The following is a 57,671-nucleotide window of genomic DNA, read 5'->3' as shown; positions in this document are numbered from 1 at the left end:
CGGCTTCAGCGGCCGCTCCCCCTCCCCCTTCAATTTCGTTTAAAAATATGAAATTCAGAATGGGGGCTGGCTTAAATATTAGTAATGGCTCAACCACCTATACGGCCAACACAAGCTTGCTTCTGGGCAAGTTTTGGAGTATAAACGTGGGTCTAGCACGTGCTTTTATCATAGGCCCCCAATACTATACTGAAGATATTTTTAAAGAAAAAACGCAGCGCGATTTTAAAGATTGGAACAAAAAAAACCCCATTCAGCCGCCAATGGCTCCGCCTCAAGCGTTCAATATCGCCACCAGTGCCACTTTGTGGCAGCTACCCGTGAGCTTGACGTATCGTTGGCCGATGAATGACGGTTTTGCTTTCTTATTATCGGGAGGTACCAATCTCAATTTATCTGCTTGTCAGTCATTTAGCTATTACACCCGCGAACGTAACGGGGAATTGACCCAAAAACGGGGAGATTTTGTGCTTAAACCTACGCTGTCAAACGACCTTATTGCGGCGGCGGGTGTTGAAAAGCAATGGAGACACCTTGTTGTCCAAGCAGAAACTTATATTGCCCCTTATTTACAAAAACCGTCGTACCTCACCGAAAACCGCAACTTAGGTATTCGATTTAAGGTCATGTATCAGTTTGGGAAAAAAGCCCTCTAGGCCACCAAAGCGATTTTTTATTACCAAACGTTCAACTAGCCCGCTTTCATCGCCCGTCGTGCTCACCAGCCGACGGGTTATTTTTTTATATTTGACCCTCAATCTGACTTGTTCAACTATGCGCATTTCTTTTGTAGGAGCAGGAAACGTGGCTTGGCACCTAGCCCAAGCCCTCGAAAACGCAGGCCACCATATTGTCGAAATATACAGTCGCGATGCCCGAAACGCTCGTCGGCTTGTCAATAAACTATACGATACCCACATCGCCCCCGACCTTGACTTTGCCGAAAGCGCTGCCGAATTGCTCATTTTGGCCGTTGCCGACGATGCCCTTACCGATGTGGTTTCGCGGTTGGTGCTTCCCGAAAACTGTACGGTGGTTCACACTTCAGGCACAAAATCATTGGCAGAATTTCGGCAGCTTATTGACATTTATAGCGACATTCCTGCCAAAACGGGCGTTTTATATCCCCTCCAAACGTTCAGCAAAGACGTCGAACTATCGCTAGTTGATGTACCATTTTGCATCGAATCGTCAGACGCCGTTACGGAAAAAATGCTGATTCAATTGGCCCAAGGCATCAGCAACGTTGTTTACCTCATGACTTCCGAGGAACGGCGATTGATGCACATTGGGGCGGTTTTTGCCTGCAATTTCAGCAATCATTTGTTAGCCATTTCCAAACGAATTTTGGATGCCGAGCACTTGGAGTTTGACTTACTCAAACCCCTCATTCGCGAAACACTCCGCAAGGCACTCCAAAGCCCCGACCCTGCGCTCGTCCAAACGGGGCCAGCACGCCGTGGCGACCACCAAACCATCGAAACGCACCTCGACTACCTCGAACGCTACCCTGCGTGGCAAGGCATTTACGAAGTTTTGTCCGAAAGTATTCAGAGAATGAGGTAAAAGAATGTCGAGGGTAGAGTGCAGAATGTCGAGTTTTAGTGTCGAGCGCAGAATGTGGCATTCCTATTCGACATTCTGCACTCGACACTGTAAATTCGACCCTCGACATTCCCTTTACTCTCCTCTTCCCCACTCACGAATGAGGTTACCACCTACGGGTATCCAATCAGAGATGACACTGATAATTTTGGGCGCAATGGGGACGGTATATTCGTATAAAAAACTTTCGTTGCGGTATTTGGGCGGCATTGCTACCCCAATCGTACTAAGCAACCAAAAGAAAACACTGATACCAAACACCCACGTAAATATACCAACAGCAGCCCCTGCGAGGTTATCGAGCGTGCCCAAGATGGTATAACGAAGCATGGAGCGTAAAGAATACCCAATGCGGTTGACCATGAAGATGGTCGGGAAGAAAATGACTGAAAAGCCAATAAATGGCAAAAACTTACGCGTAAGCTCTACCGTCAGATAAGGTGCCAGCAAATCGGTACCAAAACGAAGAAATTTAAAACCCACAATCATGGCTATCACAAAGGCTGCTACACCGACAACTTCGACGAGTAGCCCTTTGCGATAACCATTAAATGCTCCCCAAGCGAGTGGGATAATAATGAGCAAATCTAGGGTGTTCATCCCACGAGCAAGCTTTTCGCCAGTGTTTGTACCACTTTACCGTCTGTTTGGCCTGCCAATTCTTTCATGGCAACGCCCATTATTTTACCTATTTCAGCAGGCGATTTAGCCCCTACCCGCTCGATAATCTCTACGAGTTTGGCCTTTACTTCTTCCTCTGAAAGTTGTTTTGGCAAATATTTTTCAATGACCGCGATTTCGGCTACTTCCTTTTCCAACAAATCGGGACGATTTTGTTGTTCATAAATAGAGGCCGAATCACGACGTTGTTTGGCGGCTTTGGTCAACAGCTTCAGTTCATCGTCAGCGCTCAAATCTCCACTTGCTCCTTCTTTCGTTTCTTCCAAGAGAATCAACGACTTAATGGCACGTAATGCGCGGAGTGTATCCTGATTTTTATCGCGCATGGCCTGCTTGATGTCCTCGTCTATGCGTTTCTTCAGCGTCATGATTTAAAATAGTTTACAAAATTATGTTGCAAATCTACGAAAAAAATGCGCTAAGACTTGGAAAATTTAAAAAGGTGTGCTTATCTTTGCACTCCCAAAACACGGAGGTTGTAGCTCAGTCGGTTAGAGCGTCGGATTGTGGTTCCGAAGGCCGTGGGTTCGAACCCCATCTTCCTCCCTAAAAAATCCCAATGCAAAGCGTTGGGATTTTTTGTGTTTATCGATTCAAAAAACCTTTTCTCCGAGTTTTTGTTAGATAAGTACTACTTATGAAAGCATTTTTCTCATCGCTACGCGCCTCGTCCACCTTTGAATACACCTGCTGGATTATACTACCTGCTATGAACCTTACTGGATTGGCAGGTTTGTTCCTTAGGGATTCCGAGGAGTTCTTCAAAGCACTCGTTCCTTTTCACTTGGTAACTTCATTGTTTATCATGATGATTTTTCACCAAGATTGGAACCGTTCTTTTGTGATTTATTGCATCGTTACCTATCTCATTGGATTTGGCGTAGAAGCACTGGGCATCCACACAGGCCTTATTTTTGGACATTATCAGTACGGTGAAACACTAGGCTGGAAAGTAATTGGTGTTCCTTTGACCATTGGTCTTAACTGGCTCGCAATCATTTATTCGGCGGGTATTCTTATGAGCGATTGGGAAGTTAGCCCTCCCCTCAGAATAATTGCTACTGCTATCTGCGTCGTCTTACTTGACTTCCTGATTGAACCCATCGCTATTACGTATGACTTTTGGAATTGGGAAAACAACACAATTCCTCTCCAAAACTACGTCGCCTGGTTTGTTGTCGCAGTAGGCTTGCTTTGGTATTTTGAACGTGCTAATTTTCGCAAAGAAAATCCAGTGGCATTCATGTACGTCCTTGCTCAATGCTCGTTTTTCTTTGGGCTCAACATCTTACTTTACTTATTTAGATAAAGAGAAGTCAAAACATTTTCGGAAACAAAAAGTTACCACAATAAGAGCAATTGTATTGGCTTTTGGGAAAGCTAATACAATAAAACCCAAAAGCTTGATACATTTAAAGTGAAAGCCAAATGAGTAACTATTCCATACGAGATTTAGAACAACTTTCTGGCATTAAGGCACATACAATTCGCATTTGGGAGCAGCGCTATAATATTATTCAACCAAAGCGTACTGACACCAATATTCGGATGTATGACGACCAAGACTTAAAATTGGTCCTCAATATTTCTTTGCTGAAAGATCACGGGTACAAAATTTCGGACATTGCGAAATTTTCTTTAGACGAAATTAGCCAAGAAGTTATGGCTATTTCTGATCAGAAACTGAACTATCCAGACCAAATTCACGCTCTCACAATTGCGATGATTGACTTGGACGAAGATCGTTTTGAAAAAATTATTAGCACCAATTTTCTTCAAAATGGCTTTGAAAATACTATGCTCAATATCATTTATCCTTTCTTGACCCGCATTGGTACGCTATGGCTTACAGGTTCTATTGGGCCTGCACAAGAACATTTTATGAGCAACTTGATTCGACAAAAAGTCATTGTTGCCATCGATGGCCAAGTAATAAAATACCATCCCAATTCTAAGAAATTTTTACTGTTTTTACCCGAAGGCGAGTTGCACGAAATTAGCCTGTTGTTCACCAGCTACGTCATTCGGGCGCATCACCATCGGGTTGTTTATTTGGGGCAAACGCTGCCGTTTAATGAGCTCGTTTTTGCCTATGATGTTCATCAACCAGACTATGTCTTTGCAAGCATCACCTCCGTCCCTGCCCACGACGAAGTTCAGACCTATGTTCATAAACTTTGTCAGCAGTTCCCCAAAGCTCAAATATTACTTACTGGCTACCAAGTAGTTGGTCAAGACATTGAAGTAGGAGCCAATTGCACTATTATCAACAAATTAGAAGACCTTGTTGAATTGCTCTAACAACAGCCGTTCAATTGCCATCTTTCCTCTTACACAAGCCATAAAAGACAAAACCCCGACCTGAGGTCGGGGTTTTTGCTTAGACGGGAGATAAACAGCCTGCCTCAAGATTAATAATATGCTTCTTTCGACAAATAGTTTTGAACGTAATCCTTCACACCTTCTTCCAACGTATGGAAAGGTTTGGTGTAGCCAATCGAACGCAATTTATTCATATTAGCTTGGGTAAAGTACTGGTACTTGTCGCGAATGTCGGCGGGTGTATCCACAAAGTCGATATTTGGCTCTAACCCCATCGACGTAAATGTATTGATGGCCAAATCCTTAAACGTACGTGCCTTGCCACTTCCAAGATTATAGATACCTGAGTTGCGACGGTGGTGCATCAAAAACGAACATACTTCCAGTAGGTCTTTTACATAAACAAAATCGCGCATTTGCTCGCCATCTTTAAAATCGGGATGGTGTGAGCGGAAGAGACGCATTTTACCCGAGGCTTTTACTTGGTTGTAGGCGTGGAATATCACCGATGCCATCCGCCCTTTGTGGTATTCATTGGGGCCATAGACGTTGAAAAATTTCAAACCTGCCCAGAAAAATGGTTTCTTTTCTTGTTGCAACGCCCAAATGTCAAAGTCGTTTTTGGATTCCCCGTAAGGATTGAGCGGTTTAAGCTGCGGGATTTGCGATTCGTTGTCGTCGTAGCCTAACTCACCTAAACCGTAGGTAGCCGCCGAAGACGCATACACCAACGGGATTTGATAATCGATACATTTTTGCCAAATCTGCTGTGAGTAGCGAACGTTAAGCTCCTCCAAAACATCACGGTCAAACTCCGTCGTATCTGTGCGGGCACCGATGTGGAAAATGAACTCTACTTCGTAGTAATTTTGGTCTAACCATTCAAAAAAAGCAGAGCGCTCCACTCGTTCTTGAATTTTTTTCCCTTCTAAATTTTGTGCTTTTTCAATTTTCGAGAAATCATCAACTGCGATGATAAAATTGAAATTTTCCTCGTTTAGCTTGCTGATAAGACAGCTTCCGATAAAGCCTGCAGCCCCAGTGACAATGATCATAGAAATAGCTTATGATAAGGCGTTTAAATAGTGGGTAGTCAATTAGTTGGAACAGTAAAAATACTCAAAAAAAACGCTACAAAGGTAGGTATTATTTCACACAAAAAATCATTGAAAATTCCATGAATAAATTTAACTTTTTAAAGAATTTTCAATGAAATCTACGATGTTTTTGGATACCGTTTTTTGGTCGTAATTTTGTCGAAACTTATTAGACAGCGAAGTGACTCCGTTTCTCTTATTTTTAATACGGCACTCTCGGCGCTGTGGACTATTGACTGTCGATTAGAATGATAGTTTACGTAACAAGAAAAGAACATTTTAATGCCGCCCACCGGGTATATAACCCTAGCTGGTCGGATGAAAAAAACACCGAAGTATTTGGCATCTGTGCCAATCCAAATTTTCACGGTCACAACTTTGAGCTGATTGTCACAGTAAAAGGCCCTATCAATCCAGAAACTGGCTTTGTGGTGGACATGAAACTCCTCGGCAGGCTGATGAAAGACAGTGTGGTTGACAAAGTCGATCACCGAAATCTGAATCTTGACGTTGATTTTATGCAAGGTATTATTCCTAGCTGTGAAAATTTTGTCCTTGAAATCTGGGCTATCCTAGCAAAAGGACTAAACGAAGTGGCTCCTCACGCCAAATTGCACTACATCAAGCTCATTGAAACCCCCAAAAACTACGTAGAGTATTACGGCGAATAAGCTCGCTTTAAACGATATTCGCGTTCCAATCCCCAAAAATCATTGTGAATCAACAACGTATCGGGCTTTTTTTCTGGCTACTTGTATTTCTAATCATCGGAAGCTACCTGTGGTATATCAATTTGTATGCGGTCAATATTCCTATTACCGACGACTATGATTTGGTTCGAGTAAAATATACGCTTTTGACGCAAGAATTCAGTTGGTGGCAGAAAATCAAACTGCTTTTAGAACCTGAAAACGACCACCGTATTCTTATTCCGCGCTCCATTGCGCTGACAGACTATGCCGTAGAAGGATTCGTAAATTATCGAACGCTGATTGGGGTCGTCAATCTGAGTTTGTTGGGGATTTTGGGATTTTGGTTCTTGAGTTTTCTCAAACGTGGGCTCAATGCTTGGTTTTTTTTACCAGTGTTGTTGTGGTACCTCACCCCCTTTGTGTTTGATGTCACGCTTTGGGGGATTAATGGGATGCAGCATACCACCCTCAACTTACTGGTATTCGGCACCTTAGCACTACTTTCTTATTCCACGAACCCTTGGGCTTTTGGAGCCGCTTTGGTCGTTGGGTTTGCCGCAACTTTTACCAATGGGAATGGTTTTTTGGTTTTTCCTGCGGGGTTAGCGATTTTGCTTTTGACCCAAGACTGGAAAAAAAGTGCTCTCTGGACCATCGGGATGATTGCATCCTTATTGGCTTATTTTCTCAACTACCAAGTAGGACAAGCGACTAAAGTGGCCTTCTCAGGCGAATTTGTCGGGAATCTACTGGTAAGTTTTGCGGCGTTGTCGGGTGGCTGGATGGCGGCTTTCAAAGGCAGTAACCCTCAGTGGTTGTTGTGGAGTTCGTTTTTGGTAGGCATGTTGAGTTTGCTAGGCATCACGTTGTGGCTTGGCTATCAACTATTTATGGCACCACAGCGCCCCCGCTCAGGCCGCCCCTATCTTTGGGTTGGGGTTTTTGTGTTCTCGATTCTAACGATTGGCATCATTGCAGTATCAAGAGGGGGACGCGACGTTTATTCGGTTTTCACGAGTCGGTATAGTTTGTATCCGCTTCATTTATTGACACTTACGTACCTAGCATTGCTGAGTTGGAAGTCCATTTCTCCTGCATGGGTATTTCGGATAGCAGTTGTTTTTGGAGGTATTTTTATGACCATGAGTTTGTATCAATACCAAAGAGATATGGACGAACGCCGTCGAAGCCTCATTGCAGACCACTACAACTGGCGGCAGCACCGCAAACTTATCACCCATTTTCGGAGCGAATTGGCCGATTTTTTCACGCTTCCCGCCTACCAAAAAGGCATATACCGTTTTGAAAATTTCCCACTCGGTACCGCTACCGAACAATTACTCAGTTTACCCGCCGATACTACTCAGCGCGACGCATTGAAACTTACGCTTACAACCACTCAAAAAAACATTGATTTTTTTGGGCATCCTCAAACAGTTGCACAGTTTTCATTGATTAATGCAGACGTGCTTCAACCTGAATTTGGCGAAGGTGTTGGCGTGTTTTTGGTGCTAAAATCAGCAAAAAATAAAACTTACTTGTTGCCTACTTTACCCATTCAAGGTGGGAAACGCACTTTTTTCACTTCGGCACGGGTCTATAAACCTGGTTTTGAGCTAACGGTTTACAACGAAAACTTTACCCCTGACACTTATCGCATCGGCCTGCTAAGTCCGAAAGGAACAGGCTACGATTTGCGTTATTTACAACAATCTATTCAGATTGATTCGCTTTCCACCAAATTGGTCAACTAGCAGCCCATGAAATATTATCTGATAGCAGGAGAGCGCTCGGGCGATTTGCACGGTAGTAACCTCATTAAAGCCATCCGCCGCCACGATTCGGAAGCCGAATGTCGGGCTTGGGGTGGGGAAATGATGCAAGAAGCAGGAGCTGAGTTGGTGACGCATTATGCCGACATGGCGTTTATGGGTTTTTGGGAGGTGGCCAAAAACCTGGGTACGATTTCGGGTTTTCTGAAAAAATGCAAAGCCGATATTCTCGCTTATCGACCCGATGTCGTGATTTTGATTGATTATGCAGGCTTCAATATGCGAATCGCTCGTTTTGCTAAAGAAAACGACATTCAGACGTTTTACTACATTTCGCCCAAAGTGTGGGCTTGGAATCAAAAACGTGCCCTCAAACTCAAACGCGACGTAGATCGTCTGTTTGTAATTTTTCCGTTTGAAAAAGAGTTTTTCCGCCGATACAACTACGACGTGGACTACGTAGGAAATCCTCTTTTTGATGCCATCGCCGATTTTACGCCCAATCCAACCTTTTTGGCTGAACATCAGCTTGACCCGACCCAACCCATTGTGGCGCTGCTCCCAGGAAGTCGCAAGCAAGAAGTAGAACAAATGCTTACGCTGATGGTACAAACCAAGCCGCACTTTCCCCATGCACAATTTGTGATTGCGGCCGTTGGTAACCTTCCCCAAACGCTTTATGCACCCTTTGTAGCGCAAGGAGTACGGCTTGTCACGGATGCTGCTTACGACTTACTCTCGGTTGCTACGGCCGCGCTTGTCACCTCAGGTACTGCCACGCTCGAAACAGCGCTGTTTGAAGTACCGCAGGTAGTTTGCTACAAAACAGGGAGCGTCAGCTACGCCATTGCAAAGCGATTGATACGGGTTCCGTACATTTCGTTGGTCAATCTCATTGCGCAAAAAGAAGCCGTTAAAGAGCTAATTCAAAATGAATTGACCCCAAAAAACCTTACGAGCGAACTGGAAGCAATTTTACCCAACGGCCTCAAACGAACGCAACAAATCAACGACTATCGACAAGTGAAAGCCATTTTGGGAGAAAAGGGGGCTTCAGAACGGGCAGGTCAGCTCATGGTAGAATACCTTAGAAAAAAATCCATTTAGGATTGTAAAACTATCCCTTCCAATTCCTTTTGCTGCCGAAGGTGGTGGCGGCTGTGCATCTCTAGGTTATGAAACCATTCGTGGGCATTGAGCCACGCAAAAACAGGGTGGTAGCACTTGTATTCCCCCCCATCGTTGGCGACGGGTTCAATCAGCACTTTTGCATCGCTCAAGACTTTCTTTAATTGCTCGCGGTATTCGTCTTGGGTTTTTGGGATAAGTTCTATTTTTCCAAGGCCCTCAGGCACTTTCACTTTGATGGGCGGAAAACCATTGTGTTTGAAAACATTATCGCCGTAAGCATTATGTTCACCCCCAAGTTGTCCTTTGCGTTGTTCCAAACACCGAACAGTATTGGCCAAGAAAGAAAAATTAGCCGTCATCAACACGTGTTCATACATCTGCCCAAGCGACCATACGTCTTCGGCGGGTTTGTGTAAAAATTGTTCGTTGGTGTATTGCTCAAGCGAATCGATATAACGGTTGATGGTAATTTCTAATGACGAATAAATTTCCGAGGGTGTTTGTTGACTTGTCATATTGTTAAGAATTAGGAATACGTATTTTTTTGAAAAGGCCGTACAGAATGGCAAATACTACTGGAACCAACGATAACCACTTCAATAATTTGGCTATTTCGCACAATACCGCCACAATCATCGACTGCTCAGGATAACGGTATAACAACATTACAATAAACACATTTTCTATAAAATCGAACAGCATTGTCACAAAAGGAAGCAAATTGACATACCGAAAAGGAGTATATGGCTTATTTCGGAACAACAGCGTGAGAATAACTGCGAATAAAAATGTATAAACAATGGGATAAATAACGTCCATCGTCATTTCCCCTTGTGCGTAATATGCGCGCCCCTGCTCTCCATACGCCGTCACCATTTCTAAGGTTTTGGAAGGATTTAAACCAAAAGTAAGATCAATAGGCCCAATGGGTTTGCCCGCAAACTGATTGATGTTGGCTTCGGCATTTTTTAAAATATACCCAGGGAATACAACATACGCCGCCAAAAGCACAAAAAAGGTTTTAAGATTGGCAATTCTGTTTAAAAACTGGTGAAGAGTTTCCATAATGACAAAAGGGTTTAGGAATAGACATAGTATCAAAGATAATGATTATTTGCTCAGAAGCAGTGCCTCAAAAATGCCAAAAGACGCCAAAAATTAGGCTTATTGACCTTTTTTTGCCAATTTAGCAACGGCTGCCCACTTCCCTTTTCGTTGTTGTATCTACAATAATAAAAGGGGGTTCCTAAACCTAATTGAAATGCAATCAACAGACACCCAACCTAAAGACAATCAGCTGCTTAAAATTCTTGGCGTAGGCTTCGGCATTGCCGTAACCATTGGCGGAACCATCGGAACGGGAATTTTGCGAAAACCAGGCCCCATTGCCCAAGCCCTTGGCGACCCTTGGCTCATCATGGGGGTGTGGATATTGGTGAGCGTCTATGCACTTTTTGGGGTTTTATGTACCATTGAGTTAGGAGTAACTTTTCCAAAAGCAGGGGCTTGGTACGTATATGCGCGGCGGGCTTTTGGAGGATATGCTGGATTTGTGGTAGGTTTCAACAGTTGGTTAGGCACCTCGGCGGCTACAGCCTTTGGGGCATTTACCATGAGCGAATACATCGCTTTACTTCTCCCCTCTACGGCGGGTTATGAAAGCTACATGGCCACCGCCATTCTCATTGGCTTGGGTCTTTTACACTGGGTGGGACTACGCACCGCCAGCCGCGCACAGGAAATCATGAGTGTTGCCAAAGCCGTTGGGTTATTTGGCTTTGTGGTGATTTGTTTTGTGTATGGCAACGATGTTTCAACCACCCAAGTCGTCGAAACTACCACCAACGCCGTCGCCAAAGGCTCGTTGATTGGCTCGTTGATTTTTGCTTTACAGGCTATATTTTACACTTTCGACGGCTGGCACACGGCGGCCTATTTTGCCGAAGAAGACGCCGACCCTGCGCGTAACTTACCCAAGTCGATGATTGGAGGGCTGTTGCTGATTGTCGTGATTTATTTGTTGGTCAACGCGGCTATTTTATACATTTTGCCCATGCCAGTCTTGCAGCAGTCCAAGCTCGCCGCTGCCGACGCCATTACAATGATTTTTGGGGAACAATCGGGTAAGATAGTGACGTTTTTCTTGATGATTTCGATTTTGGGGATTGTCAACGCCCAAGTGATGTTCAACCCTCGCGTATTGTATTCCATGAGCCGCGATGGGTTGTTTATCCGCCAAGGTACGCGCGTCAATGCAGGAGGTACGCCCAGCATTGCCATGCCATTGTCGGTCGCAATGGCCATCGTATTTATCCTGAGCGGAAAAGAAGCCAGCGGAAAGCTCTCTGACATCGCTACGTTTTTCTTCGTGATTGGCTACACCTCAGGCTTTGCATCGTTGTTATACCTCCGAAAATCCGAACCCAACGTGCCTCGCCCGTGGAAAGTCCCAGGCTTCCCCGTCGTGCCGTGGATTGTACTCATTGCTTCGGTGGCCTTTCTGATTGGCGCGGGCTTCCAAGACCCTGGCAGCAGTGTTTATGCAGTGGTTTTCTTGATTTTGAGCTACCCATTGTATTTGGGAGTGACGCGGTTGAATAGGGGGTAAAAATCCCCCCCTCCAACCGCGATACAAATTTACTCTACTTTAAGCACCTTCAAGATAACTTGCTTCTCGCCCGCGTTCACCCGCAAGAAATACACCCCGTTGGCCAAGTCACTGACTTCAAACTCCTCCTGGTGTTGGTTGGTTTCGGGTACAAAACGCCGACCCAATACCCGACGACCCGAAGCATCTGAAAGTTCAGCTGCTACTTCTTTCCCTTGGCTATTTTGTACTTTTAGGACAAGGAGGCTCGCCACAGGGTTTGGCATAACACTGGCAAAAGACAGCGGGGTTAAATCCCGCGAGGCTGACAAATCACCAGTTCTGGCTGCGCCTATTCCTACACCATCTTTCGACTGGATTCTGAACCAATATTCTTGGTAGGCCAATACGTTCCCTTGCGGCTTGCGCGTCGAGGGAAAAATACTGCCCCAACCCTTCATGTCCCAATAGCGAATACCCAATTTGTAGAGACCTTTAGGTAAACCTGCGTCATATACGTTACCTCCTACCCCATTGTCTTGGTAAAAACCATAGGCAGGGTGATTTTGAGCGTACAACTCCGTCCAACCCTCACGGTTGGCATACATGAAGTAGGGCGCGTTGTTTTCGTGTGTGTTGAAAGAACGTATCACACCCATCTCTGGTGTTGCCAACAAATCAAACGTCATAGAACCATTCGTTCCCAATCCACAAGCTTCCACATTAATCGTCCAATAACGTGGTGCCATTTTGTTCACATTTTCTACATAATACAAAGTCGGATTTTGCTGGGTACTTTGTTCCAACTCTGATCCACCGTCGCGCGTAACAAATTGACTCGCCCACGCCGAACGATCGTTGGTTTTGATAGCTGACTTCGTCTGACCTACGTTAATCAACGTTACAACAAACGCATTCCAATACACATCTTTACGAACACTTTCTGCGCTCTGGCAGCCTCCTCCAAAAATACACTTCGCCCAGTACGTCTGCTTCGTTACGTTGTTGAACGCTACCTCAAAACTAGATGTCGTCACGCCCGTATTCCAAAATACTTGGCTACCCACAGGGCAATTCGCCGAAATACGAACCGTTGCCCCTGTACATACTATTTCCTGGCTCACCGTAATCTCTGGCGCGGCTTGCGTGGATGTTGGCGTAAAGGTCACCACATTACTTCGCTCACTCACACAGCCATTCTCCGTTTGGCAACGTGCATAATACGACGTCGTTACACTCGGAACTATCGTCGGTAAGTTTGGTAAAATCATATTCGTGGTAGCATTGTACCAAACCGTTCGCAAACTTCCACAGCTCGACTGTCCACTGAAACTTGCCGTTGCATCGCAACTCGTTGTTGATGAAAGTGATACCGTTGGAGCAGCAGGAATCGTCACCAACTTCAACCGCATAACCCCTGACTCAGATTCAACACACGAGGGCGTTCCGTCTAACTTTCGGCAGCGAACTCGGTAATTGTGATACTGATTGCCAACCAAGCTCGTGGGTACACCTGCACTGTATGCACTTCCATCGACCGAATAAAGGGTCACTTCACCCGCTGCGCAATTAGCCGTAAAGCTAATCGTCATATTGGCCAAACTGCACACTTCTTTGCTCTCCCCCACGGCCACATTCACACCATCCACCAACAGTGATACGTTTTGCGGAACCGTAGAACGATAGTTGATTGTCAGTTCAATTGGGCTCGTATAAGTACTTGGGCAAGTCCCATCACAAGCAGCTTGGTAACGGTAGGGTTGGTTATCGCTTGATTGGCTGCTAGGCGCGGTGCTGCTCCAAGCTGACCAAGTTCCGCCGCCTATCTGCACCCGCCAAACGGGCGGTCCTACCACACACGCCCCCGAAACATTTAACTGTAAACCGTTCTCAGGGTTGGCATCGGTGTCGCACAAAGTCTGAGCGTTGCCCTCTACCAACGTTTGTTGGAGCACAGTAAGGCTAACTGTTGGCTTACCTTGCACCTTCACTGTTGCATTGCCTGTTTGAGTTTGGCTACAATTGGCATCCGACACGCTGACCAACTCATAAGAAAACACGCCTGGCGTGGTGGTTAACTGTGTAACTGTGGCCGTATTAGATACGCTGGACGTTGATACGCTTTGCAAAATCCCACCGTTGAGTTTATACCCAAAAGTGTAAACACCCGTTCCATTTGCCCCACTAAAAGTAATCGGTGGGGCAGGGGCATTTTGGCATACCGTTGTCGTACCTGAAATCGTCGCCGTCGGCAGCGGATTTACCGTCACCGTTGCCGTCGCAGAATAGGCTACAGCACACCCACCACTTTGAACCACTGCCCGATAGTACGTCGTTTGCGTCAAATTGGTCGCCGTAAAGCTAGTCGTCGTATTCGCAATATCGGTCACGCTCGCAAAATCAGATGTCAACGATGACTGCCATTTTTGAATCGCGCCTACTTGATTTGACAAGGTTAAAGCTGTTGAATTTGTCCCCGAACACACCGTAGCCGCCCCCGCTATACTACCACCTACCGAAACTGGGTCAACCGTCACCGTCGCTGTGGCAGAAGTGGTTTGAGAACAAACGCCGCTCTTTACCAAAGCACGGTAGTAGGTTGTTTGGGTTAAATTACTTGCCGTCAGTTCCGTCGTCGCGTTGGAAATGTCGGTCGCTCCGCTGAAATCGGAACTCAACGACGATTGCCACTTTTGAACGCTGCCCGTTTGCCCCGATAAAGTTAAAACCGTGCTATTGGCCCCCGAACAAACCGTGGTCGAACCTGAAATGCTGCCCCCCACGCTCACGGGGTCAACCGTCACCGTCGCTGTGGCAGAAGTGGTTTGAGAACAAACGCCGCTCTTTACCAAGGCACGGTAGTAGGTTGTTTGGGTTAAATTACTTGCCGTCAGTTCCGTTGTCGTGTTGGAAATGTCAGCTGCACTGCTAAAATCGGAACTTAACGACAATTGCCACTTTGGAATGCTGCCCGTTTGGCCTGACAAGGTTAAAACTGTGCTATTTGTCCCTGAACAAACCGTGGTTGAACCTGAAATGTTGCCCCCCACGCTCACGGGGTCAACCGTCACCGTCGCTGTGGCGGAAGTGGTTTGCGAACAAACACCGCTTTTCACCAAGGCACGGTAGTAGGTTGTTTGGGTTAAATTACTTGCCGTCAGTTCCGTCGTCGTGTTGGAAATGTCAGTTGCACTGCTGAAATCGGAACTTAACGACGATTGCCACTTTTGAATGCTGCCCGTTTGGCCTGACAAGGTTAAAACTGTGCTATTTGTCCCCGAACAAACCGTGGTTGAACCTGAAATGTTGCCCCCCACGCTCACGGGGTCAACCGTCACCGTCGCTGTGGCGGAAGTGGTTTGAGAACAAACACCGCTCTTCACCAAGGCACGGTAGTAAGTTGTTTGGGTTAAATTACTTGCCGTCAGTTCCGTCGTTGTGTTGGAAATGTCAGTTGCTCCGCTGAAATCGGAACTCAACGACGATTGCCATTTTTGAATGCTACCTGTTTGCCCCGACAAGGTTAAAACCGTGCTGTTTGTCCCCGTACAAACTGCGGTTGAACCTGAAATGCTACCCCCCACGCTCACGGGGTCAACCGTCACACTACCCGTAATATTGCTTGATACGCAACCAGTTGTGGCATTTCTGACCGTGAGGATAAAGGAAAGTGAACTTCCCACAGCCGCAGTGCTTAAATTGACCGTGATGGGGTTGGACAAACCTCCGTTGGTGATGGGGGAAATATCTGCCCCCGAAATCGAATATTGGTTGGGCGATTGCGTGGGATTGGTATATGGAATATTAAACGACATAGCCCCTGCGCAAATGGGAGTAATCGTACCGAGAGTAACGCTCGGTTTAATCGGATCAGTGAGCATTATCGTTGTTACATTGGAGGCACATCCAGGATTAGGTGGCCCTATCAGACTGACTACATTAACGCTATAGGTAGCAGCACTCAGTCCGTTGATGGTAATTTGGCCACTAGCATTGGTCGTCACATTATCCCCAGACGCAGGCGAGCCAACTGCTCCTCCGCTGTAGATGAGTTGATACTTTGTCATCGGGACCAAGCCAGATACGGTGATGGTTCCGTTTTGGCCATTACAAGTGGGTGGATCTACCTTGGACAAAGAGATGGTGGGTGGAATATCCGCGACACGAACCTGATTACTGGTCAGCGAACAGGTGTTTTCCGTCACTTTGACTTGAAAGCGGCACCAAGAATCGGCGGGGGTAACCGAGGCAATATCGAATGTTCGGTCGCTGTCTAAGTTACCAGTTAGGGTGAAAGCAGTCGAACCAACCCCATCAGGAGTGGCCAAAAAGACACTTGTATTCGTGCTATTGGTAGCTTCCGCCACAATACCATAAATGTTGGGCGTTTGCAAACCCACTGAAATGGTCGTAAAAGCATCTCCCCCCAGATTGGTCACGGCTAACCCTTTTGGAGTGCCCACGTAGATAAAGTTATTAACAACTGAGATGGCTTGGATAAGATTATCTGGCAGTTCGCTATTAGCAGTATTGTAAGACACCCAATTCAGACCACCATTAGTAGAAATGCCTATGCCACTGTCTGTGCCCGCATACATGATACCGTCTTTGAAAAAAATGGCAGTAATGTTGTTGCTGAGCAGACCATTGGCTATCTGAAAAGGAGAACTGAACGTTGTACCGTTGTCGTTAGAAACATAAACTCCATTGTTGGTGGCAACATATACATTGGTGCCTTCTACAAAAATATCAGCCACGGATACACTGGAAAGAACGGTAGTGAAACCACCTGTATTGATGCGGCGAGACAAGCCACTGGTGGTAGCAGCATAAATGTAATCGTTGCCACCGTTGGACGTAGCCACCGAAGCGCGCACCTTCGCAACTGGAATTCCATTACCTGTACCAAACAAAGTGGGGAAGCTACTACCATTATTATTGGAGACATACAAGCCTTGGTCGGTCGAAGCATATACATTGGAGCTGCTGACAAAAACATCATTCACAATTTCTGCGGGTAGTACGACTTCGGTATAGGTAGTCCCACCGTTACGGGAAATCACCAAGCCTTGGGCAGTTGCCACATACACATTAGACCCATTTTTGGCAATCGCAACAGAAACGGGTGTGTTGAAACCAGCGGTGGTATTGATGAAGGCTGGAGAACAAACCCGTTGCCATTGATAGGCATCGAACCCAGGGTTAGCACTAAAAGCCACAGGAGATCCCAAACAAACGAAAGAATTACTTGGATCAATTAATGTCGGACGGACAGAAGGAATAAAGTAAAGCCCGTATTCACATCCATCAATTGGTCCCGCACTGGCTACAATACGGATTTCATAATTACTTCCACTGATGTCATAAGGTATCACCGCCTGGATTGTACCTGATTTAGCAGTGGATGCCAAACGGCCAATCGTACGGAAAGTAGCAAAGTTATTATTACTCAGCTGAATGGTATAAATATTACCTGCATTGATTGGATCAGCTGCGTCGAATTCGTAAAGTAAGTTGAGGGATTCCCCTTGGCAAAAAATTGAGCCATTGACCTTCATGGGCGACATGTTCGCATTCTTCAGGACACCACTACCAATTCGGAAAGGTAAGGATTGGTTGCTGATAATACCATTTGGATTGCTGGACACAATACGCATCCGATAGCCGTTGCCTGTTGGTACATCGGGGAAACTACCATTAATTGCCCCGCTGGCAGAAGAATTTACCGAAGCGATTGTAATGGGGGAAGCAAAGCTCCCAGACGCATTGCTCAATTGCAAGGTGAACGTGTTCCCAGAAAGAAAGTTACAGTCAAGTAGGTAAGAAACCGAAATCGGATCACCCACACAATAGGGCCCTAATGGGTTTGGATAAGTAGCCGTAACCTGATCTCCTGAAATGGTGAATGAGGAAGTAGTAGAATTCCCCACAGGAGAAAGAGAATTTATCCTCAATTTATAAGACGTACTTGGGGTGACTGCTCCAAGGTTTCCAGAGATGGAACCAGGGCTCGTTGCTGGACCAGCAGCAATGTTGCCAATGATGGTTCCAGGAAAATTCCCATTTGCATCACTCAGCTCAAGACTTGCACTTGTACTGACAGTCCAACCTCCAAAGCTGAACGTAACGGTTACGTTTGTGCTTGGGCACCCGGGAGTACCAGTTGTGAGGGTTGCTGAACTAGGTTGTGCAAACACCAGGCCACTCAACAAGAGAACTGGTAACATGACGAAGAAGCATTTGGGTAGTATTGCGTTTTTCATAGAGTTGGTTGCTTTGGGTTACGGTTATGGTTCTACGGGTTATTTTCTACTTGTTGTTGCCGTTGGCGAAGTTGTTGGTCCAATGCCCGTAACTGTTTTTCGTACCAAAACCAACACACTACCAACAGTAGTCCGAGGATAAGAATCAGCAGCAAAAGACGGAGTCGCATCGTATGATTGAAATTTAGCTTTAACATTATTTAAAGCTACCTCACTCACCATCAAAACACCAAGTTTTAAGCGTTGCAAAAACGTTGCAATTTATAAAAATCTGTATTACAGGAAGTTGTAACCCTAAAATTGTTGAAATTTCAACAAATAAGGAGTTTTGCGAAACAATAGAAGAGAAATTAACAAAAAAGCAGGGTTGTCGAATTGTTGGTTAGAGGAAAGACCCATGGATTTTCCCGAATTGAACCGTGAAAATATAGCGGTAGCACTCGAAAATAGTCTTAATCGTCAGTACCGAACTCTGCTCGTTACATGAAAGTATTAATTGACCAAAAATATCTCGTATTGAGAGAAAATCGAAACCATCAAGTCTTTTTTACAAGAAAATGATGATTTCGACTGCGTTAAGATTTACAAGTAAATTCTACGGATTTACCTCTACCGTGCGGCTTGAGCGACCATTAGACGTAAATACCTTCATTTTTATCGTTTTACTTACTGGCAAAGGCTGACTATACACCGCGCTAGTTGCCGTCGGCTCGGTGCCATCGGCGGTATAGCGAATGGTCAATCCTGGCAATTGAACATTGGCTTTTACTTGGTCGTTTTCAACCACAGCCCCTGCCGTTGGAACCCGATACGCGTACCCGCCCGCGCGGAAATCCAAACGAGGAAGTTCGCGTTTGCCGAGTTGGTTAGCAAACACTGACCACGCTTTTTGATAGGCTTTATCGTCGTTTTTCTCCACCCACGTTGGCGACAATGCCCACGCCCGTTCGGCCATTCCAAGCAATTTTGGCAACATCATGTACTCCATCCGTTCGGGCGAATTGACCGTTTCGCTCCACAACAATCCCTGAACCCCTACGATATTTTGCTTTCCATATTCCGTCAAACGTTCTTTTCCATTAAAAATCGAACGGTCGAGGGGATTGCCTAAACGGTCTTCTTTCGAGTTTTTAAAATAGTCGTAAGGGATAAACGAAAAGGGCTTATCAACATCCGTATAAGCGCCCCAATAATACCCAGGCTCATCAAACGACTTGTAGTAAGACATGTCAAAATACTGGTGCGTAACGCACGAAAGCACCACTTTGTAGCCCGCATTGGCAAGGCGATACGCCAAATCCTCAGCACCCCAGCCGAGCACATTATTCCAAACGTCCACTTGTACACCTTTTCCCACAAAATCGGGATTTGGGATAACGTGATTTTTGCCATCAAGCAACGTTTTTCGCATCGCCACTTCTTCCCAACCATACACATACAGGCCGCGTTTTTGGGCAATATCAATCACTTTCCCGTAGAAATAATACCAAAGGTCGTCGGTTGATTGAATACTCGGATTGTCACGGCGCAACTGCTGTACCGCAGGCGACTGCGTCCATACCCCTCCTGGCACTTCGTCGCCGCCGTAGTGGATGGTTTCCAGCAGAGCATTGGCATCACGGTACATCGCCACAATTTCGTCGGTTACTTTTTCCAAAAAGCGATACGTTGATGGCATGGCTACATTCATCACGTTATCGTTCCACGACTGCACCGAACGATATACTGAGCGATCGGCGGGGTCATGAAGCAGGTATTTTTCAGCTTCTTCTTTTTGTCCTTGGGCCATTTTTTGCGAGTAGCGGGCTTTCATCGCCACCACAGCCGCGCGGGCGTGGCCTGGTGCTTCGATTTCGGGGATTACTTTGATGTGGCGGGCATTGGCATAACGCAACAATTCCAAGAAATCTTGGCGACTATAATATCCCGTCCCTGCATTTTGGGAAGCATCAGGGCCTGAACCAAAAGAAGGTTGAAGCAATTTGAGGGGGTCGGTTCCGTGACCGCGCACGGCACCAATTTGCGTCAATTCAGGTAAGGATGGAATCTCCAAACGCCAACCTTCGTCGTCCGAAAAGTGCAAGTGTAGTACATTGAGTTTGTAAGAGGCCATCAAGTCGAGCAACTTCATCACTTGCGCTTTTGAGTGAAAATTCCGAGCGACGTCGAGCATAATCGCACGGTGCCCAAAGCGCGGTTGGTCGCTCACTTCTACGCCCGTTACCGACAAACTTGACTGCGTTTTTCCCCAAGCCGACGGTGACAACAACGCCAACAACGACTGTACCCCATAAAAAGCCCCCGCTCGGTCGCCCGCCGTAATTTCAATTCCGCTCGGGTTGACCATCAAACGGTACGTCTCGCTAGGCATGGTTTCTTGTTTAAATACAATTCCAGTGGTTTGTTTTTCAGTAGAAAACGCCAAAGGCGAACCTAGCATCGACGAAAGCTGGCTACCCAAATAACTCGCCTCGTCGCGAAATGCCTCAGGCACAGACAAAACGGTTTGAGGGGTAATGACATACGGCCCGCCTCGTTCACGGTATTGTTGTGGACTAGGTAGAATTTTAGGCAATTCTTTTTCGGCTATTTCCTCCGTCGCTTTGTTTTGATTAAAAATCATTTCGGGTGTAATCAACCCCAACTTATCTCCTGCAAAACGCTGGTATTGACGCGGTTGGGTAGAAGGCTTTATGGTATAATCGGTCAACGGATAGCCGCGTTCGGACTGTTGTTCCCACACCCAATACAAGCCCGCGGGGGCGTCGGTAAAGTTGACTACCCAAGCCGAAGAAATAAACGAAATTGTGGTGGAAGCACCAGCTTTTAGCCCCTGAAACGCCGCCGTAGGCATGAGTTGAAACAAATCACCGTTGACGTGCCGAATGATAAAATCGGGAGAAACGGTCGTATCAATTGTACGAACGTTATTAAAAAACAGGCTCCATCCTGACTTGGGAAGAGCTTTTTTAGACGTATTTGTAAAAGTAAACGAAGTCAACGAAGCGGTTTTACCCTTGTGGTTATTTTCCACAATTTCCCAGCTAACTTTCAGAGAAGGAGCCGTTAATTGAGCCCGCGATGATATTGCCACTAAAAACAAGAGAAAAACGAACAGACGCATAAGTGAAAAGACGTGGTTAGGCACAGAAAAGATAAGCTGCAAAAATAGTCGTACTTTTATAAAAAAACACGTTCAATTTGTATGCCCTCCTTTTCAAACCCTGTTACTATTGAATTAGCGCAACCGCCCGACTATGTCGAAATCGTCGAAGTATGGGAAGCTTCGGTACGTGCCACGCATCATTTTTTGCCAGAATCTGACATTCAATACTTCAAACCACTGATTTTCAACGAGTATCTCAAAGCAGTACATCTGGAATGTATTCGTAGTTTGGAGGGAGCTATTGTGGGTTTTATGGGTGTACACGACGATAGCCTCGAAATGCTTTTCATCCATCCCGACGCTCGCGGGCAAGGCTTAGGCAAAGTATTTGTGGCTCACGCCATCAAGGACTTAGGTGTAAAACGGGTTGATGTCAACGAGCAAAATCCGCAAGCAGTGGGTTTTTACGAACACATGGGGTTTCAAATCATCAGCCGCTCCGAAACCGATGGAATGGGCAAACCCTATCCGATTTTGCACATGAAACTGTTTTAAGAATGTCGATTTCAGACGGGGTCGCCCGAGCGATGCAGAATGTCGAATGGGCTTATTCGGCACTAAAAATTCGACATTCTGCACTCGACAATTTAAATTTGACATTCTGCCCTCTGCATTCGACACTTACTTATTCTATGTGCCAAGGGTTGCTCACAACCCGCCCTATGTAAGAAATAGGAGTTAAAAACTGGAAACATTAAACCCGAAACTCAATCAACCCTTAACCACCGTCACCGTCACAAGCAATTGGCCGACGTGCCGCTGCGTGTGTTCGGCGGCGTGGAAAAGAAGCCCAAGCACCGTCGATGGAATTTGCGCCCGTCCTACTCCGCGTTGTTCGAGCAAAGTAGCTTCATCGGTAGCGATGAGCTGCGCAATGGCTTTGTCAATTTGTTGACTAAACAACAAAAACAATTGCTGAAACGACTCTTGTCCTAGCGTTGGTTTTCCTTCATTGGCCAACCATTCGAGCTGCGAAGGATTGAGCATTTCGCCTTTGGCGTACGTAAAAAGCCGATCCAACACCCCCGTAAGGTGCTGTAAATGAAACCCTACCGAAGCCATTTCGAAAGGACGTTCCCATAATTTTTCATTGACAAAATCAGTGCCCATTTTTTCAACCTCTTCACGGGCTTGCAAAAGTGCATGAGCAACGGGTTGTAACAAAGCAGGGACTTCGGGAAGTGGCCCACGTAGCCACACTTCTAATGTTGAGGCAGGTTTCATAGCAAAAGATTGAGTTAATGCATCAAATTAAGTATAAAGAACTTCCAGATACAATATATTTGTTATATATTCACAACAAATATGTTGCACAATGGCCCACAAAACCAGTAATACGTTGCCGTTTAACACCCAAAGAAGTGTAAAAAAGGCGTCCGACATGGCCACTTCACCTAAAAAATGGGTGATTGAAGCCGAAGGTAAAAACTATACTTGGAGTAATAAAATGGAGCGGGTAGGAATCATTCGAGGTGGGATTCCTTATCACACGATTGAGTTCATTAGTAAACGTCTAAATCGACCCGTCAAAGCTGTTTTATCCATTGTAGGGATGCCCCAAACCACCTACAACAAGAAAAAAAGTGAGCATTCGTTACTCGATACGCGTGACAGCGAATTGATTGTCCTCATCACAGAATTGCTTGATTTTGGACTAGAAGTATTTAATAATGAGGAGGAAAAATTTCAGCGTTGGTTAAAAAAGCCAAACTTATCCCTCGGCGGAAATACCCCAGAAAGCTTACTAGACACCGTTACGGGTATCGACGAAGTAACTTTTTGTCTCAATCGAATCGAATTTGGGAATTTTGCCTAATGAAAGTTTATCGAATTGAGCGCGAAAAATACCTAAAGACCACTTTGTTAGGCATCGGTGCTTCTATGGCCAAAGGCTACCGATGGAATAGTTTATATACTCGCTTGGTATATACCGCTGAAAGCCGTGCTTTGGCTACTTTAGAAGTTTCGGTTCACCTTGATTTAAGCGAAGATTTGCCTTCGGACAGGTATTACGTCGAAATTGACATCCCTGATGACCTCACTATGTTGGAGGTTAGCCTCGAAGACTTACCTGACGATTGGAACGCCAAGCCTCCTACGGTTACGACCCAAACCATTGGTGATGATTTTGTGTTGGGCAACGAAGCAGCAGTTCTCAAAGTGCCTAGTAGTATTGTTCCTCAAGAGTTTAACTACCTCATTAACCCGAGCCACCCAGACGCGCCTCGAATCAGCATAACCAACATTACGCCAATGACGTTTGACGCACGATTTCGATGGAAAGACAAGGTATAACTAGCAGGTTTACCCCGAGTGGAGCTGCCTAATATCTACAAAATTTGAATCTAATTCACTACTTTTGGCATAGTATTCACCCTTTCCACTCTAGCCCATGCGTTTCACTATCCTGTGTTTATGGTGTATTGTTGCGTTGTTGTCGAGCGTGCAAGCTCAGAGGACTGCCGTTTATCGTTTTGAAAACTCGTTTGAAGAAGAATCAGGTAAATTTCCGAAACTCAAGGTGTTGGGTCAAGAAGGCACATTTCAAAACGAAAAACTTCCCGAACTCAAAAACCTCCAACGTACCGTTTATGTATTCGACAGAAACTGTGGTTTACAGTTTGACAACCGTGCCGCCAATGGTTTCCTGAGCGGTTCATATACCATTGAGATTTACTTCCGATTTACCACCTTAGACAGCTGGAAACGAGTCATTGATTTTAAAAATCGTAAATCTGACAATGGGTGCTATATCTTCTACGGCAAACTCAATTTTTACAATTTTGCCGTGGGCACCAAAGCCCCCGTCAACCCCAACGAATATACCCACTACGTGGTGGCGCGGGATGCCAGAACGAACCAGCTTAAAATGTACGTGGACGGGGAGTCAAAAGTTGAATTTACTGACCGTTTTTCCCAAGGTATCATCGACGAAGACGGCATGCTCAATTTTTTCTTCGATGACCTTATCGTCAAAGACGAAGCCAGTGACGGAGCTGTAGCGATGATTAAATTGTACGATTACGTGGTTGACCCCGCTAGCATCAAGCGTGATTTTCAGCTGCTTGAAGAAAAAATCAGCCAACCCTTGGTTGTAAACACCCCTACTCCCGTTGCCCCGCAGCCCGTGGTCTCTTCGCCTTTACCAAAGGAAGCCCCCAAAGAAAATACGTCTGAACCTCCCAAAAACTATACTTCACTAGACAACAAAAACGTTTCTGTTGGGAAAGCGATTGTATTGCAAAACTTACGTTTTGCCCAAAGCAAGCCCGAATTGCTGCCTGAATCGAATGCGGAATTGGAGAATTTGTTCAAATTTATGCAAGAACACCCAACGGCCAACATCGAGCTCCAAGGCCATACCGACAACCGAGGGGATTTTGATTTAAACCTAGCCCTTTCTCGTCAGCGGGTGGAAGTAGTGAAGGCTTTTTTGGTAAAAAAAGGCATTTCTCCCAGCCGAATTACGGGCAAAGGCTTTGGCTCCAGTAGGCCAATTGCCAATAACAACCGCGAAGAAACTCGTCAGCTCAACCGTCGCGTGGAGTTGATTATTACAAAACTTTGAAAACAACTGCCGTGAATAAACTTTGTTATTTGGTAAGTATCTGCGCCTTTTTAATTATATCATGTGAAAAACCTACTCCAACTCCTGGTGAACCTACGGAGTTGTCGGAGAATTTTTCGGGAACCCCAACCGCTCATGCTGTTTCTCCCGCCGATGAACTTGATGAGGCTTCAGGCTTGGCCGATAGTAAAAAACAAGCTGGTTTTCTCTGGACACACGAAGATGCTGGCTCGCCTGACCGCATTTATCTACTTGACCGCCAAGGTAAAATTGTGGCAAATTATACCACTCCTTTTATCAATTATGACTGGGAAGACATGGCCGTGGGCCCAGGCCCCGACGCCAATGAGTCGTACATTTATCTGGCTGATATTGGAGATAACTCCAACGTTCGGGACATCAAACAAATCTACCGTTTTCCAGAGCCTAGCACATTGACCTCAAAAATCACCAATTTTGATTGGATTCGTTTTCGCTTTCCCGACGGGGCTTATGACTCCGAAACGTTGCTGCTTGACCCTTTGACAAAAGATATTTACGTCGTTACAAAGTGGCTCACCAACGCCCGTGTGTATCGCTTGGCTTACCCTCAATCTACGACGGAAGTTATCACTGCCGAAAAAGTAGGGGAAATGACCGTAGGAGTAGATTTAACAGGTGGCGCGATTTCAACAATTGGTACCGAAGTTATCGTTCGAGGCTATACCGCCATCTATTATTGGAAGCGCAAAGCCACCGAAACTGTAGGCGAAGTGCTGCTTCGCGCCCCTACCAAAAGTTTGCCATATATCTTTGAGCCTCAAGGCGAAGCGGTTTGTTTTGACCTAAACAACAAAGGTTATTTTACCCTCAGCGAACGCCGAAATGTTCCGTCGGTCAACTTGTATTTTTATGCAAGAAAATAAACGAGATTAGAACTCAGGTTTTGAGAAACCTGAGACACATTCGAGAAACCTGAAGCACATTCATAAACTCAGGTTGTCAGCAACCTGAGGCACATTAAAGCACATTCGACATCGCTCGGGCGCCCCCGTCTGCACTCGCCCCTCGACATTCCCCTAGGGTTTCCACTCATTGAGTTCAACCAAATACCCGTCAGGGTCAGGAACGTAGATTTGAATGACTCCGTCAAAGCGTGTTTGTTTGTGAAAAGGCAGTTTAAGGCGGGTTAAATACGCTTCTGCTTTCTCCATGGAAGCCACAAAAATTGCAAAATGGCTACCATTTCGGTCATTGACGACGGGTTGTGTACGTCCTGCCAACAAGTGAATTTGTTGGTCGGCACCAATTTTAAACCACGCCCGAATCGCCTTCAAATTGTCGGGCACTTCAATGCGTTCTAATTGCAATACTTCCCCATAAAACTTCGCACTCGCCTGCAAATCGGGCACTTGAAGTGCCAAGTGATTGTGTTTAACAATCCCTATTTTATCTTGTGAAAACCCTGAGAAAGACGACGAAAACAACAGCACAGCGAAACAAAAAAAGAAAGACTTCATGGGGAAATGAATGGTAAAAAAGTGGGTCAATAGGTTCTATTCTCCAAAAGTACTTTTTTACTTGCATTTACCTACGTCGCGTCTTCTGGTTGCTCACAACCAGAAAGCACAGGCTACTCAGGTTGTGAGCAACCTGAGGCACGTTTTGCATTTCTATTCGACATTCTGCATCGCTCGGGCGACCCCGTCTCCACTCGACATTCTAAAAATCACAGCCACATTTTGACTAATTCTTCCCATTCTTGTTCTAGTGAATAGGCTGGCATTTCGGCGCGGGCACGGCGGTACCAGTAGCCTGCATTCCATTGGTCTCCTTCTTTGCGGTGCAAATAGGCGTGCAAGCGGTCGTAGTCGCGCGTGCCTTCCCGCGACTGAGCTATATCGTGTGCTTCATCCCACTGCCCTTTGGCGTCGTACCAAAGCGCTTTCACTAAAATAGGACAATCCGACGATGGCCCTGAGAGCGAGAGACTTTGTTTAAAATCGTTAAATGTCATTTTTAATGCTGTTTTAAAAAACAAAGAAACCTGATTTTTCTCATCTTTTCTTCCAAACCCTCCCGATACTTTTGTAGGAGTATCGTTTCAATTCATTTTCTCAATTTATGTACATTCTCTTATTTTTTGTAGCCCACTGGTATTTGTCTCTTTTGATGCAAACCTTCTTCTTGCACCGTTATGCCGCTCACAAAATGTTTACCATGAGCCCGTTTTGGGAGAAATTCTTTTACACGCTTACCTTTATTTTTCAAGGTTCATCATTTTTAAGTCCGTATGCGTATGGCGTAATGCACCGCCTGCACCATGCCTACGCCGACACCGAAGAAGACCCTCATTCGCCGAGTTTTTCGTCGAGTCTTTTTGATATGATGTGGAAAACCAAGAATTATTACAACAATATCTTACACCGTGAAGACCAAATTCCTGCCAAGTTTAAAAAGGATGTTCCTCACTGGCAGTTCATGGAGCGTCTGGGTGATTATTGGATTATTCGTATTGGTTGGGGCGCATTATACGTCTTATTTTACCTCCAATTTGCGACGGCTTGGTGGATGTTTTTGTTGTTGCCAATTCACTTTTTGATGGGTCCCGTCCACGGCGTTATCATCAACTGGTACGCGCACAAATACGGTTATACCAATTTTAAAGTAAACGACACGGCTAAAAACCTGCTTCCATTCGATTTTTTGATGATGGGCGAATCGTACCACAACAACCACCACAAACTGGGCGGAAGGGCCAATTTTGGCGTAAAATGGCATGAGTTTGACCCTACCTATCCGTTCATTTTATTCCTGAACGCAACGGGTATCATCAAACTCAAGCGTAACAATGATCTGAATTATATGCCTAGCTAGGTGCTGTTACTTAAAAATGGCTTTTTTCGAGGCCAAAAGTGTATTAGTCATCAAGCCACAGATGGTCATTAGCCCTACTCCGCCTGGGACGGGGGTAATGTAGCTCGATTTGGGTGCTACTTCGTCAAATTTGACGTCACCTTTAATGGCAAAGCCGCTCTTTTTGGACTCATCTACCACGCGGGTAATACCCACGTCAATCACAACCGCGCCTTCTTTTACGTAATCAGCCGTGATAAACTCTGGCCGTCCCAACGCCGCAATCAAGATGTCTGCGCTTTGACAAACCTCTTTCAAGTTGTGCGTACGGCTGTGGCAAATCGTCACGGTAGCGTTACCTGGGGCGGTATTACGTTGCATCAAAATACTCATCGGAAGCCCTACAATTTGGCTACGTCCTACTACCACACAGTGCTTACCAGCGGTGTCAATGTTGTAGCGCTTGAGCATCTCCAAAATCCCAAATGGAGTAGCCGAAATATAAGCAGGCAAGCCCTTACACATCCGCCCTACGTTGATGGGATGGAAACCATCCACGTCTTTTTCAGGGGCTACTGCTTCCATCACGGTATTTTCAGAAATGTGGGAAGGAAGCGGCAATTGCACAATAAAACCGTCGATGTCGGCATCGTTGTTGAGCGCGTCGATGTGCGTGAGTAATTCCGCTTCTGAAGTGGTTTCGGGAAGCCGCACGAGCGTTGACTTAAACCCAACTTCTTCGCAGCTTTTGATTTTTGACGCTACGTAGGTTTCGCTTGCGCCGTTATTTCCTACCAAAATCGCTGCCAAATGGGGCGTTTTTCCGCCTTCCGCTTTGATTTTATCTACTTCTATTTTAATCTCGGCTTTTACCTGCGCCGACAGGGCCTTTCCGTCTAAAAGTTGCATTTTGTATGATTGATTCTTAACTGTTCAATAACTGCTGTACTTCTACCTTTAAAATGGGAAGATAATTGATGATTATCGCCCAGATATTGACTGGCTCAATTGATTTTATTGTCCATACACTAATTCCCTCGTGTTCAACACTTCTTTGATAAAGTAAGGATTTTTAAGAGAATTTTCTGTCAACAAATCAACTTCCCTTTTAAGTAGTTGCGCATAAATTTTAGTGTATTAGTAATTTATTTTGCTTCGGCGAAGCAAAACCTTTGTAGAATAAGAAATCCGTCCATAAAGTTCGAATCCTTTTGCTTCGGAGAAGCATAACAAAGCAATAGGTTATGCTTCTCCGAAGCAAAAATTAAAAAAATATCCTTATGCTACTACAAATGTTTCGCCTCTACCGAGGCTACTTTGAATTACCCTAGAACTTTTGCTCAACTACTTAAGAACTATTTTTAAAGAATCATACAGAGACCACCATAGTTCTCCTTTTTCTAGTGGTTCAATTTCTTCTTCAAATGATATTAAAAAATCAATATCACTCTCATCGTTGAGGTTTTCAGTGGCTCCTGAGCCAAACACGTAGGCTCTTTCAACCTTGTGTGCCTGAAAAATTGTTTTTAACTGAAATAAATTATCCTTTACGAGACGATTCATAGCTTTTCACAAAAACTCTTTCAGCAGCATCTCTTTCAACAACTCCATCCCAACCGTCGCTTTTTCGGGAATAAACGTGACGTACTTGGTGCTCCCAGCCAGCTCTGGCGTTTTGGGGTCAACCACAAAAATCGGCACGCGGGGACGAACGTAGTACACCAAGCCTGCCGCAGGATATACCACCAGCGACGTACCTACCACCACAAAAATATCTGCTTGCTCAGTCAGTTCAACGGCGGGTTCCATCATGGGTACTTCTTCGTGAAACCACACAATGTTCGGGCGCAGTTGGCTGCCAAGTTCACATTTGTCACCTAAATTCAACTCCCACCCTTTGATGTCATACACCAAACGAGGATTTTTGGTACTGCGCGATTGAAAAAGCTCACCGTGAAGGTGTAATACGTTGGAAGAACCTGCTTTTTCGTGCAAATTATCGACGTTTTGGGTAATAATCTGAACATCAAAGTACTGCTCCAATTCTGCCAAAATCAAGTGAGCAGCGTTGGGCGCTACTGAAAGTGCTTGTTTACGCCGTTCGTTGTAAAAATCAAGTACTAACTGCGGGTTTTTGCGCCAGCCCTCGGGCGTGGCTACGTCCTCAATGCTATAGCCCTCCCACAATCCATCCGAATCGCGAAAGGTTTTAATACCGCTTTCGGCGCTGATACCCGCGCCTGACAGGACGACTAACTTTTTTTTGGGCGACGATGACATTCGTTTCGGGGATAAATGATTGTAAGAACGAATTTACTTTTGCGTAAAACACCGCAGGATTGTCCAACCAAGGGAAATGATGCGCTCGGTCAATCACCGCAATGGAAGCCGTAGGCAGTGCTTTTTTCCAGTAATTTACCAATCCACTAAGATTGAACCGTTGTCGCGATAATACCACCATGACGGGGATTCCGCGTTGGCGAATACTCGTAACACAATCAAACGGATTAGGAACAAATTTACTACTTACCCTGCTCTTTATATCGATATTTTGAATTTTTTCGTACAAAAATCCTGCCGCTATGGGCTCGTGAAGGGTATCGTGTACGTAAGTGGCAGCCTGAAAACCCATGATGGCTTTGGCGCGTGCCACCGAATCGGGTGCAATTGTCTGAAGGTGCTGTTGTAGTTTTTCAAATCGCCGATTGATGACTTCTTGCGACAGCATTCCCGAAAAACCATAGTCCTCGTGCGTGTCAAAATACACATCTGAGCTGTTGGGTAAGGTCGTCATCGAAACGGGATTCACAAGAATAAGTTGTCCCAAATGCGAACCCGCTTGCGACGCATACGCACAGGCAATTTTAGCCCCAAAACCGTGCGCCATCACCGACCATTTCGGAATACGCAACACCATTCGGAGAGCCTCAATATCGGCCACCGCTTTGTTGAAATTGACCGTAGAGTCACTGATGTACGGAAAACGACTTTTGCCCGTTGCGCGCGGGTCGTAGAAGACAACACGGTTAGTTTCCGATAGCTTTTGGACGAGCTCTTTTAAGTAGCTCGACGAATTTCCCACGTCACTAACGACGAGGACAGGATTGCCACTACCTACTATTTTGAAGTACAAATTAGCGCCGCTGTTACAGATAGCCCACCCTTCGTTTTGAGCCCTACTCTCCAACACTACCCACAAAAACGCGATTATAAAGAGTAAAGCTTTTCTCATGCGACACTTGAGATTCTCGTTATCCGTTATTGGTTATCTGTTACTAGAAACCCTTTTAAGAAGTAACTAATAACAGATAACTTTTCACACCTAACGAATTACTGATTCAACTCACTAATTTTCTGATAAATCATCACTTGGTTTGACGCTACTTTGGCAAAACCACGAACGTCGTCGCCTGTCCAAGCGTTGTTCATTTCACCGTAGCTACCAAACACCGACGACATCAAATCGTAGTTTGATTCAATGCCTTCAACGTGGAAACGATACGGTGCCAAATGAACGTGTACCAATCCCGAAACGTGGGCTTGGGTATCGGCCAAGAATGTCTCGATGTTGCGCATTACAGGCTCCATAAATTGGCCTTTGTGCAACAGACTTCCGTACCAGTTGGCCAATTGTTCTTTCCAATACAATTGTTGCTCACTCAATACGTGTTTTTCCAAGGTGTGGTGCGCTTTGATAATTACCAACGGCGCGGCTGCTTCAAAACCAACGCGGCCTTTGATACCAATGATGGTGTCACCCACGTGGATGTCACGTCCGATACCGAAAGGTGCTGCGATTTCGGTCAATTTTTGAATCACTTCTACGGCACTCATTGCTTCGCCGTTGAGCGAGCAAAGTTCACCTTTTTCGAAGCCCAACGTAACACGTTCAGCCTCCGTTTTGCTTACCTGCGTTGGGAACGCACTTTCTGGCAAGTAGTTATTTGAAGTCAAGGTTTCTTTTCCCCCTACCGATGTTCCCCACAAACCTTTATTGATAGAATACGCTGCTTTATGCCATTCTTGATCAACTCCTTTTGACTTTAAGTATTCGATTTCGGCTTCGCGTGAAAGGCGCATGTCGCGAATCGGAGTGATGATTTCGGCTTCAGGCATGATGATGCGGAACGCCATGTCGAAACGTACTTGGTCGTTTCCTGCGCCTGTACTTCCGTGGGCAATGGCCGCTGCGCCAATTTCTTTGGCAAACTCCGCCGCTGCAATGGCCTGAAAAATACGCTCGGCACTCACCGAAAGTGGGTACGTGTTATTTTTCAGAATATTTCCAAAAATCAAGTATTTGATACACTCGTCGTAGTAAGCCGCTGTTTTTGAGATAGTCGCGTGCGACTTTACACCCAACGAATACGCACGAGCTTCGATGGCCTTCAGTTCTTCGTCCGAAAAACCTCCAGTATCGACCAATACCGAGTGAACTTCGTAGCCTTTGTCTTCTGACAAATATTTGACACAAAACGAGGTATCAAGACCTCCACTAAATGCTAAAACAACTTTCTTTTTTTCTGACATCGGTGGTAAATACAATTAGTTGCCGCAAAGTTAAGATAATCTGAGGAAGGTTACTAAAAAAATAAACCCGCTGACCTTAGCGCCAGCGGGTTAGTATGCAAGGTAGGCTTTACCTACGCCACTTCTAGTTCTTGTTGACGATGACGTGCTTTTGCCTCTCTGATTTCGCGTTGCAACAATACGCGTTGCTTGAGGCGCATCCAACGCTCGTACAACTTCGACTCCTTCAAGAAATCCCAAGGCGCTTTTTTACCACTTTTATGTACTACCTGCGGGTCGTACATCATTCCCGTACACAAGCAGTTTTTGCGGTTGGTACGCGTCAGTACGTCGTAGTTGACACAGCTTGAGCAGCCTTTCCAGAAGGCATCATCCGCAGGTAACTCGCTAAAAGTAACTGGCTCGTAGCCCAAATCCGAGTTGATTTTCATCACGGCTAGGCTCGTAGTGATACCAATGATTTTTGCTTCAGGATATTTCACGCGCGACAACTCGAATGCTTTGCGCTTAATGGCCTTTGCAATACCACTCTTACGGTGGTCAGGGTGGACGATAAGCCCCGAGTTAGCCACAAATTTACCATGTTCCCAGGTTTCGATGTAGCAAAAACCAACCCACTCGCCCAAAAGCGTAGTGGCGATAATTGCTTTACCTTCGGCCATTTTTTCGCGGATGTAAACAGGAGAGCGTTTTGCAATCCCTGTTCCGCGTTGTTTGGCACTTTCTTCCATCTCTTTGCAGATGGTTTCGGCGAGGGCAAAATGTTTTTCTTCGGCTGTTTCTACAATGTATTGGTCAGATACGATTTCGATGTTTGACATTGTCGTTTAGTCAGGATTAAATCCTCTGCGGAGACAAATAATCCGCTTTGGTGTTGAAAATTGATGATTTGGGGAAAAGATGCGAAGTATGTTTACCACATAGGCAAACGGGTATCATTGTGTCCTTTCGGACCTACAAGTAAATGGCGTAGTGTGTGCGCAGCGAGTATGTGAGAGCGTTTTGGCCACTTTTGTGATTTTGTTTTTGAAAAAAAACGTGACAAATATCGGTTAAATTGTATGAACCGTGCAAGAAAAGAACGAATTATTTTTTTCGATAGTTCATTTCGTCACTCACACCGTACTATCTATAATTTCTCATTAAATAGTAAAACTTGTAAGTCAGCAAATTAGTTTATCCTACAACCATTCTTTATAGAATAACAGATGAAGGCATTAAAAACAAAAGTAGCCTCAGCGAGGCTAAATCTTAGTAGAAAAAGAAGGGCAAAGACCATCCAATAGCCCCATCGGGGTGACATCTTTCACTGAGCGTTGGTCGCACCGATAGGGCTTTGTGGGAGATTTGACTCATTTTTCTACGAAGATATAGCTCCTCTGGAGCAATGAATACGACTTTATATTTTAATGTGTTCAACCTAGTAGAATAACACAATACAAATTTTCATTTTAAACTACATTATGAAGCCATTTTTTGGGTCAAAGTCATCCTTGGTGCTATCAACTTGCTTGTTGGTAGCTGCGGTGGCACCCTCTGCCGTGGGGCAAACCTCCACACCTCCTGAGGAAAACCGTTTTACCAAAAACATTCTACTTGAAAGGCTCGACGAACCCACCGAGCTTGTGGTACTGGAAGACCAGCGCGTACTCTTAACCGAGCGTAAAGGGAAAGTAAAATTGTTTAACCCCAAAAAACCAAACACCTACAAAGTAGTGGCCAACTTGCCCGTGTACATTCAGCAAGAATACGGCTTGATGGGTATTAACGTTGACCCCAACTTTAAAGAAAACAAATGGGTGTATTTGTACTATTCTCCCGTATCGACCGAAGCCGACACTTCACAGCGATTGGTACGGATGAAATACGACACCGAAAAAGATACGCTCCTGCCTAGCACCGAACAAATTTTGTTGCGCGTGCCTGTTAAACGTACCGACTGCTGCCACACGGGTGGGTCGATTGCGTGGGACAAACAAGGGAATTTGTACCTTTCCACGGGGGACGACATCAATCCGTTTGGAAACGAAGGATACGGCGCCCTCGATGGTCGCCCTGGTCGTGCCAATTGGGACGGTCGCTCGACGTCTTCTAACACCAACGACTTACGCGGAAAAGTGCTTCGTATCAAGCCTCGTCCTGAAGGTGGATATGATATTCCAGCGGGTAACTTATTCCCCGCAGGTACGGCCAACGGTAACGACCGCCGAACCCGTCCAGAGATTTATACCATGGGGACACGCAACCCGTACCGTATTTCGGTGGATCAGCGTACCAACTATTTGTATTGGGGTGACGTAGGCCCTGACGCAGGCAACGACAGCCCAACGCGTGGCTCAAGAGGTTATGACGAAGTAAACCAAGCCCGTAAAGCGGGGTATTTTGGCTATCCATTGTTTATTGGCGATAACCGCCCTTATAATCGTTATGACATGGGTACGAAGGTATCAGGCGAACGTTTTGACCCACTTAAACCAATCAACGACTCTCCGCACAACACAGGTATCACCGAATTGCCCCCTGCGCAAAAAGCGTTCATTTTTTACCCTTACGCCGATTCTCCCGAGTTTGGGCCAATCGTAGGTAAAGGCGGACGAAACGCGATGGCGGGGCCTGTTTACTACTACGACGATTATCCAGAAACGGACGTAAAATTCCCTCGCCACTACGACGGCAAGTTGTTTGCTTACGAATGGATTCGCGACTGGATTCACCCCGTGACCATGACCAAAGACGGCGACTTTGTGCAAATGGAAGAGTTCATGCCTAACACCAAGTTTAGCCACCCTATTGATATGCAGTTTGCCGTGGACGGCTCACTCTACGTTCTTGAATACGGAAACACTTGGTTTGCCCAAAACGATGACTCTCGCTTGTCTCGCATCACCTACAACGCGGGCAATCGCAAGCCGTTGGCTGTGGCAAGTGTGCAGAAAAAAGCAGGAGCCGCGCCCATGAAAGCAGAGTTTTCATCGAAAGGAACCGTGGATTATGACGGCGATGCCCTCAAATACGAGTGGACGTTTGGCAAAGGTTTGCCCAAAAGCAACGTGGCTAACCCGACCTTTACCTACACAAAACCAGGCATTTACACCGCTACCCTCAAAGTAACTGATAGTAAAGGCAACGCAAGTAGCAGCAGCGTAGAGGTAAAAGTAGGAAACGAACCTCCTAAAGTAGAAGTGGCATTGGCAGGAAACAAATCGTTTTACTGGGAAAACAAACCCGTAGCGTACGAAGTAAAAGTTTCGGACAAAGAAGACGGAAGTTTGGCCAACCAAAAAATCAACCCTGAAGACGTAACCGTAACGGTGGACTATTTGGAAGGTTTTGATAAAACGATTTTGGCGCAAGGCCACCAAGCCAACTTAGGCGTGGCGACGGGAAAACGCTTGATGGATTTGTCGGATTGTAAAGCGTGCCACGATGTCGTGAAAAAGTCGATTGGCCCTGCTTACCGCGACGTGGCGAAGAAATACAAAGGGCAACGCGACATTGAAAGCCGTTTGGCCGATAAAATCATCAACGGTGGCGGCGGTGTATGGGGCGAACAAGCCATGAGCGCTCACCCGCAAATCAAGAAAGAGGAAGCGAAAGAAATTGTGAAGTACATCATGTCGTTGGGTAACGAAAAAGGTCCCGACAAAAAACCTGTGAAGGGTGAGTACGTAACAGCAGCTAAACAAAAGGAAGGTTCGTATATTTTCAGAGCCAGCTACACCGACAAGGGTAATCCTGTCGTTGGCCCTCAAACTTCTACCAGTACGGTGGCTTTGCGTCCTGCCAAATTGAAGGCCACTTGGAACGATGAAGCCAAAGACGCCACGACGGTTGAGCTTCCAACAAAATCGGAAGTGTTGGCTCCTGTAAAAAATGGTAGCTACGCACTCTACAAAGACGTGGATTTGACCGACGTCAGCAGTTTGTCGTGCATGGTCTATGCCAGCCCCGACCGCACCGTAGGCGGTACGATTGAAGTACGTTTGGATAGTCCAACGGGGGCGTTGATTGGCCAGACCGAAGTATCGAACAGCCAAATGGGCGCTGTTACATTATCGCTCCGCAAGCCCGACAACAAAGTACACAATTTATACTTGGTTTTCACGACCACCAAATCGGTACCTGAAGGCAATGGTTTGTTTGGCGTAGAATGGCTCCAGTTTAACTCGGGGCAATAGTTTTGTTAACCGTTATTTGTTAATTGTTATCCGTTTTGCCGTGGGGCTGGTTGTAAGCAACCAGCCCCATTGTTTTTATCCTTCTCCCCAAAGCTACAAACGTTGCGCCTCTATCGAGGCTACTTTAAATTCCTCAAAAGCTTTGCTACACCACTACAAATCAGCATCTTACTCAATAAATTCATGCACTAAATAATAAAAATATACTCAAAGAAAACAAATAAATGAGTAGCCATTTTTTTAGGGATACAATGTTTTACTTACCCTAACTTTTCTTTTCTTTGATAATTAATTAACTCATTCATAGACTCAGGCCCTGAAGCATACCTATCCAGAACATACATTTTTACACTTTTGCAATTATTTTCTTGAGCGATTACTATTTATTATGCAGAAAATTCTACTTCAATTCCTGACTATTTTTTCATTTGCTTGGGCTACTCTCCTGCACTCTGCCCAAGCCCAAAGCAGCCCCTTCATCACCCGTTGGGATTTATCAAAACCAGGTGATGCTGCCACGACATTAACATTTGGCGTAGCTACCGCTGGTACCGTAAGTTACACTTGGCAGCAGGTGAGTGGTACAGCCTCTGGCAGCGGTACATTTAGCGGAAGCACGCTCACTATCACAAATTTACCTGCCAATGCCATCATCGACCTAAGCATTGATCCCGTTAATTTCCAAAGAATCAATATCAATTACGGTACAAACCGCCAACGTCTCACCGAAATAAAGCAATGGGGTACAGTAGCTTGGAGCAGTATGGAAAGAGCTTTTGAGGGTTGTTCAAACATGGCACTCACTGCCACTGACGTTCCCAACTTTGCTGCTGTGACTAATATGAGTTACATGTTTGCTAGTTGTAGCACCTTTAACCAATCGGTGAGTAATTTTAATACCGCCGCAGTTACTGATATGAGTGATATGTTTGCTTTTTGTCGTGCCTTTAACCAATCGGTAAGCAATTTTAATACTGATAAGGTTACCTCTATGAATAGTATGTTTCATGGGTGTAATAATTTTAACCAATCAGTGAGCAATTTTAATACTGACAAAGTTACTGATATGAGCAATATGTTTTTTGATTGCAATGTCTTTAACCAATCGGTTAGCAATTTCAATACTGAAAAGACGGCCAATATGAGTTATATGTTTTATGGTTGTAAGACCTTTAACCAATCAGTGAGCAATTTTAATACTGCCAAAGTTACTAATATGAACTATATGTTTGGTGGTTGCAGTACCTTTAACCAATCGGTGAGCAATTTTAATACTGAGAAGGTTACTGATATGAGCGAGATGTTTTCTGGTTGTAGAACCTTTAACCAATCAGTGAGCAATTTTAATACTGAGAAGGTTACTGGTATGAGCGGGATGTTTTATGGTTGTAGAACCTTTAACCAACCAGTAAGCAATTTTAATACTGAAAAGGTTACAAATATGAGTAACATGTTTTATGGTTGTAGCATCTTTAACCAACCAGTAAGCAATTTTAATACTACCGCTGTCACAGATATGAGTTGGATGTTTTTTGGTTGTAGCGCCTTTAACCACTCAATGAGTAATTTTAATACTGCCGCAGTGACCGATATGAGTTTGATGTTTGCTGGTTGTAGCATCTTTAACCAATCGGTGAGCAATTTTAATACTGAAAATGTTACCTATATGTTCAATATGTTTGCAGGTTGTAGCGCCTTTAACCAAAACTTAGCTTCTTGGGGTAGCAAACTCCATCCCAATGTGAACCTTACTAGCTTTTTGGATAACTGCGGCATGAGTGTGGCTAACTACGATGCTACGCTTACGGCTTTTGCAGTAGGCTCTTCGGTAACGGGTAGAACTATGGGCGCTTCAAACCTTAACTACTGCAATGCAGAAACAGCCCGCACGCTCCTTACTACGCCCGTCGTCTCGGGGGGAAAGGGCTGGAGCATTTCGGGAGATTCTAAAAACTGCACTATCCCAACAGTCATTACCATTGCCCCCGAGAGGCCCGCTATTTGTCCAGGAACATCTATCACCCTCACAGCGAGTGGATGCGCAGGCACCATCATTTGGCGGGGTGGAGAAAGTCCGCAAACGGGGGCTTCAATCACTGTCAGTCCTGCACTTACTACTTCCTATTCAGCCAATTGCAGCACGAGTGGTACAGAAACCGTTACGGTGAAGGTCGCAAATAGTACCCTCGCCGTTGGCTACAATGTAGTCACCGAAAAGGAGCGGTTCAAGGCATTAACTTCTCTTTCTTCCGACAAAAAAGTCGGCAATGTCAATTTTACACCTAGCGCTCATGTCAGCTTTGAAGCTGGCAATTCCATCACCTTGCTCCCTGGCTTTTCCGCCGAAAAAACCAGTACGTTTCTGGCCGAAATAAAAGGCTGTCAATAAAGTAGTGAAACATTGGGGGGCCTTATTCTTCCTCCCCCAGTATTTTAAACGTTGTTCCTTGCAGGGTTTCGTCCACGCGTAGTTGGCAGGCGAGTCGGCTGCATGAAGTCGCCGAGGGCAAGGTGTCCAAAATATCCAATTCGGCGTCGCTTACCGACGGCAAGTTTTCTCCTCCGTCCAATACCCCTACGTGGCAGGTAGCGCAGAGTGCCATTCCTCCACACGTAGCCAAAATTGAATACTCAGAAGCTTTTAACACTTCCATCAAATTAAGCCCTATTCCCTCGGGAATCTCTAGGTCTTGGCGTTCGCCTTTGCGGTCTTCTATGGTGAATTGTATCATGATTAGAAAGCATTGACCCCGTTTACCGTCGTATATTTAAAACTGAGGTGTTGATTGGGATACACATATTTGAACGCGCTTTGGCACATCATGGCTGCCTCGTGGAAGCCCGTTAAAATCAGTTTGAGTTTGCCAGGGTACGTGTTAATGTCACCAATGGCATAGATGCGTTCAACGTTGGTCGAATAATCGAACGTATTTACTTCAATGGCTGATTTACTGATGTTTAGCCCCCAATCGGCGATGGGGCCGAGTTTGGGACTTAGGCCAAACAACGGAATAAAAAAGTCGGACGACAGTTGGGTGGTACTTTTGTCTTTGGCCGCCACCACTACCTCCTTCAAATGGCCATTGCCGTTTAAGCCGACTACATTTGACTGCAACAGCAGATTGATACGACCGTGCTGGGCCAACTCAAACACTTTCTCGGCCGAATCGGGTGCGCCACGAAACGAATCACTGCGGTGAATCAAAGTGACGTTTTTGGCCACGTCGGCCAAGTAGGCCGTCCAGTCGAGGGCAGAATCACCGCCGCCTGCAATCACCACGTTTTTGTCCCTAAATTTCTCTGGGTTTTTGACCATGTAAGCAACCCCTTTTCCTTCAAACCGTTCCAAATCAGGAATTTCGGGTTTGCGTGGTTCAAAGCATCCTAAACCACCCGCAATGACCATCACTTGGCAATGCACCTCGGTATCGTCAGACGTTCGCACGATCAACGAACCGTCGGGCTGGCGTCCTACTTTTTCCACGCGCTCCCCCAGCGTAAACGTTGGTTTGAAGGGAGCGATTTGCGCCATGAGGTTGTCCACCAACTCTTGTGCCTTGATGGTGGGGTAGCCTGGAATATCGTAAATGGGTTTTTGGGGGTAAATTTCTGACAACTGCCCTCCTACTTGAGGCAAGGCATCTATCAAATGGCAACGCATTTTCAGAAGTCCCGCTTCAAAAACGCTAAACAGCCCCACAGGCCCCGCTCCTACAATACAAATATCTGTCGTTATCATAACCATTAGTAATTTTTACTGGTTTGTGTCTTTATTTTAAAATCTGTCTTAATGATGACGTTGGAAGACGGATAGACAGATTTACAGCAGCAAAAGTAGAACATTTTACCATAGCGCGCCAATCATAAAAACGCATCAATTATTACTAAAAGTTATAGACAACTATTTCCACGTTTTTTCCCGTAGTTTTGTTCCAACAACCGAAACCACTATCTTTTCCTCATTTCTATGCGTCAATTTTGCCGTTTTAATTTGCTCGTTTGGGCTATTTTTAGCTGCTTATCGGCTTGCACTGCCACCTCTCAAGTTCCTGCTCCGTTTCACGAAACCCTTTCTCAAGTCGTGCCCGTGGGGGGCAATGCGTGGTTGCTGAATTCGACCGATAAAAATGAAAAAATCACCAACGATGGGCTGGTTCAATGGAGCCAACCCGCCACCGTTTGCCGCACCTACATTCGGGTAAGTCAGGCGGGAAAACTCAAGCTCTCGACTACCCTCAAAGGCGGGACGGGTGAAAGCGAGGTTCAGTTTACAGTTTCGGGAAAACCTTTTCAGGTAAAAATCGCCCCTACTACGACGCAAGAATACGCCATTGGCGAATGGGAAATTCCGCAGGCGGGCTACATCGCTATCGACGCCCAAGGCATCCGCCGAAGTGGCAGTACTTTTGGTGATTTACAGCAACTTACCCTCAGCGGGAAGGCCCTTGGAGGCGACAATGTTTTTGTCAAAAACAATACCGATAATTACTTTTATTGGGGTCGTCGAGGCCCGTCGGTACACCTGCGCTATACGCTTCCTGCCAACCAAAACATCGAGTGGTTTTACAGCGAACTGACCGTTCCTGAGAAAGAAGACGTGATCGGGTCGTATTACATGGCCAACGGCTTTGGTGAAGGGTATTTTGGGATGCAGGTCAATTCCCCGACGGAGCGTAGGGTGCTGTTTTCGGTTTGGAGTCCGTTTTCTACCGACAACCCTAACGCCATTCCCGACGACCAGAAAATTGTGATGCTCAAAAAAGGAGCAGATGTTTATACGGGTGAGTTTGGCAACGAAGGCTCGGGTGGCCAAAGCTACCTCAAGTACGCATGGAAGGCAGGTAACACATACCGTTTTTTGTTGCAAGGCAAACCTACCACCGACAATTACACCATTTACACGGCCTATTTCTTTGCCCCCGAAGAAAATCAATGGCGGTTGATTGCCAGTTTTAAGCGTCCCAAAACCAACACCTACCTCAAGTCACTTTACTCGTTTTTGGAAAATTTCACCCCTGATACGGGCAACCAATCCCGCATGGCTTTGTACGGAAATCAATGGGTGTGGACGTCTCAGAATCAATGGATAGAGCTGACTGAAGCCAAGTTTACGGGCGACGCCACGGCCCGCAAAAACTACCGAAAAGACTACGCGGGCGGGCTTTCTAAAGGGGCATTTTTTCTGAAAAATTGTGGTTTTTTCAACGATTTTGTCCCACTCGACGGCACATTTCAAAGAAATGCCGCAAAGTCGCCACCCGCCATCAACTTTTCGTCGTTACCATAGGTTATTTCTCAAAACCTACAAGTATGAGAAAAACCACTACTTTACTTTATTGGAACCCTCTTAGTTTCGTCTTTTGCCCGTGCGCAACAGGTCGTTCTTCGCGACCCGCAAATTTCGTCGCTCGTCACAGAAGTTTCGCCCGACAGCCTCCGAAGTCACGTTGACAAATTGGTCAGTTTTGGCACACGGCACACCCTCAGCACCGTTACCGACCCCAAAAGGGGCATTGGCGCGGCTCGTCGATGGGTATTGAGCAAATTTAACGAATACGCCAAGCAGTCGGGCGGGCGCATGACAGCCCTCATTGACACTTGGACGTTGGAACCCGACGGCAGACGTGTGGACAAAGCCTATGAAATTGGAAACGTGATGGCGACCCTCAAAGGCACCGACCCCAACGACGACCGCATCTTTATGGTCAGTGGGCACATCGACAGCCGCGTGACCGACGTCAACAACCGCGAAGCCGACGCACCAGGTGCGAACGATGACGGCAGCGGAACGGCAGCGGTGATTGAGCTGGCACGGGTGATGAGCAAAGCATCTTTCCCTGCCACCATTATTTTTGTGGTGGTCAGCGGCGAAGAACAAGGTCTGTATGGTGCCAATCATTTGGCCGAAAAAGCCGCCAACGAAAAATGGAACTTGGAAGCCCTCCTCAACAACGACATTATGGGCTCTAACCACAGCCCCGACACGCGCTTGATTGACAACACCAAACTACGGGTTTTTAGCGAAGGATTACCTGCGTTTGACACCGACAAGCGCGCCAACGGCATTCGTCAATACGGCACCGAAAACGATGGAAAATCGCGGACGCTGGCTCGTTACGTGAAAGAAATAGGGGAACGTTATGTGGACAACCTCGAAATCAAGCTCATTTACCGCAACGACCGCTACCTCCGTGGTGGCGACCACACGCCGTTTGTCAATCGCGATTTTGCCGCCGTACGCTTGACGGAAATGAACGAAAATTTCAACAACCAACACCAAGACCTCCGCACCGAGAAAGGCGTAGAATATGGCGATTATGCCAAGCACATGGACTTTGAGTACTTGCGCAAGAACACTGCGGTCAACCTTGCTACGCTGTCCAACTTGGCCAAAGCGCCGTCGATGCCCCAAAACGTCACGCTTGAAGCCCGTAACCTTACCAACAGCACTTCGTTGTTTTGGCAAGCGCCTAAAGCTGGCAAGGTCAAAGGCTACTACGTGCTGATGCGCGAAACGCACTGGCCTTTTTGGCAAAAGAAGTTCTTTACCGATAAAAACGGCCTCACGTTGCCCTATTCTAAAGACAACTATTTCTTTGCCGTACAGGCAGTTGGCGAAGATGGGCACGAAAGCCTACCCGTTTTACCACGTCCGAGTATGAGATAGTGGGTGGGTGTTGGTTACCCAACGCACCAATAACCAATAACCAATTCACAATTATGAAAAATAGCTTTCTTATTCTAGCCCTCGTGCTTTTGTCAGTCCTTGGAGCGGCGGCTCAGGGGTTTCGTAATGTCGATAGAAGTCCGATGGATGCGGCTTACTTCCCCGACAACTTTGCCCACGACCGTAAAGGTGACGAAAAAGCCCTCGTCCGTATTCTGTACAGTCGTCCCGCCAAAAACGGTCGTGAGGTTTTTGGTAAACTAATCCCTTACGGCAAAGTGTGGCGTACGGGTGCCAACGAAAATACCGAGATTAAGTTTTACCAAGATGCGACGATTCAAGGTAAAAAAATCAAAGCAGGGACGTATGCGCTTTTTACCATTCCGAATGAAAATGAATGGGTTATTATTTTAAACAAAGACCTCGACTACTGGGGTGCATTTCAATACAAAGAAGCCAACGATGTAGCACGTTTTACGGTGAGTCCGAAGAAATCAGACACGGTCATCGAAAATTTCTCTATTCAGTTTCCCAAAGGAACAGAGGCTACCCTCCGCATGGGCTGGGATACGACAATCGTGGAATTATCGATTCAATTCTAAACTTACTCCACTCTGTAGCGTCGGAAACGCAAAGCCATTTTCGCCCCGACTGGATGTCGGGGCGAGCTTTCGATGGTGCGAGCTTCCCCGCTCGTACCCTTATTTACAGGCTTCTAGCCTTGCTATCACCAAACTAGGCTCAAAGCCTTAGCAAGAGCTACTCGGTTCATAGTGACATCAAAACGACCCTGCGCTATACCCACGCGAGCGGACTCTCGACAATATTAAGAGTCTGTTTGATACCTTAAATTTAAAAAAGGAGGAATAATTGAGCTTCTGGGAAACATTTTTTATATTTGATTTACCACTTTAGGTGTATTAACAATGCAAAAAGTACGACAGAAAAAGCACAATTGTACCTTAGAAAAAACCAACAACAATACACAAAATACAACACTAGAAGTACAATGTATTCTTGAAAATATCATAATAAATACAAGAAGTACTGCAAAACTTTCGTATATTTGGGAGTTACGATGCCATTTTGGGACGACAGCACGAACATCAACCAACTGACTAAAATTAAAGAGATGAAATACTTTGCATACGGTTCTAATATGGACAAGGACAGAATGACGAAAAGAGGGATTAACTTTTCTTCACGACAATTTGCAAAACTTGCTGACTACAAACTTTTGTTTAACAAAAAAGCAAGTAAAGGAGATTACACTTATTCAAATATCGTTAATTCGGACAACGATTTTGTAGAAGGTGCTCTTTATGAATTTCCCGATAACGAAATTTCAAATCTTGACAAGGTAGAAGGTTATCCCAAGCATTACGACAAAATTCAAGTTACAATAACTGACAAAGACAACAACTCAATTATTGCCAAAAGTGACAAAATTGTAACGGGATTGCACCCGACAAAAGAATATCTCAATCATTTGCTCGCAGGAAAAGATATTTTATCAAATGAATATTTTACATATTTAAGCAAAACACAAACCTGCGATTAACTAACTTTGACAAATGCAGGACAAGGAAATTTATAGCAACAAAATCACCAAAGGTTCACGAACTTACTTTTTTGACATCAAGAAAAGTGAAAAGGGCGACTTGTATCTGAAAATTTCTGAAAGCAAAAAAACTCAAAGTGGTTACGAACATCATAGACTAGTGGTTTTTGACGAAGACTTGAAAGACTTTGTTGAAGCATTAAAAAAGTCACTGACAAAATTCAAGGAACTTAAAGAACCCAAAGACGGTAAAACATATTCGGTAGATAAAATCAGAGAAACACATCAACAGGCATATTTGCCTTGGACAATAGAAGACGACAATAAACTTGAACTGTTATTTTGTGAAGGTAAAAAAGCGAAAGAACTTGCGGAAATATTTGGGCGAAATGTAGGAGTAATTAACTCACGAATAAAGAAACTTAAATTCAAAGACAAATACGGAAAATGACCCCACTATTTCCCCACGACAAAGAAGGAAAACGGCAGCTAGCAGCGGTTTGGCTATATTTTTTGTTCGGGGGCGACAGTGCTTCATTCAATATTAGTGCGATAATGAAGGGCAGTGCTTCTATTGAACTTTTGTGCTTTAAATCCCCTCACAAAAAACATCGCCAAGCCGCGAACCGTTAGTCGTCATACTAAAAAGACAGCGACAAACTCAAACCAACCTGACTAATTAATTATTTTTGCCAAAATAAGAAATGAAAGAATCAATACATATAAAGAACTTAGGCCCAATAAAAGACATTTTTATTGAAGATATTAAACCATTAACTGTTTTAATAGGCGAATCAGGGAGTGGAAAAAGTACATTAATGAAAGCTATCGCTTTGTTTAGATGGCTTTACAAAATGCACAATATTCGTTCATACCTTAAGAGAAGCAGAGTCTCGAAAAGCCCATTTAGATTTAGAATGGATACCTATTTTAAAAATTGTGGATTTGATGAGTATTTAAAAAATAATCCTGAAATTATTTATGCAATCGAATTTTCTAACAACAGAAAATATACACTTCATTTTGCAAAAAATAAACTTACAGGAACAGGAGACAAAGACTTAGTTCAAATTCAAGATTTGTATTATAACAAACTTAGCTTCATTTCGGAAACAAGAAATATTATTCCACTTTGGGCAGAGAGAGGTGCTTCACTTACAGGTGGCTATTTAGGATTTTATTTCCACGAGGTTTATAATGACTTTGACTTAGCTTCTGAGAACATTAAAGACCTTGATATTAATTACTTAAATCTGAAGTTATCAGTTAAAAAAGTTCAGTCAAATAAAAAATACTTCATTCAAGCTCCAAACAAACAATATGAGCTTACACTTAAAAATAGTTCTTCTGGAACTCAAAATGCAATTCCAGTAACATTAATAGCTGAACACTTTTCAAAACACTTTGACTTTGAGGAAGCCTTCAATAGGTCTTTACTTAACTTTCTTTCCAAGACAGATAATTTAACAGACTTCAAACCCGTTAAAAATCTTGGAGAAATCAAAAAGAAATTATTTATTCACATTGAAGAACCCGAACTAAGTTTATTCCCAGAAGCTCAATGCGAGTTAATAAGTGATTTAATTTCCAAATGTTTTGTGTCAAATTCTAATTCAATAGATTTAATTTTTTCAACTCACAGCCCATATATAATAAATCACTTAAATCTATTAATCAAAGCTTCCGATTGCAATCAATTTGTTGACGGAGCAAAAATTGAATTTGAGAAGGTTGCAGTTTACCAAGTTGATGATGGAAAAATTGAAGATTTGATAGTTAAGAATCAAAGAATTATCAATACCAATTCACTATCAGATACGATTAATAACATTTACGACAAATACAATCAATTAGACAAAGATGGAAGACTTATTGAGAAATAATTACACAGCTCACTATGATCTTCCTGTTTGTACTGAACCAAATTTGGTGATTCAAACTAATGAGACATATTTTGAGGTTGAAGACACTGTTACAAGAGAAACTGCTCTTCACACGATAAATGGAGATGGAATGGCACGATTCTCTAATCCAAATGCATCAGCAATTACGATTGCAAATTATGACAAGTTTGTAACGAGTTTACCCAATGATTTTCAACGAGGCAAAGGGAGATGCGATATAATTGTTTGCGATGACGGAAGAAACTTGATTTTGGGCGAAATAAAAGACAGTCCAAATATTAAGCAACATAGAAAAAAGGCGAAAAAACAGCTTTATGAATCATTAACCACTCTTATGGCTGTTCCACAGTTTTTAGCCCTAACAAATAATAAGACTATAAAAAGGTGCTGTTACTTTAACAAGCAAACAAGTTCACCAGCTATTCTTACAGCTACTACTGCATTTAATAGACTTTCATTAATTTTTCAGGACGGTTTTCAAATGAACTATCCAGCAATTGAAGGACAAAATTTTGAGTTTTGGGAATATTTAGGTAGACAAACATTGACACTGAGGTAGAAGAAGTACGAATGCCCAACACGGGTTTTGCGTCAGGCGGGTGGACGTGCAAATTTGGAGCTTTTTACTTCTAATTAAGTTCATTGCTGGTAGACAGTCTTGTGCTCCGAAACCCGCCCGAACGCAAAGCCTGAAAACGTTAGCGGTAATCATAAAAACGCTCATATAAACAAAACTAAATATCGGCAGCACTTTCAGACTGGCGATGTTTCAGTTGTTCAATCTTTAAATCAAAATACTTTTATCAGAATTTTCAAGGAACATGAGCTGCATAGCATCACATATTTCTAATTCGAGAGTAGCATCAGCAAAAGAGCCTATCTTGGTATTTTTTTAAGAAAAAAAATTCATTTTCCAGCATAAAAAAAGCCTTTTTTAAGAACGCAAGTATGAACCATAGTTTATTAGAAATTGAAAATAGGTTAGAAAATCAGTTAAATTCTGTAAAAGACTTGTCAAATTTTGACAGGAAAATTACAGATATATGTACAAATCACTTGGAACAACTTAATAGTAGGCTTAGAGGTGCCCCCTTCAACACTACCAATCAAATATATTTATGCGAAAATACCAGTAAGGTTATTAAAAATATCCGTGAAAATGATTCGCTAAGGCACCACTACAATAAAATGCACAATCAATGTATTGTACTGGCAGTATCTTTTTTTACATCAGCCATATCTGACATATTTCGATATTCTGTTCAAAAATCATCTGAAATAGGGACTTTACCCGCTTCAAATGAGGACATAAAACTATCAATCAAAGAACTGCGAGATTTATCTTTTAATCTTACAAACCATATTGCTGACATTATTTTAAAGAAAAAAGACATATCATTTCAAGATATGCAAAGTACAGTTAGAACATTTGAAAATTATCTAAGCATAAAAATACCTAAAAATGAGCCATGCAATGACATAATACTTGCCCAAGCGTCAAGACATTCAATAGTTCATAATCATTCGATTGCAGACGAGAAATTTATGGCTCAAATAAAAAGTGCTACACCACGAAGTATCAAACAAAATTTCAAAGTAAACGAACCATTCCATTATACAGCATCTGAAATTGAATTTATAACTTATGCAATGTTGGTTTTCGTACAAGATTTGAGAACACAGATTCAAGACAATTTAAGAATACAATAACAACATGAATAGTGGCAGACAAGCGAAAAAAACGACTACCGCTAATAACTAAGCATTCGTGGTGGCCGTAGGCCAAGCGATAAAATTCCGAAAGCCTTCAGGATTGAACGAAACTCGGGCGGGCGGCCAGCCTAGCGGTGAGTGCTCACCAAACCTTTTTCTTTTGTTATGAAGTTATCGTAGTTGCTTATCCGCCATTTTTATGAGTTTTTATAGGCGTGTTCCGTCTAAGTTCATCACACTTGTTTTTTGTCGTGCTAAATTTTAAGGTTAAATTGGCCTTAAAATTAACCATTCTGGCAAAATATAGCTACCGAAGGTTTTGTTCAATACAGGTTTGGCAAAAGTGATGGTTCAGTGTTCAGCAGACACTTTTGTGGTGAAAATCGCTACCTTCGCAAAGCCGAGAATCGTTATATACCATTTTAGGACACCCTATAACTAAGCAAAATTTTCTGACATTTGAAGGATGAATGATAACGATACAAAAAGACTCTCCAGACTTGTAGCAATCTTAACACAATTACAAACAAGGCGACTTGTAACATCTACTAAACTTGCAGAAAAATTTGGCGTTAGCACAAGGACAATTTACAGAGATTTAAAAGCATTGGAACAATCAGGCGTGCCTATTTTGACAGAAGATGGCAAAGGCTATACGTTGATGGAAGGCTACAAAATTCCACCCATTATGTTTAGCGAAAACCAAGCTAATGCTTTAATTCTTGCAGAACAATTAGTATTAAAAAACAGAGACAGCTCCTTAATTAATGATTATGCCGAAGCCATAGACAAAATAAAGGCCGTTTTAAGACAAAGTGAAAAAGACAAAGCCAATCTGCTCTCGTTGAGAACCAAATTTTCAAAGCTTGAAAATTATGAAATCAACAGTAATATTTTATCTTCTTTGCAAAACGCAATTACCAATTTTTATCTTGTAAAATTGGACTATATCAATGCCGAAAATAAGTTGAGCGAAAGAATGGTTGAGCCTTTTGCCCTCTTAAGCATACAGGAAGGTTGGTTGATGGTTGCTTATTGTCGTCTGAGAAAAGAATTTAGATATTTTAGGTTGGACAGAATTCAAAAATTACTAATTCAACAAGAGAAATTTACACCGCATACAATGACACTTCAAGAATTTTTTGAAAAATATCACGACCAGTAAATACCCTTGACATACTGTTGTCAAGGGGTCATTTTAATTTTGTGGCATTATTAATTAAAACAAAAAGTGATGCTACAAAAAATTTCTAAAATCAGTTGGTTAGGTGTATTCCTCTCTTTGGTATTTTATTCTTTTCTCGGTTGGCTATGGTTCACGGTATTATTTCCAAATCAATATGCCAGCACATTAGACAAACTAGGTTTAATGCCTGCCAATCCAGACCCAATTTATTTTTATGGGCCACCTTTAACAATTTTACCAACAATTATTACAACTGCTTTATTGATGGTAGTGCTAAATATCAATACAAAGAAAGCAGTTATTGAATTTGCCATAATAATAGGTTTGGGATTTTTGGTCGCCAATACATTTGACATTGCTATTAATCCCAATATTCCACACCCGATGGGATATGGATTATTAGTTGGTGGATTTCAATTGGTTGGTATGTTAGGGTCTTGCTTAATTTTGCATGCAACACGTAAAAAATGAGTAAGCAACAAGTGGAATATTTCTATCCTGAAACCAAGCAGCATTGGCGAATGTGGTCAGAGAAAAATCACATTCGAAAAGATGCTGTTTGGCTTATTTATCACAAAAATAATACAGGCAAACCAACTTTAAATTGGAGCGATGCGGTTGATGAAGCCCTCTGTTTTGGATGGATTGATAGTAAAGCAGAAACCATAGACAAAAATTCTTTCAGACAATACTTTTGCAAGCGTAAGCCGTCCAGCACGTGAGTGCTCACCAAACCATTTTATTTTGTTATGAAGTTATCGTCGAGCGGGCAACTACGAAGAGGAGGCTGTCTCAAAAGTTTTTGTCACCAAATTATCTTCGGCACCTATTCAACCTCACCCCCTAAGTCCCCCTCTCCTTTCAGTAGAGGGGGACTTTTTAAGCCCTTCTCCAGAAAGGAGAAGGGTTGGGATGAGGTTAAAACCAAAGAATATTTTGTGACCTATTACTTTTGAGACAGCCTCTTTTTATGGCTCATAATCAAACATTCTTCCCCTTAGGCATTTTGTGACGCCAGCCATAACGGCGTCGGAGACGCTACGCCATTTTCGCCCCGACTGGATGTCGGGGCGAGCGGGCGAGCGGCAAAAATTAAAAGATTATCTTACAATCGTAAACGCCTTGCGGTACAGCTGCCCATCGGCCAGCTTAATGATATAAAAGTACGTTCCGTCTGGCACGTCTTTGCCTGTATCGGTACTTTTTGCTTCCCAATCGTTGCGGTAATCAGCGCTGCTGTACACGATTCCTCCATAACGGTTATACACCTCTAGCGATAGCTTAATCCCTCGTTTGTTGGTAATGACAAACTTGTCGTTGATACCATCCGAATTGGGTGAAAAACCTTCAGGAATTGCCAAGTCTGATTCATCGGTTGGAACTACTACACGGTCAGGGACGTTGGCGGTGGGGTCGGTCGTCTGGGGAGTATTGGGCGAGGTCGTGTTCCCCGTTCCCGTTGTACCATTCGACGGATTGGTGCCGCTATTCCCTGCGGTATTGTTGTTATTACTGGGCGGCGTTGTCGTCGAAATCGAAGGGCAAGCCTCCGATAAAGCCGCCAGTGACGCGTTTGAAAACTGCCCTGAATACACTTCTTTTAAATCGTAACCACTGGCCGTTGGCAACACCTGCGACAACCCCGACTTAGGGAATGTCTGCGGCGTGTACCAGGTCAATTGTGAAGTAGAAGCAGTTGTCGTATTTACGATGTCAAACTGAATGGTCGAAATCGTCGTCCAATCTGTGGTCAGGCGTTGGGGGCTTTTTCCCGTACCTGTGTAAAACAAGTTCAGTGACACCAAACCTTTGCTTTGACCTTCGGTAGAGCCGTTAAGGTTTTGGAGACCATATTCTTGGCCATTTTCGGCTTCACTGCTAAACCGATATTGAGATTTCAACAGCGGGTTTTTAAGCACACGATTGTCGTAGCTAAAACGAAAGTTGGCATCTCCCATGTTAAAGTTATCCGTCATTGAGACAGCACGTACATCGACGTCCACCTGCGCGATTTTGGCATTACAGTCGATTTTGCGGATTCTAAGGCGGGCATTGAACATTGCTTGGGCATTTGCCTCACTCCACAGCCCAACGAAGAGTAAGAAAAATAAGGGTATTTTTTTCATGATTCTAGTCGTTTTCGGATAAACAGTACGTTCGCCCCACCGAAGTGGGACGAACGTGTCTGTTGATTAGTGAGGTGTACGAGAGTAACGTCCGTTGTTTTTCTTCCAAAGCACACTATCAGAGAAGTTCACATCGGCATCCATGTTGAAGTCTCCTTTTTTGTACTGGTCGAAAATACCACTTTCGAGTTTCCACTTGTTCGAATCGTTGAAGTTGATGTCAAAGTTTTCGAAGAAGTCGTCTTTGTTGCCATCGGCTCCGTACATCAACCACTTGTTGGTAGTTGCGTCCTTGATTTGGCCAAACGATGGAGGATCAGTCGTCACGTAGCTCTCTTGTTGTGTGAAGTCAAACGTGATTTTACCCGCCACAATTGGCACTTTCGTTGGCGTCATTACTCCAAGGTGGTTACGGTGCTCAACGACTACAAACAAGGCCGAAGCAGTCGTAGTAATTGAGTAGCAAGGATCGACAAAGGTGATTGTACCGTCATCGTGCAACAAACCTGCCCCTCTCCATACGTTGCTAACGCTCGTCGAATCGGTTCGCAACGACACCAACACCCAGTCAACAACCGTACTTGGGTACGTGAATCCGCTGGCGTTGCCTTCGGCTCCTGTATAGTTCCAAGGTACTCCGTTGTATGGCTGACCTTTAGGCGTTGCCACCGCAAAGTCTCCGATTGGCGTTTGGCCTGGAAGCAATCCACGCTGGTTGAGGGTCGTTGTCATTTTACCTGTACTCGCGTCAAACGGTCCTTCAAGAAGCACTTTCAACTGCATTGTTACGCAAGCTGCCGATACTTCTTCGCGGTCAATCAAGTCAGGGATACCGTCTCCGTCGCTGTCAGGTAAGGTATATTTACCATCTGGCCCGAGTGTACCCTGCTCAAGTGCATCCGATTTGCCGTCGTTATCGTCGTCGGTATCAACGTTGTTTGGCAAACCGTCGTTATCGCTGTCATAAGGTTTTGGATCAATGACATCCCAAATTCCATCTCCATCAATCTCAGGATCAAGCGCGTTTGGTATTCCATCGTTGTCGGTATCTAACGGTAACTTATCCTGCGAATCAATAATACCATCGTTGTCATCGTCGGTATCCGTTACATCTGGCGTACCATCACCGTCGGTATCAAGTGCATCCACCAAGTCTGGCAAGCCATCGCCGTCGCTGTCTGGTAACGTGTATTTACCGTCTGGCCCTAACGTGCCTTGTTCATTGGTATCGAGGATATTATCGCCATCATCGTCGGTATCGGTATTGTTTGGCGTACTGTCGTTGTCAGTATCCAATGCTCTACCAGGTTGTTCTACCGTGTCGAGGATGCCATCACCGTCGTCGTCTGGGTCAACATTGTTGTTCAGCCCATCGTTGTCAGTATCCAATGGTTTTGGATCTTGCGTATCCAAAATACCATCGTTGTCATCGTCGGTATCGGTACTATTTGGCAATCCGTCGCCATCCGTATCGTCACCTGCGTTGTTGGTTGGGTCAACCAAGTCTGGCAAACCGTCGCCGTCACTGTCTGGTAACGTGTATTTACCATCTGGTCCTAACGTGCCTCTTTCGGTCGTATCTGGTGTACCGTCGTTGTCATCGTCAGGGTCAACGTTGTTTGGCAAACCATCATTGTCAGTATCCAATGGTTTTGAATCGGCACTGTCAATGATACCATCCCCATCGTCGTCAGGATCAACGTTGTTTGGTAAGCCGTCATTATCGGTATCCACAGGGTACTTATCTTCTGCATCCGTGATACCATCGTTGTCATCGTCGGTATCTGTTGCATCTGGTGTACCATCACCATCGGTATCCAACGGATCCACCAAGTCTGGCAAGCCATCGCCGTCGCTGTCAGGTAAGGTATATTTACCATCTGCACCTAACACCCCTTGTTCGGTAGTATCGGCGATACCATCATTGTCATCATCGGTATCTACGTTATTTGGTTGTCCATCGTTGTCAGTATCCAATGCTCGGCCTGCTTGTTCAGCGATGTCTGCAATACCGTCGCCATCATCATCCGAATCAATGTTGTTGTTAAGACCATCATTGTCCGTATCCAATGGTTTTGGATCTTGCGTATCCAAGATACCATCGTTGTCGTCGTCGGTATCGGTTGTATTTGGCGTACCATCGCCGTCGGTATCATCACCTGCATTGTTGCTTGGGTCAGCCAAATCTGGCAAGCCATCCCCGTCGCTATCTGGCAAGGTATATCGGCCATCTGGGCCTAACGTTCCTTGTTCGGTAGTATCTGGAATACCATCGCCATCGTCATCGGTGTCGAAGTTGTTTGGTGAACCGTCGTTGTCGGTATCCAACGGCTGATTATCCAATGTATCTGGCAAACCATCGCCATCATCATCAGGATCCGTCGCATTTGGATTACCGTCGTTGTCGGTATCGACTGGGAACTTATCCTGAGCGTCCGTAATACCATCGTTGTCGTCGTCGGTATCGAAGTTATCAGGAATACCATCACCATCGGTATCAATTGGGTCTGCCAAATCTGGCAAGCCGTCGTTGTCGCTGTCTGGTAACGTGTATTTACCGTCTGGACCCAGCACACCCTGTTCGGTCGAATCGGCGATGCCATCATTGTCATCATCGGTATCTACGTTATTCGGCTGGCCATCGTTGTCAGTATCAAGTACCTGGCTTGGTTGTTCTAACGCATCAGGAATACCATCACCATCGTCATCTGGATCAAGGGCATTTGGCATACCATCATTATCGGTATCCAACGGTTCTTTGTCGTTCACGTCCGCAATGCCGTCATTATCGTCGTCATTATCGGTCACGTCAGGAATCAAGTCACCATCAGTATCCGTTTGCGCTCCCGAAGCTGGTGCTGGGTCGGCCAAATCTGGCAAGCCATCGCCATCGCTATCTGGCAAGGTGTATTTTCCATCTGGGCCTAATGTACCTTGTTCGGTGGTATCAGGAATGCCATCGCCATCGTCGTCAGTATCCGCATTGTTTGGCACACCGTCGTTATCGGTATCCAACGGTTGTGGATCTTGAGCGTCCAGCTTACCATCACCATCGTCGTCTGGATCAGTTGCGTTTGGCTGACCGTCGTTGTCGGTGTCTAACGGCAATTTATCCTGCGTATCCACGATACCATCATTATCATCGTCGGTATCAGTTACATCTGGAATACCATCACCATCGGTATCCAACGGATCTACCAAGTCAGGTAAACCGTCGCCATCGCTGTCAGGCAAGGTGTATTTTCCATCAAGGCCAATGACGCCCCATTCGTTGATATCGGCTAAACCATCGCCATCGTCGTCACCATCGGTTTCGTTTGGTGTACCATCGTTGTCAGTATCCAATACTTTACCTGATTGTTCAGCCGTATCTGGAATACCATCGCCGTCGTCGTCTGGATCCACATCATTGTTGAAGCCATCGTTATCGGTATCCAATGGTTTTGGATCACGGGTATCCACAATACCATCGTTGTCATCGTCTGGATCAACGTTGTTTGGCAAGCCATCGCCGTCAGTATCAAGCGCCGAGTTATTGGTTGGATCTACCAAATCTGGCAAGCCGTCGCCATCACTATCTGGCAATGTGTATTTACCATCTGGGCCAAGGACACCTTGTTCGGTCGAGTCAGGAACTCCATCATTGTCATCGTCCGTATCGGTGTTGTTTGGTGTACTATCATTATCAGTATCCAATGCTTTACCAGGTTGTTCGGCCGCATCAGCAATACCATCGCCGTCGTCATCTGGATCTACCGCGTTTGGCAAGCCATCATTGTCCGTATCAAGCGGCAATTTATCTTGCGTATCCACGATGCCATCGTTGTCGTCGTCGGTATCAGTCAAATCAGGCGTACCGTCTCCATCGGTATCGAGTGGGTCCACAAGGTTTGGTAAACCATCGCCATCGGTGTCAGGTAACGTGTATTTACCATCTGGCCCAAGGACACCTTGTTCAATCGTATCAGGAATACCGTCTGCATCGTCATCCGAATCGGTGTTGTTTGGTGTTCCATCATTATCGGTATCCAAACCTTTACCAATTTGTTCGGCCGTATCAAGAATGCCATCGCCGTCATCGTCTGGGTCCGCATTGTTGTTTATACCATCGTTGTCGGTATCAAGTGGTTTTGGATCTTGCGTATCCAAAATACCATCGTTATCGTCGTCGATATCGGTTGTGTTTGGTGTACCATCACCGTCGGTATCCTCACTTGCCGTGTTGGTTGGATCCACCAAGTCAGGTAAGCCATCAGCATCGCCATCTGGTAAGGTGTATTTACCATCTGGGCCTAATACTCCTTGTTCGGTGGTGTCAGGAATTCCATCATTGTCGTCGTCCGTATCGGTGTTATTTGGTGTACTGTCGTTATCAGTATCCAACCCTTTACCAGGCTGCTCGGCAGTATCAAGGATACCATCTCCGTCATCATCGGGGTCAAGGATATTTGGTGTACCATCATTGTCAGTATCCAACGGCAACTTATCTTGGGCATCTGCAATGCCATCGTTATCGTCGTCGGTGTCAGTCGTATCTGGCGTACCATCCCCGTCCGTATCCAACGCGTCAACTAAATCTGGCAAGCCGTCACCATCGCTGTCTGGCAAGGTATATTTACCATCAGGGCCTAGTGTGCCTTGTTCAGTCGAGTCAGGAATTCCGTCATTGTCGTCGTCCGTATCGGTTTCGTTAGGCGTATTGTCATTGTCGGTATCCAATGCTTTACCTGGTTGTTCAGCCGTATCGAGGATACCATCCCCATCATCGTCTGGATCAGTGGCATTTGGCGTGCCGTCATTATCGGTATCAATTGGCAACTTATCATTTACATCCAAAATACCGTCATTGTCGTCGTCGGTATCGGTCACATCAGGCGTACCATCTGCATCCGTATCGAGTGGGCCAAGTGGCTGACGATAATCTGGAGTGCCATTGGTATCGGTGTCTTTCAACGTTGCTTCGTTTTGGCTGCCTGCATTGCCACCTACGGTATTGTTCGTGTCTAAGCCTGCTGCATTCACCAACCCATCGCCGTCCGTATCCGTACCGTCCACTTTGCCATCTGAATTTGTATCAGGTAAGTTTTGACCACTTTCCACGATGTCTTTCAATCCATCGTTGTCAGAATCCAACTCACGGAAATCGTCAATGCCGTCGGCGTCGCTATCAGGATTATCAGCATCCGAAGTACCGCCTTTGACGGCGTCATTGGCATCCACCGCGTCGGCTATACCATCGCTGTCAGCATCGCCATAACCTGTATCAGTACTGCTAATCAAACCATCGTTGTTCGTATCAGCCACGCCGTTGCCGCTTTCGACTACGTCGCTAAGGCCATCGTTGTCCGAATCTAAATCCAAATAATCTGGGCCTTCCGTACCGTCGGTGTTCACTGCCGCTGGAATCGTACCGCCTTCCGTGCCACCTTCCGCTGCATTTGGAATACCGTTCAACCCTGGCGCTGATTCGCTCACACTCAGCACCCCGTCACCGTTGGCATCTGCCAACAAGGCTGGGCCGTTGCCGCTTTCTAGCAAATCACTAATGCCGTCGTTGTCAGAATCTAAATCTAAGTTATTGGGAATACCATCACCGTCGAAGTCAACTGTGCCTTCAGTGGCATCAGCAATACCGTCGTTGTCATCGTCCAAGTCAGTGGCGTCGGCGATGCCGTCTCCATCCGCATCAGGAATCAATGGCTGACGATAATCTGGGGTGCCATTCGTGTCGGTATCTTTCAACGTCGCCTCGTTCTGGCTGCCTGCATTGCCACCTACGGTATTGTTGGTGTCTAAGCCTGCTGCATTCACCAACCCGTCGCCGTCAGTATCCGTACCGTCCACTTTACCATCTGAATTCGTATCAGGTAAGTTTTGACCACTTTCCACGATGTCTTTCAATCCATCGTTGTCAGAATCCAACTCACGGAAATCATCGATACCGTCGGCGTCGCTGTCGGGATTATCAGCATCCGAAGTACCACCTTTGAGAGCGTCATTGGCATCCACACCATCGGCAATACCATCGCTGTCAGCATCGCCGTAACCTGTATCAGCACTGCTAATTACCCCATCGTTGTTGGTATC

The 57,671-nt window shown here is 45.0% G+C and carries 48 protein-coding genes and 1 tRNA gene (1 of these 49 cut by a window edge); 28 read left to right on the top strand and 21 right to left on the bottom strand.

All coding sequences use genetic code 11. The features are described from left to right. Both K339_RS0131075 and K339_RS0131070 read left to right on the top strand, forming a co-directional pair. Positions 1 to 656 carry the final stretch of a hypothetical protein gene (locus K339_RS0131075; RefSeq protein WP_028527072.1) on the top strand. 1,048 nt of this gene lie to the left of the window's left edge, so only the last 656 of its 1,704 coding nucleotides appear in the window; its start codon lies beyond the left edge, outside the window; it ends in the stop codon at positions 654 to 656. Between the two features lie 118 nt (positions 657 to 774). Beyond that, on the top strand, positions 775 to 1,566 hold the full coding sequence (locus K339_RS0131070; RefSeq protein WP_028527071.1) for a Rossmann-like and DUF2520 domain-containing protein: 792 nt from the start codon (positions 775 to 777) through the stop codon (positions 1,564 to 1,566). A gap of 114 nt (positions 1,567 to 1,680) precedes the next feature. On the opposite strand, the gene K339_RS0131065 is transcribed toward K339_RS0131070, so the two are convergent. Together K339_RS0131065 and K339_RS0131060 are read right to left on the bottom strand one after the other, a co-directional pair. Beyond that, the gene (locus K339_RS0131065; protein ID WP_028527070.1) at positions 1,681 to 2,205 is read right to left on the bottom strand and encodes a CvpA family protein; all 525 of its coding nucleotides are present in this window, start codon (positions 2,203 to 2,205) and stop codon (positions 1,681 to 1,683) included. Further along, positions 2,202 to 2,654: a GatB/YqeY domain-containing protein gene (locus tag K339_RS0131060; protein ID WP_028527069.1), complete on the bottom strand. Its 453-nt coding sequence runs from the start codon at positions 2,652 to 2,654 to the stop codon at positions 2,202 to 2,204. The genes K339_RS0131065 and K339_RS0131060 overlap by 4 nt, the downstream gene beginning before the upstream one ends. A 103-nt stretch (positions 2,655 to 2,757) precedes the next feature. Here K339_RS0131060 and K339_RS0131055 point away from each other — a divergent pair. The 3 genes from K339_RS0131055 (at position 2,758) to K339_RS0131045 (ending at position 4,587) form a co-directional block, all read left to right on the top strand. Then, a tRNA-His gene (locus tag K339_RS0131055) sits at positions 2,758 to 2,833 on the top strand. A gap of 90 nt (positions 2,834 to 2,923) precedes the next feature. Continuing rightward, positions 2,924 to 3,595, top strand: a complete 672-nt coding sequence (locus tag K339_RS35515; protein ID WP_084332376.1) for a carotenoid biosynthesis protein — start codon at positions 2,924 to 2,926, stop codon at positions 3,593 to 3,595. A 119-nt stretch (positions 3,596 to 3,714) separates the two neighbouring features. Next, positions 3,715 to 4,587 (top strand): MerR family transcriptional regulator, encoded by an 873-nt coding sequence (locus tag K339_RS0131045; protein WP_028527068.1) that lies wholly within the window; start codon positions 3,715 to 3,717, stop codon positions 4,585 to 4,587. A gap of 110 nt (positions 4,588 to 4,697) precedes the next feature. Here the strand turns inward: K339_RS0131045 and rfaD are convergent, their stop codons facing one another. Beyond that, on the bottom strand, positions 4,698 to 5,663 hold the full coding sequence (gene rfaD, locus K339_RS0131040; RefSeq protein WP_028527067.1) for an ADP-glyceromanno-heptose 6-epimerase: 966 nt from the start codon (positions 5,661 to 5,663) through the stop codon (positions 4,698 to 4,700). 293 nt (positions 5,664 to 5,956) lie between these two features. On the opposite strand from rfaD, the gene K339_RS0131035 reads away from it, so the two are divergent. From K339_RS0131035 to lpxB, 3 genes are read left to right on the top strand one after another with little or no spacing between them, the layout of a single operon-like run. Then, positions 5,957 to 6,376, top strand: a complete 420-nt coding sequence (locus K339_RS0131035; RefSeq protein WP_028527066.1) for a 6-pyruvoyl trahydropterin synthase family protein — start codon at positions 5,957 to 5,959, stop codon at positions 6,374 to 6,376. Between the two features lie 44 nt (positions 6,377 to 6,420). Beyond that, positions 6,421 to 8,151, top strand: a complete 1,731-nt coding sequence (locus tag K339_RS0131030; RefSeq protein ID WP_028527065.1) for a hypothetical protein — start codon at positions 6,421 to 6,423, stop codon at positions 8,149 to 8,151. Between the two features lie 6 nt (positions 8,152 to 8,157). After that, complete coding sequence (gene lpxB, locus K339_RS0131025) at positions 8,158 to 9,276, top strand: lipid-A-disaccharide synthase (protein ID WP_028527064.1); 1,119 nt, start codon at positions 8,158 to 8,160, stop codon at positions 9,274 to 9,276. On the opposite strand, the gene K339_RS0131020 is transcribed toward lpxB, so the two are convergent. Both K339_RS0131020 and K339_RS0131015 read right to left on the bottom strand, forming a co-directional pair. After that, positions 9,273 to 9,815 (bottom strand): DinB family protein, encoded by a 543-nt coding sequence (locus tag K339_RS0131020; RefSeq protein WP_028527063.1) that lies wholly within the window; start codon positions 9,813 to 9,815, stop codon positions 9,273 to 9,275. The genes lpxB and K339_RS0131020 overlap by 4 nt on opposite strands. 4 nt (positions 9,816 to 9,819) lie before the next feature. Further along, positions 9,820 to 10,365: a hypothetical protein gene (locus K339_RS0131015; RefSeq protein ID WP_037302376.1), complete on the bottom strand. Its 546-nt coding sequence runs from the start codon at positions 10,363 to 10,365 to the stop codon at positions 9,820 to 9,822. Positions 10,366 to 10,561: 196 nt separating this feature from the next. Between K339_RS0131015 and K339_RS0131010 the strand changes: the two genes are divergently transcribed. Further along, positions 10,562 to 11,908 carry an APC family permease gene (locus K339_RS0131010; protein ID WP_028527061.1) on the top strand — a complete coding sequence of 449 codons (1,347 nt, stop codon included), beginning with the start codon at positions 10,562 to 10,564 and terminating at the stop codon, positions 11,906 to 11,908. A gap of 29 nt (positions 11,909 to 11,937) precedes the next feature. Here the strand turns inward: K339_RS0131010 and K339_RS0131005 are convergent, their stop codons facing one another. From K339_RS0131005 to K339_RS0130990, 3 genes are all read right to left on the bottom strand, one after another. Further along, positions 11,938 to 18,114: a DUF8696 domain-containing protein gene (locus K339_RS0131005; protein WP_037302375.1), complete on the bottom strand. Its 6,177-nt coding sequence runs from the start codon at positions 18,112 to 18,114 to the stop codon at positions 11,938 to 11,940. 68 nt (positions 18,115 to 18,182) lie between these two features. Continuing rightward, positions 18,183 to 18,347 carry a hypothetical protein gene (locus K339_RS37400; RefSeq protein ID WP_211243865.1) on the bottom strand — a complete coding sequence of 55 codons (165 nt, stop codon included), beginning with the start codon at positions 18,345 to 18,347 and terminating at the stop codon, positions 18,183 to 18,185. Between the two features lie 398 nt (positions 18,348 to 18,745). Then, positions 18,746 to 21,274: a beta-N-acetylhexosaminidase gene (locus K339_RS0130990; protein ID WP_037302371.1), complete on the bottom strand. Its 2,529-nt coding sequence runs from the start codon at positions 21,272 to 21,274 to the stop codon at positions 18,746 to 18,748. An 81-nt stretch (positions 21,275 to 21,355) separates the two neighbouring features. Between K339_RS0130990 and K339_RS0130985 the strand changes: the two genes are divergently transcribed. After that, a complete protein-coding gene (locus K339_RS0130985; RefSeq protein WP_028527057.1) occupies positions 21,356 to 21,811 on the top strand; it encodes a GNAT family N-acetyltransferase in 456 nt (151 codons plus the stop codon). A gap of 216 nt (positions 21,812 to 22,027) precedes the next feature. On the opposite strand, the gene K339_RS0130980 is transcribed toward K339_RS0130985, so the two are convergent. After that, complete coding sequence (locus K339_RS0130980) at positions 22,028 to 22,540, bottom strand: DinB family protein (protein ID WP_028527056.1); 513 nt, start codon at positions 22,538 to 22,540, stop codon at positions 22,028 to 22,030. A 91-nt stretch (positions 22,541 to 22,631) separates the two neighbouring features. Between K339_RS0130980 and K339_RS0130975 the strand changes: the two genes are divergently transcribed. From K339_RS0130975 to K339_RS0130960, 4 genes are all read left to right on the top strand, one after another. Further along, on the top strand, positions 22,632 to 23,132 hold the full coding sequence (locus K339_RS0130975) for an Xre family toxin-antitoxin system antitoxin (RefSeq protein ID WP_028527055.1): 501 nt from the start codon (positions 22,632 to 22,634) through the stop codon (positions 23,130 to 23,132). Continuing rightward, positions 23,132 to 23,611 carry an RES family NAD+ phosphorylase gene (locus K339_RS0130970; RefSeq protein ID WP_028527054.1) on the top strand — a complete coding sequence of 160 codons (480 nt, stop codon included), beginning with the start codon at positions 23,132 to 23,134 and terminating at the stop codon, positions 23,609 to 23,611. Before K339_RS0130975 ends, K339_RS0130970 begins: the two co-directional genes overlap by 1 nt. 97 nt (positions 23,612 to 23,708) lie before the next feature. Then, the gene (locus K339_RS36445) at positions 23,709 to 24,884 is read left to right on the top strand and encodes an OmpA family protein (RefSeq protein ID WP_051398389.1); all 1,176 of its coding nucleotides are present in this window, start codon (positions 23,709 to 23,711) and stop codon (positions 24,882 to 24,884) included. Further along, entirely contained in the window at positions 24,881 to 25,789 is a 909-nt protein-coding gene (locus K339_RS0130960) for a YjiK family protein (protein WP_028527053.1), read from the top strand. Before K339_RS36445 ends, K339_RS0130960 begins: the two co-directional genes overlap by 4 nt. 153 nt (positions 25,790 to 25,942) lie before the next feature. Here K339_RS0130960 and K339_RS0130955 read toward each other — a convergent pair whose 3' ends face one another. Further along, entirely contained in the window at positions 25,943 to 26,383 is a 441-nt protein-coding gene (locus tag K339_RS0130955; protein ID WP_028527052.1) for a VOC family protein, read from the bottom strand. 209 nt (positions 26,384 to 26,592) lie between these two features. Further along, positions 26,593 to 26,880: a hypothetical protein gene (locus K339_RS0130950; RefSeq protein ID WP_028527051.1), complete on the bottom strand. Its 288-nt coding sequence runs from the start codon at positions 26,878 to 26,880 to the stop codon at positions 26,593 to 26,595. Between the two features lie 107 nt (positions 26,881 to 26,987). On the opposite strand from K339_RS0130950, the gene K339_RS0130945 reads away from it, so the two are divergent. Beyond that, positions 26,988 to 27,740, top strand: coding sequence for an acyl-CoA desaturase (locus K339_RS0130945; RefSeq protein ID WP_028527050.1), 753 nt, complete (start codon positions 26,988 to 26,990; stop codon positions 27,738 to 27,740). A 6-nt stretch (positions 27,741 to 27,746) separates the two neighbouring features. Here K339_RS0130945 and folD read toward each other — a convergent pair whose 3' ends face one another. From folD to K339_RS0130920, 6 genes are all read right to left on the bottom strand, one after another. Further along, positions 27,747 to 28,628, bottom strand: a complete 882-nt coding sequence (gene folD / locus K339_RS0130940) for a bifunctional methylenetetrahydrofolate dehydrogenase/methenyltetrahydrofolate cyclohydrolase FolD (protein ID WP_028527049.1) — start codon at positions 28,626 to 28,628, stop codon at positions 27,747 to 27,749. Positions 28,629 to 29,063: 435 nt separating this feature from the next. Further along, positions 29,064 to 29,282 carry a nucleotidyltransferase family protein gene (locus tag K339_RS0130935; protein ID WP_028527048.1) on the bottom strand — a complete coding sequence of 73 codons (219 nt, stop codon included), beginning with the start codon at positions 29,280 to 29,282 and terminating at the stop codon, positions 29,064 to 29,066. 6 nt (positions 29,283 to 29,288) lie between these two features. Next, positions 29,289 to 29,999, bottom strand: a complete 711-nt coding sequence (locus K339_RS0130930; RefSeq protein ID WP_028527047.1) for an SIR2 family NAD-dependent protein deacylase — start codon at positions 29,997 to 29,999, stop codon at positions 29,289 to 29,291. Beyond that, positions 29,929 to 30,951, bottom strand: coding sequence for an alpha/beta fold hydrolase (locus K339_RS36830; RefSeq protein ID WP_084332379.1), 1,023 nt, complete (start codon positions 30,949 to 30,951; stop codon positions 29,929 to 29,931). The genes K339_RS0130930 and K339_RS36830 overlap by 71 nt, the downstream gene beginning before the upstream one ends. Positions 30,952 to 31,049: 98 nt before the next feature. Next, positions 31,050 to 32,249, bottom strand: a complete 1,200-nt coding sequence (argG, locus tag K339_RS0130925) for an argininosuccinate synthase (protein WP_028527046.1) — start codon at positions 32,247 to 32,249, stop codon at positions 31,050 to 31,052. A gap of 113 nt (positions 32,250 to 32,362) precedes the next feature. After that, positions 32,363 to 33,070, bottom strand: a complete 708-nt coding sequence (locus tag K339_RS0130920; RefSeq protein WP_028527045.1) for a GNAT family N-acetyltransferase — start codon at positions 33,068 to 33,070, stop codon at positions 32,363 to 32,365. 642 nt (positions 33,071 to 33,712) lie between these two features. Here K339_RS0130920 and K339_RS0130915 point away from each other — a divergent pair. Both K339_RS0130915 and K339_RS36440 read left to right on the top strand, forming a co-directional pair. Further along, positions 33,713 to 36,427 (top strand): PQQ-dependent sugar dehydrogenase, encoded by a 2,715-nt coding sequence (locus tag K339_RS0130915; protein ID WP_028527044.1) that lies wholly within the window; start codon positions 33,713 to 33,715, stop codon positions 36,425 to 36,427. 388 nt (positions 36,428 to 36,815) lie between these two features. Next, positions 36,816 to 38,816, top strand: coding sequence for a BspA family leucine-rich repeat surface protein (locus tag K339_RS36440; RefSeq protein WP_051398388.1), 2,001 nt, complete (start codon positions 36,816 to 36,818; stop codon positions 38,814 to 38,816). Between the two features lie 22 nt (positions 38,817 to 38,838). Here K339_RS36440 and K339_RS0130905 read toward each other — a convergent pair whose 3' ends face one another. Both K339_RS0130905 and K339_RS0130900 read right to left on the bottom strand, forming a co-directional pair. Then, entirely contained in the window at positions 38,839 to 39,159 is a 321-nt protein-coding gene (locus K339_RS0130905) for a 2Fe-2S iron-sulfur cluster-binding protein (protein ID WP_028527043.1), read from the bottom strand. A gap of 2 nt (positions 39,160 to 39,161) precedes the next feature. After that, positions 39,162 to 40,166: an NAD(P)/FAD-dependent oxidoreductase gene (locus K339_RS0130900; protein ID WP_028527042.1), complete on the bottom strand. Its 1,005-nt coding sequence runs from the start codon at positions 40,164 to 40,166 to the stop codon at positions 39,162 to 39,164. Positions 40,167 to 40,394: 228 nt separating this feature from the next. On the opposite strand from K339_RS0130900, the gene K339_RS35490 reads away from it, so the two are divergent. From K339_RS35490 to K339_RS35475, 11 genes are all read left to right on the top strand, one after another. Beyond that, positions 40,395 to 41,714, top strand: coding sequence for a DUF3472 domain-containing protein (locus K339_RS35490; protein ID WP_037302368.1), 1,320 nt, complete (start codon positions 40,395 to 40,397; stop codon positions 41,712 to 41,714). 48 nt (positions 41,715 to 41,762) lie between these two features. Next, the gene (locus K339_RS0130890) at positions 41,763 to 43,094 is read left to right on the top strand and encodes a M20/M25/M40 family metallo-hydrolase (RefSeq protein WP_028527041.1); all 1,332 of its coding nucleotides are present in this window, start codon (positions 41,763 to 41,765) and stop codon (positions 43,092 to 43,094) included. A 53-nt stretch (positions 43,095 to 43,147) separates the two neighbouring features. Beyond that, entirely contained in the window at positions 43,148 to 43,696 is a 549-nt protein-coding gene (locus tag K339_RS0130885; RefSeq protein ID WP_028527040.1) for a DUF2911 domain-containing protein, read from the top strand. A gap of 464 nt (positions 43,697 to 44,160) precedes the next feature. After that, positions 44,161 to 44,655, top strand: coding sequence for a gamma-glutamylcyclotransferase family protein (locus K339_RS36435; protein WP_157607830.1), 495 nt, complete (start codon positions 44,161 to 44,163; stop codon positions 44,653 to 44,655). Between the two features lie 13 nt (positions 44,656 to 44,668). Then, positions 44,669 to 45,106 (top strand): DUF3276 family protein, encoded by a 438-nt coding sequence (locus K339_RS36430; RefSeq protein WP_051398387.1) that lies wholly within the window; start codon positions 44,669 to 44,671, stop codon positions 45,104 to 45,106. A gap of 253 nt (positions 45,107 to 45,359) precedes the next feature. Further along, complete coding sequence (locus K339_RS36545; protein WP_028527037.1) at positions 45,360 to 46,538, top strand: AAA family ATPase; 1,179 nt, start codon at positions 45,360 to 45,362, stop codon at positions 46,536 to 46,538. Beyond that, entirely contained in the window at positions 46,516 to 47,118 is a 603-nt protein-coding gene (locus K339_RS0130860; RefSeq protein ID WP_028527036.1) for a hypothetical protein, read from the top strand. Before K339_RS36545 ends, K339_RS0130860 begins: the two co-directional genes overlap by 23 nt. 389 nt (positions 47,119 to 47,507) lie before the next feature. Next, complete coding sequence (locus tag K339_RS0130855; RefSeq protein WP_028527035.1) at positions 47,508 to 48,269, top strand: hypothetical protein; 762 nt, start codon at positions 47,508 to 47,510, stop codon at positions 48,267 to 48,269. A gap of 469 nt (positions 48,270 to 48,738) precedes the next feature. Beyond that, the gene (locus K339_RS0130850) at positions 48,739 to 49,437 is read left to right on the top strand and encodes a helix-turn-helix transcriptional regulator (protein ID WP_028527034.1); all 699 of its coding nucleotides are present in this window, start codon (positions 48,739 to 48,741) and stop codon (positions 49,435 to 49,437) included. Between the two features lie 69 nt (positions 49,438 to 49,506). Beyond that, positions 49,507 to 49,929 carry a DUF1761 domain-containing protein gene (locus K339_RS0130845; protein WP_028527033.1) on the top strand — a complete coding sequence of 141 codons (423 nt, stop codon included), beginning with the start codon at positions 49,507 to 49,509 and terminating at the stop codon, positions 49,927 to 49,929. Continuing rightward, positions 49,926 to 50,180 carry a YdeI/OmpD-associated family protein gene (locus K339_RS35475; protein ID WP_037302385.1) on the top strand — a complete coding sequence of 85 codons (255 nt, stop codon included), beginning with the start codon at positions 49,926 to 49,928 and terminating at the stop codon, positions 50,178 to 50,180. The genes K339_RS0130845 and K339_RS35475 overlap by 4 nt, the downstream gene beginning before the upstream one ends. 378 nt (positions 50,181 to 50,558) lie before the next feature. On the opposite strand, the gene K339_RS0130835 is transcribed toward K339_RS35475, so the two are convergent. Next, complete coding sequence (locus K339_RS0130835; protein WP_028527032.1) at positions 50,559 to 51,584, bottom strand: T9SS type B sorting domain-containing protein; 1,026 nt, start codon at positions 51,582 to 51,584, stop codon at positions 50,559 to 50,561. A gap of 66 nt (positions 51,585 to 51,650) precedes the next feature. Beyond that, positions 51,651 to 57,671, bottom strand: a 6,021-nt coding sequence (locus tag K339_RS36420; protein ID WP_051398386.1) for a hypothetical protein, incomplete at its 5' end; no start/stop codon positions are given.

It is taken from the genome of Runella limosa DSM 17973 (assembly GCF_000482465.1).
Lineage (GTDB): Bacteria > Bacteroidota > Bacteroidia > Cytophagales > Spirosomataceae > Runella > Runella limosa.
The sequence above is the reverse complement of the archived record's forward strand: the minus strand, read 5'-3'. Positions and strand labels throughout refer to the sequence as shown.

What these genes read in the sequence shown, in the direction of transcription:
- K339_RS0130915 (WP_028527044.1), top strand. Translation starts at nt 33,713, where the DNA reads ATGAAGCCATTTTTTGGGTCAAAGTCATCCTTGGTGCTATCAACTTGC.
- K339_RS0130855 (WP_028527035.1), top strand. Translation starts at nt 47,508, where the DNA reads ATGAACCATAGTTTATTAGAAATTGAAAATAGGTTAGAAAATCAGTTA.
- K339_RS35490 (WP_037302368.1), top strand. Translation starts at nt 40,395, where the DNA reads ATGCGTCAATTTTGCCGTTTTAATTTGCTCGTTTGGGCTATTTTTAGC.
- K339_RS0130980 (WP_028527056.1), bottom strand. Translation starts at nt 22,540, where the DNA reads ATGAAACCTGCCTCAACATTAGAAGTGTGGCTACGTGGGCCACTTCCC.
- K339_RS0131005 (WP_037302375.1), bottom strand. Translation starts at nt 18,114, where the DNA reads ATGTTACCAGTTCTCTTGTTGAGTGGCCTGGTGTTTGCACAACCTAGT.
- K339_RS35475 (WP_037302385.1), top strand. Translation starts at nt 49,926, where the DNA reads ATGAGTAAGCAACAAGTGGAATATTTCTATCCTGAAACCAAGCAGCAT.
- K339_RS0130975 (WP_028527055.1), top strand. Translation starts at nt 22,632, where the DNA reads ATGGCCCACAAAACCAGTAATACGTTGCCGTTTAACACCCAAAGAAGT.
- K339_RS0130885 (WP_028527040.1), top strand. Translation starts at nt 43,148, where the DNA reads ATGAAAAATAGCTTTCTTATTCTAGCCCTCGTGCTTTTGTCAGTCCTT.
- K339_RS36445 (WP_051398389.1), top strand. Translation starts at nt 23,709, where the DNA reads ATGCGTTTCACTATCCTGTGTTTATGGTGTATTGTTGCGTTGTTGTCG.
- K339_RS0131065 (WP_028527070.1), bottom strand. Translation starts at nt 2,205, where the DNA reads ATGAACACCCTAGATTTGCTCATTATTATCCCACTCGCTTGGGGAGCA.
- K339_RS0131045 (WP_028527068.1), top strand. Translation starts at nt 3,715, where the DNA reads ATGAGTAACTATTCCATACGAGATTTAGAACAACTTTCTGGCATTAAG.
- K339_RS0130990 (WP_037302371.1), bottom strand. Translation starts at nt 21,274, where the DNA reads ATGCGTCTGTTCGTTTTTCTCTTGTTTTTAGTGGCAATATCATCGCGG.
- K339_RS36545 (WP_028527037.1), top strand. Translation starts at nt 45,360, where the DNA reads ATGAAAGAATCAATACATATAAAGAACTTAGGCCCAATAAAAGACATT.
- K339_RS0130935 (WP_028527048.1), bottom strand. Translation starts at nt 29,282, where the DNA reads ATGAATCGTCTCGTAAAGGATAATTTATTTCAGTTAAAAACAATTTTT.
- K339_RS0130930 (WP_028527047.1), bottom strand. Translation starts at nt 29,999, where the DNA reads ATGTCATCGTCGCCCAAAAAAAAGTTAGTCGTCCTGTCAGGCGCGGGT.
- K339_RS0130835 (WP_028527032.1), bottom strand. Translation starts at nt 51,584, where the DNA reads ATGAAAAAAATACCCTTATTTTTCTTACTCTTCGTTGGGCTGTGGAGT.
- K339_RS0130850 (WP_028527034.1), top strand. Translation starts at nt 48,739, where the DNA reads ATGAATGATAACGATACAAAAAGACTCTCCAGACTTGTAGCAATCTTA.
- K339_RS0130955 (WP_028527052.1), bottom strand. Translation starts at nt 26,383, where the DNA reads ATGAAGTCTTTCTTTTTTTGTTTCGCTGTGCTGTTGTTTTCGTCGTCT.
- K339_RS0130985 (WP_028527057.1), top strand. Translation starts at nt 21,356, where the DNA reads ATGCCCTCCTTTTCAAACCCTGTTACTATTGAATTAGCGCAACCGCCC.
- K339_RS0131060 (WP_028527069.1), bottom strand. Translation starts at nt 2,654, where the DNA reads ATGACGCTGAAGAAACGCATAGACGAGGACATCAAGCAGGCCATGCGC.
- K339_RS36430 (WP_051398387.1), top strand. Translation starts at nt 44,669, where the DNA reads ATGCAGGACAAGGAAATTTATAGCAACAAAATCACCAAAGGTTCACGA.
- K339_RS0130845 (WP_028527033.1), top strand. Translation starts at nt 49,507, where the DNA reads ATGCTACAAAAAATTTCTAAAATCAGTTGGTTAGGTGTATTCCTCTCT.
- K339_RS0130860 (WP_028527036.1), top strand. Translation starts at nt 46,516, where the DNA reads ATGGAAGACTTATTGAGAAATAATTACACAGCTCACTATGATCTTCCT.
- K339_RS0131010 (WP_028527061.1), top strand. Translation starts at nt 10,562, where the DNA reads ATGCAATCAACAGACACCCAACCTAAAGACAATCAGCTGCTTAAAATT.
- K339_RS0131015 (WP_037302376.1), bottom strand. Translation starts at nt 10,365, where the DNA reads ATGGAAACTCTTCACCAGTTTTTAAACAGAATTGCCAATCTTAAAACC.
- K339_RS0130905 (WP_028527043.1), bottom strand. Translation starts at nt 39,159, where the DNA reads ATGATACAATTCACCATAGAAGACCGCAAAGGCGAACGCCAAGACCTA.
- K339_RS36830 (WP_084332379.1), bottom strand. Translation starts at nt 30,951, where the DNA reads ATGAGAAAAGCTTTACTCTTTATAATCGCGTTTTTGTGGGTAGTGTTG.
- K339_RS0130900 (WP_028527042.1), bottom strand. Translation starts at nt 40,166, where the DNA reads ATGATAACGACAGATATTTGTATTGTAGGAGCGGGGCCTGTGGGGCTG.
- K339_RS0131020 (WP_028527063.1), bottom strand. Translation starts at nt 9,815, where the DNA reads ATGACAAGTCAACAAACACCCTCGGAAATTTATTCGTCATTAGAAATT.
- lpxB (WP_028527064.1), top strand. Translation starts at nt 8,158, where the DNA reads ATGAAATATTATCTGATAGCAGGAGAGCGCTCGGGCGATTTGCACGGT.
- K339_RS0130950 (WP_028527051.1), bottom strand. Translation starts at nt 26,880, where the DNA reads ATGACATTTAACGATTTTAAACAAAGTCTCTCGCTCTCAGGGCCATCG.
- K339_RS0130970 (WP_028527054.1), top strand. Translation starts at nt 23,132, where the DNA reads ATGAAAGTTTATCGAATTGAGCGCGAAAAATACCTAAAGACCACTTTG.
- K339_RS35515 (WP_084332376.1), top strand. Translation starts at nt 2,924, where the DNA reads ATGAAAGCATTTTTCTCATCGCTACGCGCCTCGTCCACCTTTGAATAC.
- K339_RS36440 (WP_051398388.1), top strand. Translation starts at nt 36,816, where the DNA reads ATGCAGAAAATTCTACTTCAATTCCTGACTATTTTTTCATTTGCTTGG.
- K339_RS0131070 (WP_028527071.1), top strand. Translation starts at nt 775, where the DNA reads ATGCGCATTTCTTTTGTAGGAGCAGGAAACGTGGCTTGGCACCTAGCC.
- K339_RS0130920 (WP_028527045.1), bottom strand. Translation starts at nt 33,070, where the DNA reads ATGTCAAACATCGAAATCGTATCTGACCAATACATTGTAGAAACAGCC.
- rfaD (WP_028527067.1), bottom strand. Translation starts at nt 5,663, where the DNA reads ATGATCATTGTCACTGGGGCTGCAGGCTTTATCGGAAGCTGTCTTATC.
- K339_RS37400 (WP_211243865.1), bottom strand. Translation starts at nt 18,347, where the DNA reads ATGTTAAAGCTAAATTTCAATCATACGATGCGACTCCGTCTTTTGCTG.
- K339_RS0130945 (WP_028527050.1), top strand. Translation starts at nt 26,988, where the DNA reads ATGTACATTCTCTTATTTTTTGTAGCCCACTGGTATTTGTCTCTTTTG.
- folD (WP_028527049.1), bottom strand. Translation starts at nt 28,628, where the DNA reads ATGCAACTTTTAGACGGAAAGGCCCTGTCGGCGCAGGTAAAAGCCGAG.
- argG (WP_028527046.1), bottom strand. Translation starts at nt 32,249, where the DNA reads ATGTCAGAAAAAAAGAAAGTTGTTTTAGCATTTAGTGGAGGTCTTGAT.